At 62.3% G+C, this 57,327-nt stretch carries 48 protein-coding genes, 4 pseudogenes and 1 riboswitch (2 of these 53 running past the window's edge); of the genes and pseudogenes, 17 read left to right on the top strand and 35 right to left on the bottom strand.

Annotated elements, in window-relative coordinates; genetic code table 11:
• On the top strand, positions 1–203 hold the end of the coding sequence (gene katG / locus AQUI_RS0114035; RefSeq protein WP_027258069.1) for a catalase/peroxidase HPI. Its footprint begins 1,999 nt before the window's first position; 203 of the gene's 2,202 nt are visible here — the last part of the coding sequence; the start codon falls outside the window, past its left edge; its stop codon occupies positions 201–203.
• A 112-nt stretch (positions 204–315) separates the two neighbouring features.
• Here katG and AQUI_RS0114030 read toward each other — a convergent pair whose 3' ends face one another.
• The 6 genes from AQUI_RS0114030 to AQUI_RS0114005 all read right to left on the bottom strand — a co-directional run bounded on the left by AQUI_RS0114030 (position 316) and on the right by AQUI_RS0114005 (position 7,541).
• Entirely contained in the window at positions 316–687 is a 372-nt protein-coding gene (locus AQUI_RS0114030) for a cytochrome C oxidase subunit IV family protein (protein ID WP_027258068.1), read from the bottom strand.
• A 9-nt stretch (positions 688–696) separates the two neighbouring features.
• Complete coding sequence (locus AQUI_RS0114025) at positions 697–1,413, bottom strand: heme-copper oxidase subunit III family protein (protein ID WP_027258067.1); 717 nt, start codon at positions 1,411–1,413, stop codon at positions 697–699.
• Between the two features lie 12 nt (positions 1,414–1,425).
• Positions 1,426–2,136 carry a cytochrome c oxidase subunit 3 gene (locus tag AQUI_RS0114020; RefSeq protein ID WP_027258066.1) on the bottom strand — a complete coding sequence of 237 codons (711 nt, stop codon included), beginning with the start codon at positions 2,134–2,136 and terminating at the stop codon, positions 1,426–1,428.
• Entirely contained in the window at positions 2,133–3,905 is a 1,773-nt protein-coding gene (locus AQUI_RS0114015) for a cbb3-type cytochrome c oxidase subunit I (RefSeq protein WP_027258065.1), read from the bottom strand. Before AQUI_RS0114015 ends, AQUI_RS0114020 begins: the two co-directional genes overlap by 4 nt.
• A gap of 111 nt (positions 3,906–4,016) precedes the next feature.
• Positions 4,017–4,856, bottom strand: coding sequence for a cytochrome c oxidase subunit II (locus tag AQUI_RS0114010; RefSeq protein WP_027258064.1), 840 nt, complete (start codon positions 4,854–4,856; stop codon positions 4,017–4,019).
• 219 nt (positions 4,857–5,075) lie between these two features.
• Positions 5,076–7,541 (bottom strand): CoA transferase, encoded by a 2,466-nt coding sequence (locus AQUI_RS0114005; protein ID WP_027258063.1) that lies wholly within the window; start codon positions 7,539–7,541, stop codon positions 5,076–5,078.
• Positions 7,542–7,648: 107 nt separating this feature from the next.
• Here AQUI_RS0114005 and AQUI_RS32245 point away from each other — a divergent pair, with 107 nt between their 5' ends.
• Positions 7,649–8,578 (top strand): LysR family transcriptional regulator, encoded by a 930-nt coding sequence (locus tag AQUI_RS32245; protein ID WP_027258062.1) that lies wholly within the window; start codon positions 7,649–7,651, stop codon positions 8,576–8,578.
• Positions 8,579–8,679: 101 nt separating this feature from the next.
• Here the strand turns inward: AQUI_RS32245 and AQUI_RS0113995 are convergent, their stop codons facing one another.
• The 6 genes from AQUI_RS0113995 to AQUI_RS0113970 form a co-directional block, all read right to left on the bottom strand.
• A complete protein-coding gene (locus AQUI_RS0113995; protein WP_027258061.1) occupies positions 8,680–10,509 on the bottom strand; it encodes a BCCT family transporter in 1,830 nt (609 codons plus the stop codon).
• A 77-nt stretch (positions 10,510–10,586) separates the two neighbouring features.
• Entirely contained in the window at positions 10,587–11,597 is a 1,011-nt protein-coding gene (locus AQUI_RS0113990; RefSeq protein ID WP_027258060.1) for an Ldh family oxidoreductase, read from the bottom strand.
• A gap of 12 nt (positions 11,598–11,609) precedes the next feature.
• Complete coding sequence (locus AQUI_RS0113985; protein WP_027258059.1) at positions 11,610–12,257, bottom strand: DUF3726 domain-containing protein; 648 nt, start codon at positions 12,255–12,257, stop codon at positions 11,610–11,612.
• Positions 12,254–13,966 (bottom strand): hypothetical protein, encoded by a 1,713-nt coding sequence (locus AQUI_RS0113980; protein WP_027258058.1) that lies wholly within the window; start codon positions 13,964–13,966, stop codon positions 12,254–12,256. The genes AQUI_RS0113985 and AQUI_RS0113980 overlap by 4 nt, the downstream gene beginning before the upstream one ends.
• A 5-nt stretch (positions 13,967–13,971) precedes the next feature.
• Positions 13,972–14,955: a membrane dipeptidase gene (locus tag AQUI_RS0113975; RefSeq protein WP_027258057.1), complete on the bottom strand. Its 984-nt coding sequence runs from the start codon at positions 14,953–14,955 to the stop codon at positions 13,972–13,974.
• Positions 14,956–15,092: 137 nt separating this feature from the next.
• Positions 15,093–16,538 carry an aldehyde dehydrogenase family protein gene (locus AQUI_RS0113970; protein WP_035920331.1) on the bottom strand — a complete coding sequence of 482 codons (1,446 nt, stop codon included), beginning with the start codon at positions 16,536–16,538 and terminating at the stop codon, positions 15,093–15,095.
• 105 nt (positions 16,539–16,643) lie between these two features.
• On the opposite strand from AQUI_RS0113970, the gene AQUI_RS0113965 reads away from it, so the two are divergent.
• Entirely contained in the window at positions 16,644–17,531 is an 888-nt protein-coding gene (locus AQUI_RS0113965; protein WP_027258055.1) for a LysR family transcriptional regulator, read from the top strand.
• A gap of 10 nt (positions 17,532–17,541) precedes the next feature.
• Here the strand turns inward: AQUI_RS0113965 and AQUI_RS0113960 are convergent, their stop codons facing one another.
• Positions 17,542–18,564: a LacI family DNA-binding transcriptional regulator gene (locus AQUI_RS0113960; protein ID WP_027258054.1), complete on the bottom strand. Its 1,023-nt coding sequence runs from the start codon at positions 18,562–18,564 to the stop codon at positions 17,542–17,544.
• 113 nt (positions 18,565–18,677) lie between these two features.
• On the opposite strand from AQUI_RS0113960, the gene AQUI_RS0113955 reads away from it, so the two are divergent.
• The 5 genes from AQUI_RS0113955 to AQUI_RS0113935 all read left to right on the top strand — a co-directional run bounded on the left by AQUI_RS0113955 (position 18,678) and on the right by AQUI_RS0113935 (position 24,624).
• On the top strand, positions 18,678–20,189 hold the full coding sequence (locus tag AQUI_RS0113955) for a tripartite tricarboxylate transporter permease (RefSeq protein ID WP_027258053.1): 1,512 nt from the start codon (positions 18,678–18,680) through the stop codon (positions 20,187–20,189).
• On the top strand, positions 20,186–20,641 hold the full coding sequence (locus tag AQUI_RS0113950; protein ID WP_027258052.1) for a tripartite tricarboxylate transporter TctB family protein: 456 nt from the start codon (positions 20,186–20,188) through the stop codon (positions 20,639–20,641). Before AQUI_RS0113955 ends, AQUI_RS0113950 begins: the two co-directional genes overlap by 4 nt.
• A gap of 40 nt (positions 20,642–20,681) precedes the next feature.
• Positions 20,682–21,641, top strand: coding sequence for a Bug family tripartite tricarboxylate transporter substrate binding protein (locus AQUI_RS0113945; protein ID WP_027258051.1), 960 nt, complete (start codon positions 20,682–20,684; stop codon positions 21,639–21,641).
• A 68-nt stretch (positions 21,642–21,709) separates the two neighbouring features.
• Complete coding sequence (gene sauS / locus AQUI_RS0113940) at positions 21,710–23,131, top strand: acylating sulfoacetaldehyde dehydrogenase (RefSeq protein WP_027258050.1); 1,422 nt, start codon at positions 21,710–21,712, stop codon at positions 23,129–23,131.
• Positions 23,128–24,624, top strand: a complete 1,497-nt coding sequence (locus AQUI_RS0113935; RefSeq protein ID WP_027258049.1) for an AMP-binding protein — start codon at positions 23,128–23,130, stop codon at positions 24,622–24,624. The genes sauS and AQUI_RS0113935 overlap by 4 nt, the downstream gene beginning before the upstream one ends.
• Before the next feature lie 440 nt (positions 24,625–25,064).
• Here the strand turns inward: AQUI_RS0113935 and AQUI_RS0113930 are convergent.
• The 4 genes and pseudogenes from AQUI_RS0113930 to AQUI_RS0113915 form a co-directional block, all read right to left on the bottom strand.
• Positions 25,065–25,575 (bottom strand): annotated as a pseudogene (locus tag AQUI_RS0113930) (ABC transporter ATP-binding protein); the annotation flags it as partial.
• Positions 25,572–26,621 carry a FecCD family ABC transporter permease gene (locus tag AQUI_RS0113925; RefSeq protein WP_035919978.1) on the bottom strand — a complete coding sequence of 350 codons (1,050 nt, stop codon included), beginning with the start codon at positions 26,619–26,621 and terminating at the stop codon, positions 25,572–25,574. The pseudogene AQUI_RS0113930 and the gene AQUI_RS0113925, both read right to left, overlap by 4 nt.
• Positions 26,618–27,628, bottom strand: a complete 1,011-nt coding sequence (locus tag AQUI_RS0113920) for an ABC transporter substrate-binding protein (RefSeq protein ID WP_027258046.1) — start codon at positions 27,626–27,628, stop codon at positions 26,618–26,620. The genes AQUI_RS0113925 and AQUI_RS0113920 overlap by 4 nt, the downstream gene beginning before the upstream one ends.
• Before the next feature lie 142 nt (positions 27,629–27,770).
• Positions 27,771–27,963: riboswitch (cobalamin riboswitch) on the bottom strand.
• 209 nt (positions 27,964–28,172) lie between these two features.
• Positions 28,173–28,952: a DeoR/GlpR family DNA-binding transcription regulator gene (locus AQUI_RS0113915; protein ID WP_027258045.1), complete on the bottom strand. Its 780-nt coding sequence runs from the start codon at positions 28,950–28,952 to the stop codon at positions 28,173–28,175.
• Positions 28,953–29,159: 207 nt separating this feature from the next.
• On the opposite strand from AQUI_RS0113915, the gene AQUI_RS0113910 reads away from it, so the two are divergent.
• From AQUI_RS0113910 to AQUI_RS0113890, 5 genes are all read left to right on the top strand, one after another.
• Positions 29,160–30,107: an ABC transporter substrate-binding protein gene (locus tag AQUI_RS0113910; RefSeq protein WP_027258044.1), complete on the top strand. Its 948-nt coding sequence runs from the start codon at positions 29,160–29,162 to the stop codon at positions 30,105–30,107.
• Positions 30,108–30,213: 106 nt separating this feature from the next.
• Positions 30,214–31,236 (top strand): quaternary amine ABC transporter ATP-binding protein, encoded by a 1,023-nt coding sequence (locus AQUI_RS0113905; protein ID WP_027258043.1) that lies wholly within the window; start codon positions 30,214–30,216, stop codon positions 31,234–31,236.
• Entirely contained in the window at positions 31,233–33,227 is a 1,995-nt protein-coding gene (locus AQUI_RS0113900; RefSeq protein ID WP_027258042.1) for an ABC transporter permease, read from the top strand. Before AQUI_RS0113905 ends, AQUI_RS0113900 begins: the two co-directional genes overlap by 4 nt.
• Before the next feature lie 2 nt (positions 33,228–33,229).
• Complete coding sequence (locus AQUI_RS0113895) at positions 33,230–34,129, top strand: phosphotransferase (protein ID WP_035919975.1); 900 nt, start codon at positions 33,230–33,232, stop codon at positions 34,127–34,129.
• Positions 34,130–34,137: 8 nt separating this feature from the next.
• The gene (locus tag AQUI_RS0113890; protein WP_027258040.1) at positions 34,138–36,585 is read left to right on the top strand and encodes a GcvT family protein; all 2,448 of its coding nucleotides are present in this window, start codon (positions 34,138–34,140) and stop codon (positions 36,583–36,585) included.
• A 133-nt stretch (positions 36,586–36,718) separates the two neighbouring features.
• Here the strand turns inward: AQUI_RS0113890 and AQUI_RS0113885 are convergent, their stop codons facing one another.
• The 4 genes from AQUI_RS0113885 to AQUI_RS0113870 all read right to left on the bottom strand — a co-directional run bounded on the left by AQUI_RS0113885 (position 36,719) and on the right by AQUI_RS0113870 (position 41,064).
• Positions 36,719–37,768 carry a permease gene (locus AQUI_RS0113885; protein ID WP_027258039.1) on the bottom strand — a complete coding sequence of 350 codons (1,050 nt, stop codon included), beginning with the start codon at positions 37,766–37,768 and terminating at the stop codon, positions 36,719–36,721.
• A 52-nt stretch (positions 37,769–37,820) separates the two neighbouring features.
• The gene (locus tag AQUI_RS0113880) at positions 37,821–38,138 is read right to left on the bottom strand and encodes an ArsR/SmtB family transcription factor (protein ID WP_027258038.1); all 318 of its coding nucleotides are present in this window, start codon (positions 38,136–38,138) and stop codon (positions 37,821–37,823) included.
• 290 nt (positions 38,139–38,428) lie between these two features.
• The gene (dmdD, locus tag AQUI_RS0113875; RefSeq protein WP_027258037.1) at positions 38,429–39,235 is read right to left on the bottom strand and encodes a methylthioacryloyl-CoA hydratase; all 807 of its coding nucleotides are present in this window, start codon (positions 39,233–39,235) and stop codon (positions 38,429–38,431) included.
• 56 nt (positions 39,236–39,291) lie between these two features.
• Complete coding sequence (locus tag AQUI_RS0113870) at positions 39,292–41,064, bottom strand: acyl-CoA dehydrogenase family protein (RefSeq protein WP_027258036.1); 1,773 nt, start codon at positions 41,062–41,064, stop codon at positions 39,292–39,294.
• 252 nt (positions 41,065–41,316) lie between these two features.
• Here AQUI_RS0113870 and AQUI_RS30045 point away from each other — a divergent pair.
• A pseudogene (locus tag AQUI_RS30045) lies at positions 41,317–41,872 on the top strand (transposase); the annotation flags it as partial.
• Positions 41,873–41,960: 88 nt separating this feature from the next.
• Here the strand turns inward: AQUI_RS30045 and AQUI_RS28015 are convergent.
• From AQUI_RS28015 to AQUI_RS31515, 5 genes and pseudogenes are all read right to left on the bottom strand, one after another.
• Positions 41,961–42,494: pseudogene (locus AQUI_RS28015) on the bottom strand (tyrosine-type recombinase/integrase); the annotation flags it as partial.
• A 148-nt stretch (positions 42,495–42,642) separates the two neighbouring features.
• A pseudogene (gene tnpC, locus AQUI_RS28010) lies at positions 42,643–44,266 on the bottom strand (IS66 family transposase).
• Positions 44,267–44,328: 62 nt separating this feature from the next.
• Entirely contained in the window at positions 44,329–44,646 is a 318-nt protein-coding gene (gene tnpB, locus AQUI_RS0113840; RefSeq protein ID WP_027258034.1) for an IS66 family insertion sequence element accessory protein TnpB, read from the bottom strand.
• A 528-nt stretch (positions 44,647–45,174) separates the two neighbouring features.
• Positions 45,175–46,386 (bottom strand): tyrosine-type recombinase/integrase, encoded by a 1,212-nt coding sequence (locus AQUI_RS28000; protein WP_211236022.1) that lies wholly within the window; start codon positions 46,384–46,386, stop codon positions 45,175–45,177.
• 45 nt (positions 46,387–46,431) lie between these two features.
• Positions 46,432–46,659 (bottom strand): tyrosine-type recombinase/integrase, encoded by a 228-nt coding sequence (locus AQUI_RS31515; RefSeq protein ID WP_211236021.1) that lies wholly within the window; start codon positions 46,657–46,659, stop codon positions 46,432–46,434.
• 17 nt (positions 46,660–46,676) lie between these two features.
• On the opposite strand from AQUI_RS31515, the gene AQUI_RS31510 reads away from it, so the two are divergent.
• Positions 46,677–47,030 carry a hypothetical protein gene (locus AQUI_RS31510; RefSeq protein WP_211236020.1) on the top strand — a complete coding sequence of 118 codons (354 nt, stop codon included), beginning with the start codon at positions 46,677–46,679 and terminating at the stop codon, positions 47,028–47,030.
• Positions 47,031–47,181: 151 nt separating this feature from the next.
• Here the strand turns inward: AQUI_RS31510 and AQUI_RS31505 are convergent, their stop codons facing one another.
• The 4 genes from AQUI_RS31505 to AQUI_RS0113800 all read right to left on the bottom strand — a co-directional run bounded on the left by AQUI_RS31505 (position 47,182) and on the right by AQUI_RS0113800 (position 50,055).
• Positions 47,182–47,658 carry a hypothetical protein gene (locus AQUI_RS31505; protein WP_211236019.1) on the bottom strand — a complete coding sequence of 159 codons (477 nt, stop codon included), beginning with the start codon at positions 47,656–47,658 and terminating at the stop codon, positions 47,182–47,184.
• 206 nt (positions 47,659–47,864) lie between these two features.
• Positions 47,865–48,245 (bottom strand): transposase, encoded by a 381-nt coding sequence (locus AQUI_RS32485; RefSeq protein WP_425411838.1) that lies wholly within the window; start codon positions 48,243–48,245, stop codon positions 47,865–47,867.
• A 509-nt stretch (positions 48,246–48,754) separates the two neighbouring features.
• Positions 48,755–49,429, bottom strand: a complete 675-nt coding sequence (locus AQUI_RS0113805; RefSeq protein ID WP_027258032.1) for a hypothetical protein — start codon at positions 49,427–49,429, stop codon at positions 48,755–48,757.
• Positions 49,430–49,629: 200 nt separating this feature from the next.
• Positions 49,630–50,055: a MerR family DNA-binding protein gene (locus AQUI_RS0113800; protein ID WP_027258031.1), complete on the bottom strand. Its 426-nt coding sequence runs from the start codon at positions 50,053–50,055 to the stop codon at positions 49,630–49,632.
• Between the two features lie 89 nt (positions 50,056–50,144).
• Between AQUI_RS0113800 and AQUI_RS0113795 the strand changes: the two genes are divergently transcribed.
• Both AQUI_RS0113795 and AQUI_RS0113790 read left to right on the top strand, forming a co-directional pair.
• Positions 50,145–51,173: a lysylphosphatidylglycerol synthase transmembrane domain-containing protein gene (locus AQUI_RS0113795; protein ID WP_027258030.1), complete on the top strand. Its 1,029-nt coding sequence runs from the start codon at positions 50,145–50,147 to the stop codon at positions 51,171–51,173.
• Positions 51,160–52,443, top strand: a complete 1,284-nt coding sequence (locus tag AQUI_RS0113790) for an MFS transporter (protein ID WP_027258029.1) — start codon at positions 51,160–51,162, stop codon at positions 52,441–52,443. The genes AQUI_RS0113795 and AQUI_RS0113790 overlap by 14 nt, the downstream gene beginning before the upstream one ends.
• Positions 52,444–52,482: 39 nt before the next feature.
• Here AQUI_RS0113790 and AQUI_RS0113785 read toward each other — a convergent pair whose 3' ends face one another.
• The 5 genes from AQUI_RS0113785 to AQUI_RS0113765 all read right to left on the bottom strand — a co-directional run.
• A complete protein-coding gene (locus tag AQUI_RS0113785; RefSeq protein WP_027258028.1) occupies positions 52,483–52,920 on the bottom strand; it encodes a c-type cytochrome in 438 nt (145 codons plus the stop codon).
• On the bottom strand, positions 52,917–54,215 hold the full coding sequence (locus AQUI_RS27990; RefSeq protein ID WP_211236018.1) for an ABC transporter ATP-binding protein: 1,299 nt from the start codon (positions 54,213–54,215) through the stop codon (positions 52,917–52,919). Before AQUI_RS27990 ends, AQUI_RS0113785 begins: the two co-directional genes overlap by 4 nt.
• 120 nt (positions 54,216–54,335) lie before the next feature.
• A complete protein-coding gene (locus tag AQUI_RS0113775) occupies positions 54,336–55,031 on the bottom strand; it encodes a copper-binding protein (RefSeq protein WP_027258027.1) in 696 nt (231 codons plus the stop codon).
• Positions 55,032–55,072: 41 nt separating this feature from the next.
• A complete protein-coding gene (locus AQUI_RS0113770; protein ID WP_027258026.1) occupies positions 55,073–56,431 on the bottom strand; it encodes a multicopper oxidase family protein in 1,359 nt (452 codons plus the stop codon).
• Between the two features lie 14 nt (positions 56,432–56,445).
• Positions 56,446–57,327: the 3' portion of a TolC family protein gene (locus tag AQUI_RS0113765; protein ID WP_051371903.1), read on the bottom strand. The gene runs 579 nt beyond the window's last position; the window shows 882 of its 1,461 coding nt (coding positions 580–1,461); its start codon lies off the right edge, out of view; its stop codon occupies positions 56,446–56,448.

The following is a 57,327-nucleotide window of genomic DNA, read 5'->3' as shown; positions in this document are numbered from 1 at the left end:
GAACGTATGAAGGCCGGGACCGGGCCAGCGGTGCAGTCAAGTGGACCGGCACGCGGGCGGATCTGGTGTTCGGCTCCAACTCGCAGCTGCGGGCATTGTCCGAGGTTTATGCGCAGGCAGGCGGCGAGGCGGCGTTTGTGCGGGACTTCGTGGCGGCCTGGGTCAAAGTGATGAACGCAGACCGGTTTGACCTGGCGGCGTAAGCAAATTTAAAAGGCTAACAAGGCGCTCCGGAAAACCGGGGCGCCTTTTCTGTTGTTGGTTTCGAGATAGAAAGCGGAGGGCAGCGCCTGGCCTGTCGGCCAGGCGGGGCATCTATTCGACCGCTGCCGCCCCCTGGCCGAATTCGATCACCCTGGTCTCTGCGGTGTAGTCCGATTCAATGATCAGAATGGCCAGCAGCCCGATCATCGCCAAGGGCGGCAGCAAAACCGCATAGATCAGCGCCAGCCGTTCCCAGGCCATATGCATGAACACCGCGATGATCAGCCCCGCCTTCAGCGTCATGAAGATCAGGATCAGGCTCCAGCGCAGCAGCCCCTGCAACTGGGCGTAATCGACCCAGTAGGAGGCCGCGCTGAGCACGAACAACAGTATCCAGACCGCGAAATAGAGTTTGATCGGATGCTGCTGCCCCTCTTCATGGACACCTTGCTCTGTGTCCATTGCGTGTGGTGAATGTGCCATATCTGTCCCCTACCACAGATAGAAGAATGCAAAGATGAAGACCCAGACCAGGTCGACAAAGTGCCAGTAAAGCCCCATGATTTCGACCGCCTCGTAGTCGCCGTTGCCCGCCGACATCCAGCTGCGCTGATCGCGGTCGAAGTCACCGCGCCAGACCTTGAGAGCCACGAGGACAAGGAAAATCACCCCGATGGTGACATGAGTGCCGTGAAAGCCGGTGATCATAAAGAAACTGGCGCCGAACTGCTCTGCGCCCCAGGGGTTGCCCCAGGGGCGCACGCCCTCGGAGATCAGCTTGGACCATTCAAACGCCTGCATGCCGACAAACATCGCGCCCAGCGCGGCGGTTGCCAGCATCAGCACGGCGGTGGCCTTGCGCGCCTTGCGGTAGGCGCAATTCACCGCCATCGCCATGGTGCCGGAAGATGAGATCAGCACAAAGGTCATGATGGCGATCAGGATCAGCGGCAGATTTGCACCGCCGATATGCAGGGCAAAAACCTCGCTGGCGTTGGGCCAGTCCACGGTGGTGGAGTTGCGGGCGTTCAGATAGGCGACCAGAAAGCAGGCAAAGACGAAGGTATCGCTCAGCAGCAGGATCCACATCATCGCCTTGCCCCAGGAGACCTTCTTGAAGGCCCGCTGATCCGAGCCCCAATCGGCGGCAAACCCGCTATGGCCCTGCTGCTGCAGCGTCTGGTCCTGGCCTTGCAATGGGTGTTCCATCGGTTTCCCTCCTCAACTCACAGCCGCGCGGCAAAGCGCCAGAAACGCATTGCCCCAGCCCTGCAGCAACGCAAACAGCATCAGCCAGAACGCCAGCAGCGCGTGCCAGTAGAGCGCGCAGAGGCGCACCCCCGGCAGCAGCGCCTTCACGTCTCCGGCCCGTTCTCCGGTCCCGGTATGGCGGACGCAGATGACCGCCAGCGCAATTATACCGCCCAGCACATGCAGCCCGTGCAGGCCGGTGATCAGATAGAAAAAGCTCGCAGCAGGGGTGCCATCCAACTGGTAACCATCCCCGGTCAGCGCGATCCACACCTGCACCTGGCCCGCCAGAAAAGCGAGTGTGGCGATGCTGGCAGCAATCAGGCTGGCACGCAGCCAGCGCGTGGTACCGGCCCGTGCCGAGATCACCACAAACTGCAAAAAGAAACTTGCCAGCAGCAACAGTGCCGTGTTCATCCAGACCCGGCCGGGCAGCGGCACCAGCTCCCAAGGGGTTTCTTCGATCTGCATGACAAAGGCGCTGCCGAGCATCGCAAACAGCCCGCCGATCACAGTTACAAAAACCGCAATGAAGATGATACCCGGCGCGCGGCCCGGACCATGGCCGGCCAAGGGCGCTATCCCGGTTTCCAGCCAGGGCTTGGAGGCCAAGTGCTGCTGCGACAGCCACAGGCCGGCAGCCAAGGCGACCAGCGCCAGGAAGGCCAGGATGACGGTCACAGCCGCCGCCCCTCGCCGTCCGGCACCCAAGGGTCAGTCTGGGCGACGTAATCCTCAGCCGCGCCGGGCACGCTGTAGTCATAGGCCCAGCGGTAGACATTGGGCAGCTCGTCCCAATTGCCATGCCTGGGCGGGATTTCAGGTGTTTGCCACTCTAGCGACGTCGCCCGCCAGGGATTGCCGCCCGACGCGCGCCCGTGACGCAAGCTCCAGAAGATGTTGAACAGAAACAGCACCTGCACCGCGCCGACAATCAGCGCAGCCGATGAAATAAAGGCATTCAGCCCATCCACCGGCGCGGTGAGGAACTCCGGCTCGCCGATCTCAAAATAGCGCCGCGGCACCCCGACGAGGCCGACATAATGCATCGGGAAGAAGATCGCATAGGCACCGATGAAGGTGACCCAGAAATGGATCTGCCCCATTGCCTGGTTCAGCAGCCGGCCGGTCATCAGCGGATACCAGTGATAGATCGCGCCAAAGATCACCATAATCGGCGCCACCCCCATCACCATGTGGAAATGGGCCACCACAAACATGGTGTCCGACAGCGGCACGTCTACCACCACGTTGCCCAGGAACAGCCCGGTCAGCCCGCCGTTCACGAAGGTCACGATAAAGCCCAGCGCAAACAGCATCGGGATGGTCAGGTGAATGTCGCCCTTCCACAAGGTCAGCACCCAGTTGTAGACCTTGATCGCGGTTGGAATGGCGATGATCAGCGTGGTCGTTGCAAAGAAGAAGCCGAACCACGGGTGCATGCCGGAGACATACATATGGTGCGCCCAGACGATAAAGCTGAGCGCGCCGATGATAACGATGGCCCAGACCATCATCCGGTAGCCAAACACGGTCTTGCGCGCATGCACTGCAATCAGATCGGAGACGATGCCGAACGCGGGCAGCGCCACGATATAGACCTCCGGGTGGCCGAAGAACCAGAACAGGTGCTGAAAAGCAATCGGGCTGCCGCCGCCGTAACTGAGCTTTTCGCCCAGCTCCACCAGCGTCGGCATGAAGAACGAAGTGCCCAGGAGCCGGTCGAACAGCATCATCACACAGGCCACAAACAGCGCCGGAAACGCCAGCAGTGCCATCACCGTGGCGGTGAAGATCCCCCAGACCGTCAGCGGCAGCCGCATCATTGTCATGCCGCGGGTGCGGGCCTGCAGCACGGTCACGGCATAGTTCAACCCGCCCATGGTGAAGCCGATGATGAACAGGATCAGCGAGAGCAGCATCAGGATGATACCGCCCTGCGCACCGCCCGGCGTGCCAGACAGAATGGCTTGCGGCGGATACAGCGTCCAGCCGGCGCCGGTGGGACCGCCGGGGACAAAGAAGCTGGCCACCAGCACCAGCACCGCCAGCAGATAGATCCAGAAGCTGAGCATATTGACGAAGGGAAACACCATATCGCGCGCACCGACCATCAAGGGGATCAGGTAATTGCCGAATCCGCCTAGAAAGATCGCGGTCAGCAGATAGACCACCATGATCATCCCGTGCATGGTGACAAACTGGTAGTAGGCCTCGGGGGTGATGAAGTCGAAGGTGCCGGGAAAGCCCAGCTGCAGCCGCATCAGCCAGGACAGCACCAGCGCCACCATGCCGATTGCAATGGCGGTGCCGGAATACTGGATTGCGATGTATTTGGCATCTTGAGAAAAGACATATTTGCCGATCCAGCTGTGCGCATGCGGCGGCATCACATCGGCAACTTCGCGCGGCGGCAGATTGCTGTCTGGTTCAGGCAAGTAGTCGGTCATTACAGAACTCCGTTACAGTTACCATACTCCGTCACAATTACCTTCCGCCCGGCTGCCCCCCATGGACGGACACCTTGTTTCCCCCGCAGCCAGGGCACCGGCATTATCGCGTTACGGAACCGCGGATGAGCGCGCGGCGAGCCGGGTTTGAGAACCGTCGGCGTTTGCGTATTCTTCAAAAGTCAGCTGCTCCTGCAGCCACTCCTGGTACTCTTCGGCCTCCACCACCGTCACATAGCCGCGCATAAACGGATGCGCCGTGCCGCAGTATTCGGCGCAAAGCACTTCAAACGCTCCGGTGCGGGTGGGTGTGAGCCAGATGTAGGTGACCATGCCCGGAACCATGTCCATCTTGGCGCGGAACTCGGGCACGTAGAAATTGTGCAGGACATCAATCGAGCGCAGCAACAGCTTCACCGGCTTGTCGACCGGCAGATAGATCTCGCCGCCTTCGATGATCAGGTCATCCTTGCCAAAGCGGTCATGCGGATTGACCCCCAAAGGGTTTTCCCCGTTCACCCATTCCGCATCAGCAGTGCCCAGCACCCCGTCAGCGCCGGGCAGCCGGTAGGCCCAACTCCATTGCTGGCCGAAGACTTCAAGTTCAGTGGCGTCCTCAGGCACGGTGACGAACTGCTTCCACACAAACAGCCCCGGCACCAGCATCGCCGCCACTCCCACAGCGGTCACCCCGGTCAGCCACAACTCCAGCCGTTTGTTTTCCGGGTCGAATTCTGCCTTGTGCCCGGGCCGGTGGCGGAATTTCCAGACGCAATAGGCCATGAATAGGACCACCGCGGCAAATACCGCGCCGGTGATCCAGAAGGTTACAACCAGCGTATCGTCGATATAGTCCCAATTCGACGCGATCGGCGTCCACCACCAAGGACTTAGCAGATGGAACGCAACAGATCCCGCCACGATCAGCACAAGCACGACCGCAATCAGCATCCCGCCCCCTTTCCCCGCTGCCCGGACTTTTCCGACCGTCCGGCACACAGGTTCATTTGGCATGAGATGCCACTATATTACGGTTTCACAAATTAATCCAGAAACCGGAAGTTTTACGCCTTTTGCGGCAGGAGATTTCCATTTTCCCGCATTTCCTAGCAAAACCAATGGGGAGCCTGGCCCGGGCACCCCATACTCTTCAAGACCGCAGATCCGGGCCTACTCCGGCAAGTATTTCTCCGACCAGGCCTCACCCGCAGCACCGCTGGCAATCATTGCCTCAGCCTGTTCCGGCGCATAACCCAACCGCTCCAGAATGGCTCTGGTGTGCGCGCCGTATTTCGGCGCAGGCCCCGGGATAGTGATCCGGCCTGCTTGCGGGCGCACCGCATTCGGCGCCACCAGATCGCACCAGCGGCCCATCGGGTGCTGGTCGTGGCGGATCACCCGGAAAGTTGCTTGTGCAAGGTCTATGCTGCCGGCGCTTTCCAGCTGCAGCGCCGCATCGCGGGTTTCGTGCAGCGACGACAAAGGCACGGCGGTGGCAGAGGTGCCGGCAAACGTCGCGCGCCAATGCGCTAAGGGCTGAGTGCGGAACCGCTCCGCCAATGCGCCGAACAGCTGATCCTCCGGCATCTCAGCCAGATCCGTCAGCTCAGCCACCCGTACCAGCGCAGCGCCGCGTTCAGTGGGGGCGGCAAAGAAGAACCAGCAGTCCGAGGCCCGGTAGCAGTGGTAGAACGGCCCCCAGCCCAGTGCCTCGCGGCCCGAGGGTTCGTCAAAGGGTACCCTGCCCGCGTGGCCGTACATGAACTGCGCCTGGATCAGGTTGCCCGCTGCCGCCAGCGAGGCCCGCGCCACCCCGCCCTTGCCGGTCTCCTTGAGCCGCAGCAGGGCGCCGCCCAGGGCAACACAGGCGCAGAAGCCGGTCAGCACGTCGATGGTGCCGAAATGGGCGTGCTCTTCGGGTGTCTCCATGCCGCCGCCAAAGCGCAGCATCACGCCGGTGGCTGCCTGCGCCAGATCATCATAGCCCAGGTGATCGGACTTAGGCCCGCGCATGGGGCCGCCAAAGGCATCAAGCTGCACAAGGATCAGACGCGGGTTAATCTCTGCCAGCCGTTCTGGGGACAGACCCAGATAATCGCGCTGCTGGTCGGTGCCGTTCATCGTGATCACGTCAGCGTCGGCAATCAGACGGGCCAGCGCGTCCTGCCCCTCGTCCGTACGCAGATTCAGCAGGATGCTCTCCTTGCCGCGCTGCGCATGGATGCCAAAGACCACCGTGTTCCATGGATCGACAGACGGCTCCACCGGCTGCACCAGTGTCACCTCCGCGCCGTAGCGCGCCAGGTTCGAGCCGATGGTCGGCCCGGCGATCACATTGGTGAGGTCAACGATCTTCAATCCGTCGAGCCACCCTTTGCCCTCGTGACCGCCGCCAGTGCTGCGCTCCGGCTCTGCCAGCAGCACCGCCAGATCAGCTTTGACGGCGCTGACCTTGTGTGCTGCACCTGCGTCGCCTGCCAGCCAGGCGACATTGCCCATCTGCCGCATCGCGCCATGCTTGCCATCCTCCACCTGCAGCACCAGGCCTGAGGCCAGCGCATGCGGATCGTCCAGCCATTCCTTGGTGAAACGCTGCGCTGTGGCGGGCGCCTTGGCGGCGCCGAACAGCCCTTCCCATTCATGTGACGGCTTGGTCAGAAAGGCAGCCTTCATCGCCGAGGACACCCGTTCACGGTCCGACGCCCCCACCGGGTAATTGCGCATCGACCATTCGGCGGGCCAGTCCTTGGTGTCCAGATAGGCGGAGAAATCCGGCAGCTCATCAGCCAGGTCCTTCAGCCCCAAAGTCTCCAGCACCCGCCGCGGGTGGGTGGCGACCGAGCCGGCCACCACATAGAAGCCGCGCCCGTCGGCGCAGGTGTAGGTGCGGTAGAATGGGTCGAGGAATTCCGACAGTTCCCCGAACTTCAGGTTCATCGGCAGGCCTTCGGCTTCGCGCCGGTCCAGCTCCACTTCGCGGGGGGATTTGTAGCGTTCGGGATAATCCTCGATCTGTTCGCAGTTGTAGACCAGCCCTTCCAGCAGCGCCGCCGCCAGCGGCACCTCGATATGGTCGCCGCCATTGGCTTCGCGGGCGTTCAGGGCAAACAGCACCGACATGGCGCCAAAGCTGGCACCATAGGCCGAGGCCAGGGTCAGCGGCGAGAAAGACGGGTTGATGCCCATCAGGCGGCGGTTCAGGCCCATGTCGGTGAACTGGCCGGTGTAGGCCGCAATCACCGCCTCCCAAGCGGGCAGCTCGGCCAGTTCGGCGTCGGTGGAGGCAAAGCCCGGCATCGACAGATACACCAGCTGATCATTGGCGGCGCGTAGGGTATCCGGACCCAGCCCAAGGCGCTGCATCACCCCTGGGCGAAAGTTTTCGATCACCGCATCGGCGCGCTTGGCCAGCTCAATTGCGGTGGCGCGGCCTTCCTCCGACTTCAGGTCCAGCTCCAGTGTCTGCTTGCCCCGCGACAGCATGTCGAAGGCCGGGCCGTCAAAGCCGGTGCCGCCGGGCGGGGTGATGCGGATCACCTTGGCGCCCATGTCGGCCAGCATCATGCCGGTCAGGGGCCCGGCCAGGTAATGGCCGAAGTCGAGAACGCGAATGTGGGAAAGGGGGCGCTGCGGCATGGGGAGGTCTCGCCTGTTGTCGGTGCAAAGTTCAATCCGCAACAGATTATCTTCAGGCCCCGCAATATCCACTGGCCAAAAAAGCATGCGCTCCCTAACAATTTCCTATGGAACGCTCAATACGCCCCACTGCCGGATCGCTGAATTCCCTATTGGTGCTGGAAGTGGCGGTGCGCCATGCCAGCCTGTCCCGCGCCGCCGCGGAGCTGGGCCTCAGCCAGCCTGCGGTCTCGCGCCATATCTCCACTTTGGAGGAGCGCCTGCGGCAGCCGCTGTTCGAGCGCAACAACAACCGGATCGCCCCGACTGCCAATGCCACCCGGCTGGCCGATGCGGTGGCGCTGGGGCTGGGCCATGTGGATCAGGCTTGGAGCGAGATTCTGGCCGCACCGGACACGGATGAGGTGACGCTCGCCTGCACCTTCGGCTTTGCCGATCAATGGCTGATGCCGCGCTATTCGGACTTGCGCGCCTATCTGGGCGGCGGCCGGGTGCGGGTGGTGACCACCGATCAGCTGGGCGACATCGACCTCAGCCGCCTGGATGCAGCGGTGGTCTGGGATCCGTCACGGATGCCCGACCGCCCCTATTTTCCGTTGATCCCGGCAGAAACCTTCCCGATTTGCAGTCCTGGTTTTCTGGAGGCCCATCCCGAAGCGGGCGCGGATATTGCGCGGGTTCCGCCGGAACTGTTTTTGCATTTCGACACTGGCGTCTCCGGTTTTCTGACCTGGGAGGGCTGGTTTGCCCAAGCCGGCCTGACAGCGCCGCAATTCGGCACTGCAGCAGAATTCGACGCCTACCCGTTCCTGCTACAGTCGGTACGGCGCGGCGAAGGCATCGGGCTGGGCTGGACCGGGATCGCCGATCAGGCCCTGGCTGCCGGCGAGGTGCTGCGGCTGCGGCCTGCGGTTTCGGACCGGCCCCACAGTTACTTTCTGCAGCACCGCGAAACCGGCGGCAGCGCGCTGGAGCGGATGCTGAAGTGGTTCAAGCGGGAGGCCTCAGCCAGCCGGGATCCGGCCAGCCCCAACTGAAAAGAGCCGGAGGGATCTCTCCCGCCGGCCCTGCTGCCGCCTGAACGGGCGGCTGATCTGTTTACCGGGCAGCCCTGATAAGGTCCGCCCGGCATTGTTGTTTATTCAGCAGGTGCGCTTGCCCCTGCCTTTTCACGCTGACCGTCACGGAACAGCGCTTTGGCCAGCGCCACACACATCAGGCCCATGACCATGGTAAAGGGCAGCGCGCCGATGATCATTGCGCTTTTCAGCGCTTCCATCGGGTCCGCTCCGCCGTTTTGCTTGCCTGCGAACAGCAGGGTGCCGATCACAGCAGTCAGGATCAGGCCCCAAACGATCTTGTGCTTGTTGCCGATGTTCTGGTCGCCGCCAGACATGATGGTGTTCATCACCAGGATGCCGGAGTCTGCCGAAGTGACCAGGAAGGTCATGATCAGCACCACACACATGATGGTGATGCCGGACAGCAGGCCGCCGTCGATCATGCTCTGCAGGGTCACGAACAGCTTGGCCGTGTTCGACGCACCGATGATGGCGCCTTCTGCCGCACCGTTCAGTTCCAGGTCGATTGCGGTGCCGCCAAGGATAGCCATCCAGGCAAAGCAGACCATCGCCGGTGCAAACACGCAGCCGATGATGAATTCACGCACCGAACGGCCGCGAGAAATGCGCGCCAGGAACAGGCCGACGAAGGGCGAGAACGCGATCCACCAGGCCCAGTAGAAGGTGGTCCAGCCTGCCTGCCAGCCGAATTGGCGCTGCGGTTCACCCGCGGCATAGGCAGCCGACAGAACGTCGTCGGACAGGGCGGCTGCTTCGCCTTCCAGACCCGACTTGAAGCCGTCGAACGAACCCCATGCGTTGGTGGCACCACCGCGCAGCGCATCCGCATAAGGCGCCGCGTCTGCAGGCAGTGCTGCCGTGAAGTCAGCTGCCGCCTGCGGGCCATAGGCGCCGAAGCTCAGCGAAACGAAGTGCAGGATGTAATCCACGAAGGCCGAGGCATAGGTGGTCATGGCGAACATGAAGGAACCAAAGACCACAAAGGTCAGCAGCAAGATGAGCGACAGTACCAGGTTCAGGTTCGACAGGTACTTCACGCCGCGGCCCACGCCGGACACAGCCGAGATGATCGACAGACCCATGATGGCAAACAGGCCGGACAGCAGGCCAACAGTGCCCGGTGCCGGAGCGTCGCCGCTCATGTCCATCATCCATTCCATGCCGGTGATGGCATAGACACCGTCAACGAACTGCGACACGCCGAAACCGATGGTCACCGACACACCCAGGATGGTGGCAACCACGCCCAGCACGTCAACCACATGGCCCGCGAAGCCGTTCATCAGCTTGCCGAACAGCGGTGTCAGCGCGGTACGGATGGTCAGCGGCATATCGCGGGTATAGGCGTAGTAGGCCAGCGACAGGCCGGTCACCACATAGATCGCCCAGGCATGGAAGCCGTAATGCAGGAACGTGTAGCGGAAGCCGGACTGAATCGCTTCTTCGGTGTTCGGAACCACATTCTGCGCCAGCACTTCCGGGTTGGAGCCCCAAAGGCCAAGCGGTTCAGCGGTTGCGAAAACCATCAGACCGACGCCCAGACCGGCGCCGAACATCATCGAGAACCAGGAGAAGTCCGAAAACTCTTTGGCCTGACCCGGCGTCCCCATGATCCGCTTACCGGTTTGCGGCAATGCGGCGACCACAAACAGGAAAAAGGCGAAGAAGCCGACGATGACGATGTAGAAGGCGTTGAAGTCTTCCAGAATGCGCCAGTTCAGGCTGCCCAGAACGCCAGTGGCGTTTGCCGGCCAGACCAGTGCCCAGAGAACCAAGGCGACCATGATCCCCTTGCTGAGCAAGGCGATCTCAAGGCTGTGCCCCTTATAGAAGCCACCGTCGGAGGTTTTAATCTCCAAATCGGTGAAAGGTTGTTTAATTGACATGCGTTTCCTCCCGTTTCGCACGTGCCGCACCGAAGTGCGGATTTTCCGGCGGGTTGCGGTCCCGCCGGGATCAGGCGTCAGCCCATCAGGGCTTTGATCCTGTTCAGCGTTGCCACGCTGACCGCGACGCCATCTGTCCGGGCTTTGATCCGCTTGGTGCGGCGCCCGTCGCCCGGCAGATGTGCGCCGGCTTGCCCGCGCACCGCTTCTACGATCCCGGCCATTCCAGCACCAAAAGCGTCATTTGAGGTGGCAACCGGGTCGATTGCGATGAACATTTGGCCGGTTTTCGGCGGCCCGCCTGCAGTACCGGAAAACGGCGAGGCGTTGATGCCAAGGGTTGCACCGGTCAGAGCTGCGGCCATGATCTCGGTCAGCAGCGCAACACCGACGCCTTTGTAACCGCCCGACGGCGCCATTGACCCCTTAAGGCCGGCGTCCGGGTCGGTGGTCGGATTACCGTCGGCGTCCAGCGCCCAGCCCAGCGGGATCTCCTTGCCCTCGCGGGCGTGTTTCATCACTTCGCTTTTGGCGATGGTGCTGGCGCTTTGATCGATGAGCAGCTCCGGCTCGCCGTCTTCGCCCGGCACCGCCACCGAAAACGGGTTGGTGCCGACAACCGGCTTGGCGCCGCCAGACGGCGCAATCGAGGCCGGTGCGTTGGTAAAGCCCAGACCCACCAGGCCTGCGCGGGCCAGACGGGCGGTGTGATAGCCCAGCACGCCGCAGTTATAGCTGTTGCGGATCGCCAGAACCGCGACACCCTGCTCGCGGGCTGCCGGGATCAGCGCCTCGAACCCCATGTCGATCGCCGAATGGGCAAAGCCGGTGGCGGCATCCACCGCCACCACGCCGGGACGCGGACGCGCCAGAGCTGGAACCGCCTGCCCGTCCACCTTGCCGCATTGCACATGCTCGGCATAGATCGGGATATAGGCCAAGCCGTGGCTGGCGACGCCATCCGCTTCGGTTGCTGCGGTGGCAACAGCCAGCGGGCGGGCGTTGGCCTCGGATGTGCCCGCCGCCACCAGGGCACGGAAGGACAGATCCTCGATCTCGGCAAGGGTCAGGATTTTGGTTTCGGTCATAGCGACGCCTCTTCAGTCGTTGTCGGACAGCCCGGCACCTGCGCCGCGCAATCGCGAAGCTTCGGTGGCGGGCGCATATGTGCGGTGGGCAAGGACGCCAAGGCGGTCCCAGGCCTCGGCCGGAGCGCTGCCGCGCAAAACCGGCTCCCGGCGGTCGGTCATTTCAGCCGGAGTGCTGAAAGCGACCTTGTCAGCAAGCATCGCTGTGTAGGCATCGGGAGCGCCCCGCGCGCACAGCTGGCGGCCATCTGTTGCAAGGTAGACACCTGCCCATTCAACAGCGACCGGGGTCTCCAGCCGCAACGCGGCCCCTGCAGCGAAAGGAACCAGCAGCAGCGGCACGCAAACACGCTCCATTTCGATCCGGCCCGCATCCATCAGCTGCACCGCGCAGTCGCTCAAGGCGGCGCCGGCGATCAGCGGGCTCATCCGGCCCGAGGGCGCGCTCCACACGCCGGTCAGCGCCGACGGCGCGAAATCGGCAGGCGGCAGACGGTCGTTCAGCTCCAGAAGCGCAGCCAGCAGTTCCGCCCCCGGAAAGCCAAACGAAGAGAGCCAGCGCGTGCCCTTTGCGGCTTCCTCCGCCAGGCCCCAGGAAAGGCCGGCGCCACGGGCAGCGCGTTTGCACATTGCTTCGATCTCATTCAGGGAATGGTTCATGCCAATGCCCCCTCTTCCAGCCTGGGATAGACCCAGAATTCGGCGTTCTCCTGCGAAAGCTCCTGCGGATAGGGTGCATTGCCGTACATGCAGATCCGCACCCAGCGGTCAGAGCGGGGATCAAACTGCGTGGCGCCGAAGAAAGCGAGTTTGCAACGCAGCATGTCAATCGGCAGAACGTCGTGCGAAATCGTATTGTCACGGATCTCTGCATAAGGTGCGCGGCCTGCGATCTGCGCGCGGCGCACCGTATGGCGGTACTCCGGATGGCGCAGAAGGAACTCGGCAACGCGGATCTCCCCCTGCCAATGCGCCAGCGCATTGAACAGCGCCGCAGCATCCCGGCCAGGCGCCAGCGGCTGCTCGTATTCTTCCACCGGCTCCTCGAACCGTTCGCCCAGACGCGGTTCCAGCTTTTCCTCCGAAACATACCAGGCGCGGGCGCGGTTTTCCCGTTTCTGCCAGTCTGTACCGATCGCCCATTCATAAATCCGCGTCAGAAGCCCGCGCAGTTCTTCAATGGTCATCGCTCCGGCGATCCGGAACGTCGGCGTGTTGTCTGCCGCCATACCGTCGCTCAAGTCGTCAATCAGGCTGCCGTAGGGTTCCAGCATCATTGAGGCAAGCCATTCCTGGCCTTCCAGAGACAAGGCTTCTTCTGCCCAGCGGTGCATCTGATCCCATGGCTGAGGACCGGCCAGCACCTGCGGAGTGCTCAAATAGGCATCGATCTGTTCCAGATCGTTCCGCAGCCCGGCCAGTTTGCGCACCTGAATCTCATGCTCGGATTGCCACAATGCAACATTTCTCTTGCTGCGCTGCAAAAGCCGCAGGAACAGAGCGATTTCGTCCTCCGAAGCGCTGTCCAGGCTGCGGACAATACGGATCGCATCCTCGCGGGCTGAGATCCAGTTGTTGAACAGAACCGGATGGTTCAGCAGAAACGGAGCCATGCCCAGTCCGGTTGAATTGCCGATCCCCAGCGAACGGGCCAGTTCCGGGTCCAGCTGCGCTGCGGCGCGGCCTGCCGCCTTGGCGCGCAGATCTGCCATATGCTGCACCAGATCGCGCACGAACCAGCGGGTCAGGAAAACCGACAGCATCTCGGCCTGGAACGGAACCTGGAATTCCGGGCGCTCTGCGATCATTTCGCGATCCGCGGCGCCCAATTTGCCCGATCCGTAAACGGCCGTGGTCCGCATCAGATAGCCGACGGCATCAAGCTGGGTGGCATCCGGCTGGCGGCCTTCGGACAAAGCGGAAACCACATGTTCCCACAGGCGCACAGAGCGGTTCGCACGCGATACCGAAATCTCGCGTTCGCTGACCCGGCCGGCTTCCTGATAGGGGACATTTTTCGACAGGCGTTCGATGTCCTCGTCCGTCGGGACACCATCAAACAAGGCAAAGGTGGCGTCCCACGCAGTTGCAATCACACGATCCGACCGCATTTCAGGCGGCAGATCGTGAGCAAAGGCGATCAGAGAATAGGTCCGCGCAGGGCCGGTTGCGGAAAAGACTGCAACACCGACCCCGTTTTCATCAATATCAAACTTCGGGCGCGAAAAACTCCAGTTTTCGCGGGCCATGCGCCGCGTCAGAATCCGCATGAAGCTGAGGCGGCATTGGTGCAATGAGCCAAGGCGGCTAAGGCGCATGACCTGCGCCGGGTCCCGTAGTGATATTGATGTCTGCGCGGTTGTTTCCATTTAGGTTATCCTTTGGGGCCAAAGTTTTCGGCAAAGAACCGGTGCCAGTTCCCGCCCATGATGCCGCTGACCTCGTCATCGTTCATGCCCGTCGCGCGAAGGCCGTCTTCGATGTTTCCAAAGTCGCGGTTGTCCTTGAACCAGCTTGGCATTTCCGGGAAGCCCGGGGCAGCGGCTGATCCTTCGCCGTAATCGATTTCCTTGCTCCAGCGGCCGACCCGCATCCATTCGACGACGCTGTCGGGCTGGTCCTGGCACAGGTCGGTGCCGATGCCGAGGTGCTCCACCCCGTATGTCTCTGCGGTGCGTGCAATCATCTCGCAGAAGCTTTGCAGGGTGCAGGCGCCCTTGTCCTTCAGGTGATGCGGATAGACCGAAAAGCCCAGCATCCCGCCGTGGCCGGTAACAGCCCGGATCACATCATCCTTCTTGTTGCGCAGCGCTGGTGACCATTCAAACGGGTTAGCGTGGGTGATGGCGATGGGACGGGTCGACAGCTCAGCCGCTTCGATGGTGGAGCGGTCGGCGGAATGGCTCATGTCCACAACCAGTCCGACGCGGTTCATCTCCTTGATGACCTGCTTGCCCATGCGGGTGATGCCGGGGTCCTCGGCCTCGTAACAGCCGGTCGCCAGCAGCGACTGGTTGTTATAGGTGAGCTGCATGAAACGTGCGCCCAGGGTGTGCAGGATCTCGACCAGCCCGATATCATCTTCGATCGGCGACGGATTCTGGAAGCCGAAGAACACCGCAGTGCGGCCGGTCTCGCGGGCCTTGTCGATGTCGGAGGCCCACTGCCCCTTCATGATCAGGTCCGGATACTGTTCGAACCAGCGGTTCCACTGCTCGAAGTTCAGAACCGTCTCGCGGAAGTTCTCGTGATAGGCAATGGTGACTTGGATCGCGTCCACATTGCCTGTCCGCAGCTGCCGGAAGATCTTTTCCGACCAGTTGGCATATTGCAGGCAGTCGATACGGTATCCGGTCATTCAAGCACCTCGATTTTCAAAGTCCAGCACCCGGCCTTCTGTCGGCGGGCAGGAAGCGCCCGCCACAGGGGAAACAAGGAGGACGGGCACTTCCGCAAACTGGCAGGCCGGTATCCGGCGCTGCCAAGGTTTCAATCTCAGGCCGGCTTGCCGGCGCTGATGTAGGCAGTCTTGACGGTGGTATAGAACTCCGCCGCCGCCTTGCCCTGCTCGCGCGGGCCATAGGAGCTGTCGCCGCGGCCGCCGAACGGCACGTGGTAATCGGTGCCTGCGGTCGGCAGGTTTACGGTGACAACACCGGTGCGCGCGTTGCGGCGGAAATGGGTGGCGCGGGCCAGCGACTGGGTCACGATGCCCGAGGTCAGGCCGAAGTTCGTGTCGTTCACCACGCTCAGCGCCTCGTCGTAGCTGCCGACCTTGATCACGCTGGTCAGCGGCGCGAACATTTCTTCGCGGTTGATGCGCATCTGGTTGTTGGTGCTCAGGAAAACGCCGGGGGACATGTAGTAACCCTCGTGCGGCATCTCCAGACGCTGGCCGCCGCAGGCCAGTTCGGCGCCTTCGGATTTGCCCAGATCGACATAGGCCAGGTTCTCGTTCAGCTGCTGCTGGCTGACAACAGGGCCGATTTGCGTACCCTCTTCCAGGGCGTGGCCAACTTTGTAGGCGCTGGCGCCCGCGACCAGTTTTTCGACAAATTCATCGTGAACCGAAGCATGCACAACCAGACGCGACGACGCCGTGCACTTCTGACCGGTGCTGCCAAAGGCACCGCCAAGCGCGAGGGTCACAGCCAGATCAATATCTGCATCGTCCATAACCGCCAGCGCGTTTTTGGACCCCATTTCCATCTGCACCTTGGTCAGATTCTGGATCGCGGCCGAGGCGATGCCTTTACCAACGGGAACCGAACCGGTGAAGGAAATGGCGTTGACCTTGGGGCTTTCCACCAGGCGCTGACCGATCGAGCGGCCCGAGCCCATGACCAGCGAGAACAGGCCCTTAGGGATATCCTGACGCTCGATGATTTCAGTCAGTGCAACAGCCGATGCCGGGGTGACGTTGGCAGGTTTCCAAACCACGGCGTTGCCATAGCACAGCGCCGGCGCAATCTTCCACGACGCGGTTGCGGTCGGGAAGTTCCAGGGGCTGATGATGGCAACGGTGCCAACCGCCTCGCGACGCACGTCGATTTCAACGCCGGGGCGTACAGAATCGGCGTTTTCGCCCAGCTGACGCAGGCATTCGGCGGCGTAATAGGTGAAGAACTGACCGGCGCGGAAGACTTCGCCCTTGCCTTCAGCAAACGGTTTACCTTCTTCTCGGGCCAGCAGGGTGCCCAGCTCTTCGGCGCGGCTCATCAGCTCGTTGCCGATGTTCATCAGCACGGCCTGTTTGCGCTCCATGCCATAGGCTTCCCACTCACGCTGCGCAACTTGCGCCTGGTCCAGCGTCGCCTCCAGCTGGTCGGCGCTGGCCTGGGCAAACATGCCGACCAGATCGCTCAGATCCGAAGGGTTGCGGTTTTCGATTTCGCTTTCGCCAGCCAGCCATTCGCCGGCAATCAGGTTCAGTTTGGTCACGGTGAAGCCCCAGATGCTGAATTTCAGGTTTACAGCAGGATGGACTTCGGCACCCGCATCAGTCAAACTCAATTAACTGAACGTAACTACAGAAATTCTGAAGTCATGGCGCTTAAAATCGAAATGCTGCGCGCCTTTTGCACCGTGGCGCAGACCGGAAACCTGTCAGAGGCGGCCAACCGGCTGGGCCGGACCCAGTCGGCCATCTCAATGACCCTCAAGCAGATGGAAGACCATCTGGGCAAAAAGCTGTTCGAAGGCGAACGCAAGAACCAGCTGTCGCCACTGGGAGAGCAGGTTTTTGAACTGGCCCAGAAACAGGTGCGCCAGTTTGATCACACCGTGCAAAGCATCGAGATGGCGGCAGAGGCCATTCACGGGCTGATCCGCATCGTCTCGGTTCCCTCAGTTGCGGCGCTGGTGTTCCCGCCGGTGCTGGAGCATATGACCGCCCGCTACCCCGGCCTCAAGGTTGAGCTGCGGGATACCGACACCCAGCAGGTGCTGGATGCGCTGGCCGAGGGCAAGGCGGATATCGGCATCGCCTCCGGTTACCACCCGCTGAACGGGGTCACGGCGGTGCCTCTGTTCGAGGACCGCTTCGGTCTGGTCTGCTCCGCAGGGCATCCGCTGTTTCAGCAGGACGCCCCGCCCTCCATTGCGGATGTCACCGGCGCGGGATTTGTCCGCAATGCCCTGTGCGATCTGATCCGCAATGAACGCTTTGTAGCGGCCAGCAGCGGCGCAGATGTGACAATTCACAACACCCATTCGCTGATCACCATGGTGCGCACCGGCAAATGGGTCACGGTGCTGCCGCAGACAGTGGCCCGGTTCATGCCAGAAACCACGGCCTTCCGCCCGATTGCTGATCTGCCGGACAGGCGCGAGGTCTATCTGTACCAGCGCGACCGCTCGCGTTTTGCGGCGCTGTCCGAGGAATGCTGCGCCTTCATCCGGTCCTGCGACCTGTCCAGCGGCCTGCCCGGCTGAACGGTGCTGCTCAGGCCGGCCCGGTTGTCCCCCGGATGATCTGCTCCAGGTCGCAGCACAGGCTGAAAGGTTCCGGCGTATCCGAAGTGATGAAGCGGGTGAACTCTGCGCCCGCAAGCGTTCCGATGGTCTCAGCCGGGATCCGGACCGTTGACAGGCCGGGTTCAATGTCAGCCGAGCCTTTGAAATCACCGATCCCCATCACCGACAGCTCTTCCGGCACCTTCAGCCCGCGTTTCTGCGCCCCGTACAGTGCGCCCTGGGCAATCACGTCATTGCCGCACAACAGCGCCGTCGGACGGGACGGCCCCGCTAGCAGGTCCAAGGCTGCCTGCTTGGCCTGCGCCACGCTGTAAGGCGCCTCGGATTTTCTGTCCTGCGGCACGGTGATGCCCGCAGCTTCAAGGGTTTCCAGCACCGCCGACAGCCGGTGCCGCGCCCGGTCATTGCCCTGTGTGTCAGGGAAGATCAGGCCGATATCGCGGTGCCCAAGCTCCAGCAGATGCGCCGCCGCCATCCGGCCTGCCTGCCTGTTGTCAGCCCCGACGCAGGGCAATGCCGCATCCTGCGCATAGTTCCAGATCGCCATCGCCGGGGTTTCCTGCTGCGCGATCAGCCGGGCGGTGGCCTGCGAATGCTCCAGCCCGATCAGCGCCACCCCGTCGACCCGGTGCTCCAGAAACTTGCGCACCATCGCGTATTCCCGGTCCAGATCATACCCGTGCGAGGCCAGCAGCAGGCTGAACCCCTCCTTGTCGATGGCATCCGAGAACGCCTGGATCACCTCGGCAAAAATCGCATGGTTGATTGTCGGCACAACCAGACCGATAGTGGCTGAACGCTTTCCGTGCATCGTCTGCGCCGCGCGGTTGCGGATATAGCCAAGCTTCTGCACTGCGCGGTTGATCTTCTTGCGAGTCGCCGGACTGACCAGATCGGGGTGGTTGAAGGTGCGCGACACCGTGGAGGGAGACACTTTTGCAGCCTTTGCCACCGCGACGATATCGACGTTACCTTTTTGTTTTGCAGACAAAATTTCCCCTCCCTCAGTGCAGTTTATGAAAACGTTTGCAATACTATTTTCATGGCCTAACCTGAATTGTCAAGAAACGTAAAAACGCGATCAGCCGGGTTGGGAGGCCCAGAATGGACTTCATATTTTACTTCGGAGACGTCTTCTCGCCGCTGTCCTTCCTGCTGCTTCTGGGCGGCACGATTGGCGGGCTTATCCTGGGCGCAACCCCGGGGCTTTCGCCCACAATGGCAGTGGCGCTGCTGATCCCCTTCACCTTCCACCTGGAGGCCGTGCAGGGCCTGATCCTGCTGGGGGCTGCCTATACTTCCACAGTTGCAGGCGGCGCCGTCAGTGCGATCCTGCTGAAGATCCCCGGCGCGCCGGCCAATATCGCCACCACTCTCGACGGCCACCAGATGGCCAAACAGGGCAAAGGCGCCAAGGCGCTGCAGCTGTCGTTCCTGGCCTCCGCCGTCGGCGGCATCTTCGGTGTGCTGCTGCTGATCTTCCTGACCCCGCTGCTTGCGGAATGGGCGCTTGCATTCGGCCCCTCGCATCTGTTCTGGCTGGCCATTCTGGGAGTGACGGTGATCGGCTCGCTCGATTCAGCTTCCGTTGTCAAAGGCCTGCTGTCCGGTTGCATCGGGCTGTGGCTGGCCACCATCGGCTTTGACGACATTATGGGCGCCCAGCGCTTCATCTTCCACCCGTCCCTTGGCGGCGGCATCAACATCATCGCCGCCCTCATCGGCCTGTTTGCCATCCCGCAGGTGCTGACCATGTTCGCCAAGGGCCGCCGCACAACCGGCGCCGAGGTGATCGAAGTGCAGAAACACTCGGTCCTGGACGCCACCAAGGAGCTGATCCGCCGCCCCCTCGCTCTGGGCATCGGCACGATCACCGGATCCATCATCGGGCTGATCCCCGGTGTCGGCGGCCAGATTGCCGGGCTGGTGGCCTATGACCAGACCAAGAAGTTTTCCTCTGAGAAAGAGAAGTTCGGCAAAGGCCACAGCGAGGGCGTGATCGCCGCAGAAGCCGCCAACAACGCCATGGTCGGCCCGTCGCTGGTGCCGCTGCTGACCCTGTCGATCCCTGGCAGCCCCACCGCCGCCGTGCTGCTGGGCGGGCTGCTGATCCACGGCATCTTTCCAGGGTCCGACCTGTTCGACAACCACCCGGATGTGGCCTGGACCTTCATCAACTCGATGCTGGTGGGCCAGGTTCTGATGTGCCTCTTCGGCCTCTATGTGGCTGGCCTTGCCGCCCGTGTCGCCCAGGTGCCGCAATCGGTGATGGCCGCCATCGTGTTGGCGCTGTCGGTGTTCGGCGCCTACTCGGTGCAAAGCTCGATGGGCGACGTCTATGTCATGGCCTGCCTGGGCATCGGCATGTACTTTCTGGAACGCTTCGGCTTCTCCGCCGCACCGCTGGTGCTGGGTCTGATCCTGGGTCCGATCGCGGAATCCAATTTCATCCAAGGCGGCATGATCGCCGACGCCACCGTGGGCCGGGCCAGTTACTTCCTGTCCGGCGGGCTGAACATCTTCCTGATCGCCGTGGTTGTTGCTTCCGTCGCCTATTCGGCCTGGATGGAGCTGCGCAGCCGCCGCTACACCACCAAAGAGGAGGCGCAGGCATGAACCGGTCTCAGCACATCTTCGGCTCCGGCCTGGTCTTTGCCGTCGGCATCTGGGTTGCCTGGATCAGCTACACTCAACAACCCGCCGAAGCTTTCCTGTTCCCACGCCTGATAGCCTCCGTCTTTGTGGTGCTGGCCGGCTGGACCTTTGGCAAGGCGGTTCTGGGCCTCAGCAAGGTCGGCTCGGGCGTCTCACGCACCATGTTCCTGAACATGGTACCGGGGGTGGCGGTGATGCTGATCTATGTCTTCTTGGCCGCCAAGGCGCTGGGGTTCTACACCGCCACCGCCATCGCCTTTTTCATTCTGCTGTCGATCTACGACCCCGCGCCGCATTCCGAAGCCAAAACCTGGATCAAGCGCGCCCTGACTACCGCCGTTTTCGTGGCCGTGATGTACGGACTCTTCGCGCTGCTGTTGAGTGTCTACACGCCGCGGGAAATTCTGTTCTGACCGTTTGATGCGATCCGAAACCATAAGGGAGGAGAAGAAAATGAGAAAACTGATCACAGGCGCTGCCATGACGCTGATGGGCCTGGCAGGCGCTGCCTTGGCCGAGGAGTACCCGGAACGCCCGATCATGATGATGGTCTCTTACGGCGCGGGCGGTGCCACTGACTTTCAGGCCCGTATCGTCACTATGACCGCGGGCAACGAGGATGCGCTGGGGATGCCCATCGCCATCATCAACAAGCCCGGCGCCGGTGGCCGTGTCGGCTGGAACTGGTTTGCCACCCAGGCGGATCCGGATGGCTACACGCTGGCCGCCTACAACGTGCCGCACTTCATCGCCCAGTCGATCAAGGGCGGCGTGCAGTATTCTTCTGACAGTTTTGAACCCATTGCCAACTGGGGTGCAGACCCGGCGGTGTTTGTCGTCGCTGCTGACAGCCCCTTCAATTCAATGGCGGATGTGGTTGCCCATGCCAAGGAGAACCCGGGCAAGCTGACCTTCTCAGGCGCCGGGCTGTTTGTTGGCCACCACATTGCCGCGCTGCAGATTGAAAAGGCCGCGGGCGTCAAGATGGCCTATATCCCGACCAAAGGCGGCGGTGCTGCTGCGATGAAGGCAGTGATCGCCGGTGAGGTCATGGGCGGGGTCAACAACCTGTCCGATGCGTTCCGCGCACAAGCGGCGGGCAATGTCAGGATCCTCGGCGTCGCGGACCTCGCACGCTCCGAGTTCCTGCCCGATGTGCCCACCATGCAGGAACAAGGGCTGGAAGTGGACAACTCCTCGGTCAATTTCCGCGGTGTGATGGTCCCCAAGGGCACCCCGCAGGAGGTGATCGACCAGCTTGCCGCCACCGTGCCGGAAATGTTCGCCAACCCGCGTGTGGCCAAGAAGATGCAGGCCGGCGGATCGCCCATGCACATCATGACCCGCGATGAGGTCAAAGCGATGTGGGCCGCCCGCGAACAGACGCTCAAGGAACTTCTGGCCGGGCTCTGATCCCGCACCCCCTGGCCGAAACCCTCCGGGGCAGCCCCCTTGCCCCGGACAATCAATCGAGGAAAGACATGACCGCTCAGGACGCAATCGCCGTCGGCACTGCCGAGGTGAAACAGATCGTGGCGCGCGCGCGCACCGCTCAGCAGGCCTTCGAGGCCCGCGGCAGCCAGGCGCTATATGACAAGGCAGCTTTGGCGGCAGGCTGGGCCATCATGGAGCCCGCCCGCAACCGGTCCCTTGCCGCGCTTGCCGTTGAATCCACCGGCCTGGGCAACGTGCCGGACAAGATCACCAAGAACCACCGCAAAACGCTGGGACTGCTGCGCGACCTTGCAGACGTCCAGACCCACGGCATCATCAGCGACGATCCCGCGACCGGCATCACCGAAATCATGCGCCCCATCGGTGTGATCGGTGCGGTGGTCCCCTCGACCAACCCGGCGGCAACGCCGGCCAACAACATCATCAACGCGCTGAAAGGCGGCAATGCAATCGTCGTGGCCCCGTCGCCCAAGGGCGTCGCCTCCTGTGAATTGCTGCTGTCCTATATCCACGCCGAATTCGCCAAGCTGGAGCTGGATCCGGATCTGGTGCAGATGATCCCTGCACCCGGTTCCAAGGCCAAGACCCAGGCGCTGATGGAGGCCGCCGACCGGGTGATTTGCACCGGCAGCCAGAACAACGTCCACCGCGCCCAGTCCTGCGGCACCCCTGCTGTGGCCGTCGGGGCCGGCAATGTGTCGGTGATCGTGGACGAGACCGCCGATCTGCCCGATGCAGCAGCCAAGATCACCGCCTCCAAGACTTTCGACAATGCCACCTCCTGCTCCTCGGAGAACTCGGTTGTGGTGGTGGACGCCATTTATGACCGGTTTATCGCCGCATTCGCCCAGGAAGGCGGCGCGCTGGTCCCTGAGGCTGACGCAGACGGCATCATCGCCAGGCTCTGGCCGGACGGCCACCTGAACCGCGAAGTCATTGCACAGGACGCGGACAAGATGCTGGCCGCGCTGGACATGGGCGGAAATGTCCCCGCAGATACCAAATTCCTGGCGGTGGAAACCAAGGGGATCGGCCCGGATCACCCCCTGTCCGGCGAAAAGCTGAGCCGCATTCTGGCGGTCTACCGCGCCGCCGATTTCGCGGATGCCAAAGCCATCGCCGCCCGCATTCTGGACCATCAGGGCGGCGGCCATTCCATCGGCATTCACACTGCCAAGGACGAACGCGCGATTGAGCTGGGCCGCGAAATGCCAACCTGCCGCGTGATCGTCAATCAGGCCCATACATTTGCCACCGGCGGCGCCTTTACCAATGGGATGCCGTTTTCCCTGTCGATGGGCTGCGGCAGCTGGGGCGGCAATGCGATCGACACCAACCTCGACTGGCGCCATTTCGTGCAAACCACCAAAGTCGTGCGCGAAATCCCTGCGCGCGAGCCGGCATTGGAGGATATCTTTGCCAGCTACTGGGCGGAGGCGGGTCAATGATGGAACCGCCCAAGGGAACCATTCGCGACTGGCTGAACAAACGCGCCGGCGAAGGCGGCACCGGCTTTGTCTTCCCGGATGGCGGTCCGGACCTCAGCTGGCAGGAACTTCGCTGCACAGCCGAAGACATCGCCAGTTCGCTGACCGCGATGGGCATCGCGAAGGGCGAAAGCATCGCGATCCTGCAGCCAAACGGGCGCGAAGCCCTCGAATGCCTGTTCGGGGTGCTGTACGGCGGCTTCCGCGCCACGATGATCAACCTGGTCGCTGGCAACACCGCCGTCGCCTACGCCCTGCAGCACAGCGGCGCCCGCTTTGCCTTTGTTCATGACAGCCAGACCGGGCTGTTCGAGCAGACTGCCGACCTGTCCATCCTCTCCCCATTGGACAGGCAGGCAGTAACTGGCGGCTCACCGGCAGAGCTGCACCCGCTCTCTGCCGGTGACCACGCTTTGCTTATGTACACCTCCGGCACCACCGGACAGCCCAAGGGGGTTGTCCACAGCCACGCCAGCCTGCTGGCCGGCGGCTGGACCACGGCGGTCGCGCATGAGCTGACACCGCAGGACCGCGGTCTGTGCGTGCTGCCGGTCTACCATATCAACGGGCTGTGTGTGACGGTGATGGGCACGCTGATCTCCGGCGGCTCGCTGGCCATGTGCGAGCGCTTCTCGGCCAGCCGCTTCTGGGCCCATGCGGGCTGGTCCAAGGCCACCTGGTTTTCGGTGGTGCCGACCATCATTTCACATCTGCTGCACTCGGAGCTTGATCCCGTCGACAGCACAAGGGCACGTCTGCGCTTTGGCCGCTCCGCCTCCTCGGCGCTGGCCCCGGATGTGCAGCGCGCGTTTGAGGACCGGTTTGGAATACCGATCATCGAAACCATGGGCCTCACCGAAACCGCCGCGCAGATCCTGTCGAACCCCCTGCCCCCGGGCATCCGCAAGATCGGCTCCCCCGGCGTCGGCTATGGCAACGACATCGCCATCCTCGGTGCGAACCAGCAACCTGTGACCGATGGCACCGAGGGCGAGCTGGCCGTGCGCGGCCCCAACGTGATGTGCGAATACCTCAACAACCCCGAGGCCACGGCGGACACCTTCACCAAGGACGGCTGGCTGCGCACCGGCGATCTGGGCCGCATCGACGGAGACGGCTATGTCTTTGTAACCGGACGCCTGAAAGAGCTGATCATCAAGGGCGGCGAAAACATCGCCCCGCGCGAGATTGACGAAGCGCTCTATTCGCATCCCGATGTGGTCGAGGCCGCTGCCTTTGGCCGTCCTTGCAAGAGCTACGGCGAAACGGTCGAGGCCGCAGTCAAGATCCGCGACGGCTCCAGCCTGACACCGCTGGAGCTGATTGAGATCTGCCACTCCGTACTGGGCCGGTTCAAATCGCCGGACGAGATCCACATCCTGCCGGACCTGCCGAAGGGGCCATCAGGGAAGATCCAGCGCAACAAGATCCTTGGCGGGATCACCAACAGCTAAGACAGCCCCAGGCCATCTCCCGCAAGATGACAAGAAGGTCAGCCTTTCTGCCTTAATGTTTCGCGCGCGAAACATCCGGTCAGCAGTGCTGACCGGTCCGCCGCGCCGCAGCGCGGCGCCGGGCCCAACGGGCGCCGGCTGCCCGACAGGACATCCGGCAACGGGCGGGAGACTTGTGCTGCGGCACTCTCAGGCCAGGTGAAAGGACAGAAACGGCTCACTGCCCTCCGCATCCTCGACCCAGCGGGCCTTGATCCCGAAGATCCCTGAAACCATTTCAGGCGCCAACGCCTGCTGCGGTGTGCCCAGCGCCACCAGGCGTCCGCCCGACAGCACCGCCACCCGGTCGCACATCAACGCCTGGTTCAGATCGTGCAGCGCCACGACGGTGGTCACCTTCAGGTTCCGGATGCAATTGAGGATCGACAACTGATGGTGAATATCCAAGTGGTTTGTCGGCTCGTCCAGCAGCAGCAGCCCGGGCCTCTGAGCAAGCGCGCGGGCGATGTGCAGCCGCTGCCGTTCGCCGCCGGACAGGGTGGCCCACTCGCGGCTGGCAAACCCCTCCATTTCCACTGTCTTCAGCGCATTTTCCACATGCTGGCTGTCTTCGCCGCTCCAGGGCCTCAACGCTGACAGCCAAGGGGTCCGCCCCAGTTCCACCACCGACCGTGCGGTAATTCGCTCGGCGGTGTCGGCCTGCTGTTCAACGATCGCGGTCCGCTGGGCGACCTCTCTGCGCGTCAGCCGCGCCAAGGATTTTTCCGCCAGCAGAACCTCGCCTTGCGAGGGGCGCGCCAGACCCGCCAGCAGCCGCATCAGCGTGGATTTCCCAGATCCGTTCGGACCGACCAGCGCCAGGGTCTCTCCCGGCTGCACCGTCAATGAGACATCAGACAACAGCAGCTTGCCGCGGATGGAGTAAGACAGGCTGCGGGCTTCGATCTTCATCGCGCAGCCCTTCTTCCACGCACCAGGATCACCGCAAAGGACGGCGCGCCGATCAGGGCTGTGACAACGCCGATGGGCAGCACCTGTCCCGGAATGATGATGCGCGACACGATGTCGGCACCAATCAGGAACACTGCCCCGGTCAGCGCCGCGGCCGGCATCAGCCTGCGGTGGCCGGGGCCAACCAGGAAGCGTGCCGCATGGGGAATGACCAGGCCGACAAAGCCGATAGAGCCGACAATTGACACCATCACCGCAGTCGTCAGCGCGGTAGCGAAGATCAGAACAACTTGCACCTGCCGCACCGGAATGCCCAGCGAAGCTGCGGAATCGGTGCCAAAAGTAAAGGCGTCCAGAGCCCGTGCATGGAACCGGCAGACCCCCCAGCCCGCCAGCGCCAGCGGCACCGCCAGCCACACATCCGGCCAGCGCACCCCGCTCATATTGCCCATCAGCCAGAACATAATTCCGCGGGCCTGATCGGCATTGGCCGATTTAGCGATGATGAAGGCAGTCAGCGCGTTGAACAGCTGCGAACCCGCAATGCCGGCCAGCACGATCTGCGCTGCCGCTGCGCGGCTGCCGCCTGCTCCGGCGGCCCGGGCAAGAATGGCAACAAAGCCAAAGGCCAGCAGCGCGCCATTGAAGGCGCCAAAGGACAGCGACAGCGCACCGCCTCCCAGCCCAGCAATGGTCACTGCCACCGCCCCGGTCGAGGCGCCGGCAGAGATGCCGAGGATGTATGGATCGGCCAGCGCATTGCGCAGCAGCGCCTGCAACACCACGCCCGCCACTGCCAGCGCCGCCCCGCAGGCCCCCGCCACCAGCGCCCGCGGCAGCCGGTAGCTCCAGATGATACCCTGGTCGATCGGGTCCACCGGCAGGCCCGCCCCGGCCAGCTTGTTGGCCAGAACAGACAGCACAAGGTCAGGCGCAAGCGCGGTTTCCCCGATCATTGCGCCTGCCAGGACCGCCGCAATCAGAACCGGCAAGGCCAGACAAGCGCCCTTGACGCCCTGCCAGGTGATTGCGGCGGCTGCGCTCACTGGCTGTTGCCGATCGCGCTGAGTTCAGCAGCCAGTTCCTCCAGCGCCGGAATGGCACGGATGGTGGCGTCCATCGCCTGAGCGTCCATCACGACGATGCGGTTGTTCTTGACCGCATCCATCTGACTGGCCACCGGATCATTGCGCAGAAACTCCAGCTTTTTCTCATAGTCATCCGCAGCAAAGCGGCGGCGGTCCATGCGGGCAATCACAATCACCGTGGGGTTGGCTTTGGCAATGGTTTCCCAGCCGACCGTCGGCCATTCCTCGTCGGTTTCGATGACGTTGCGCAGACCCAGCTGCTGCATCATGTAGCCCGGCGCGCCCTTCTCGCCTGCCACAAACGGATCGCTCTCCATTTCAGGCGAAGAGAACCAGAACACGGCGGATGCATCGTCCAGTGCGACTTCCTGCGCCTTGGCAACAGCTGCTGCCTCGCGGGCCTTGTAGTCGGCGACCAATTCGGCGCCTTTATCGGCTTCGCCAAAGATTGCCGCCAGCTCCTCAATGCCCTGGTACAGGCTGCCGGTGGTGAACATCCGGGTGCGGGTGCCGTCGCCGCCGGTGGTGTTGTCCTTACCGACGCAATCGGCGGGCATCACATAGGTCGGAATACCCAGATCATGGAATTGCTCACGCTTGGCCACGACGCCTTCGGGGCCAACGTGCCATTCGTACTGCGCTGCAACCAGACCGGGCCGCTTGGCAACCACGCTTTCAAAGCTCGGATCGTTGTCGGCCAGGCGGTCGATCTTGGCATTCAGGTCCGCGTACTCGGGCAGCACGTCGTTGAACCAGACCGAGGTGCCTAACACTTTGTCCCCCAGCCCCAGCGCGTAAAGCACTTCGGTCGCCGCTTGGCCAACCGTTACGGAAGACGCTGCCGGCGCCTCGAAAGTGACCGACTGGCCGCAGTTTTCTATGGTCAGCGGAAAAGTTCCACCGGCCGCCGCAGCCTGTGCGGCAGCGATTAAGGAAAGGCCGATCAGGCCGGAACGCAAAAACATGATATTCGATCTCCATGTGTCAATGACCGGAGAACGGGTGAAAGGGCATTGACCGGTAAGCCAGAGGTCCTTGCCCCCGCTTGCGGCACCGGAAAACGGCGGCGCATCTTATCGGCAACCTCCCCGGACAACCCCGCCCGGTGTTTTTCGGTTTTCACCGGCAGGTCTCCTGACTGGCGGGTCAATGACTGTGCCGTCTTCCCGGACTGTTTTGGTCCAGTGACGTCAAGGCACAGCTCTCGCCGCCTACAGTTGCGGGGGCAGTTCCGTTTGGCGCCGGCAGGCACCGCGGATTCCCTCTTAGCCCTTTCGGGACCGGTAAAGCGCGGGTAGCGCATCCCTTTCGTTGCGGCAAGAAAAAGTTATTCCGCAGCAGAAATTCCGCGCACCGGGCACATCTGCGGCAGGCATCCTATGGACGAGTGTTTCCCAAGGCACGGCTAGATGGAAAATTCCAGAAGAAGCTGTTTCAGGGATGGGACACCCATCAGCCGCAGCCGCAAAAGTGTGACTGCAAACTGTCCGGCAGCAGCCCGCAGTCCCGTTACTCGACCACGATCAGATCGGTATCCATCGCCTTGAGCATGTCCTTGATTGCCTGCGGCGGTTGCGCGTCCGTATAGAAGACTTCGAAATTGGTATCCTTGCCGATCGACACCGGCGCTCGCTTGTTGAACTTGTCATGATCGGCAACGACTATCCGGACCTGCGCATTGGCCGCCGCGACACGGGCCAGATTTGCCTCTTCCAGGTCATGCAGCATGAAACCCAGTTCGGCATTGATCGCCCCTGCCGAAAAAATGGCAAACTGCACGTTCAGCCGCCGCACCAGATCCAGCGCTTCGGCTCCGAAGGCGCCGCCATCATGCGGGCGCAGCTCACCGCCAGCCAGAAACACCCGGTTGTTGTTGCGCGAGGCCAGCGCATGGGCCACCAGCACTGAGTTGGTCACCACAAAGAGGTTTGACCGCTGCCGCAGTTCCTGCGCCACATAGGCCGTGGTGGAGCCGACATCCAGAAAGACCGAATCCCCGTCGCTGATGGTCTTGGCCACTTCGATGGCCAGACGCTGCTTTTCAGAGGCGTGGGTGTCCATCCGGCTTTGCAGCGGCAGCTCGTTCACATCTTCAACCAGATGCACCCCGCCGTGAACCTTGCGGACCACCTGGGCATCCTCCAGCGTACGGATGTTTCGCCGGATGGTTTCATTGGACACACCCAGCCTGCCAGCCAGATAGCTAACCCTGCAGGACCCGCCTGCCTGCTGCAGCGCCCGCAGGATTTCCTCTTCACGCTGGTTGGTGGTCTTGCGGGTTTTGGTCATCTGGCCTCCTGTCGTGTTGCTACGCCAGAAAGCCACAAAAAACAACACACGCACCTCTGACGCCGCATTTTTCGCCCGGAAACGGCCAGTATTAGCGATATATGTGGCTTATTGTGGTTTTTTATTGACTGACAGGCGTAACCGCCGCACGATCTCAGTACGCGACGCCAAGAATCGCACAAAATGCCACATATCAGGGAATTCCTTATGCTGAGAAACTTCAACGCTTTGGGAGCCGTGGCGCTGACAGCCGCCGTTTCCGCTCCATCCGCCTGGGCCGCCGAGTCCTCCGATCCGATCAAGCTGACACTGCACGACTGGTCCGGCCAGCTGATCAACACCAAAATCATGGGCAGCATCCTGCAGGAGGCAGGGTACAACGTCGAGTATGTCCAGGCAGACTATATCGCCCAGTTTGCCGGGCTGAAGACCGGGGACCTGCATTTGGCCATGGAGATCTGGGAGACCACCGGACGCGAAGCGCTGGACGAAGCCACTGCCTCGGGCAAGGTGGTCAACGCGGGCGAAACCGGACTGATGGCGATCGAGGAATGGTGGTACCCCGCCTATATGAAAGACCGCTGCCCCGGCCTGCCCGACTGGCAGGCGCTGAAGGACTGCGCCGAGGAATTCGCCACCGCGGAGACCTCTCCCTACGGGCGCTATGTCGGCGGTCCGGTCACCTGGGGCGGCTTTGACGAGGAACGCGTCGAGGCGCTGGAGCTGGAATTCGAAGTGGTTCACGCGGGCACCGATGCGGCGCTGTTCGCCGAACTTGAATCCGCCTATCAGCGCCAGGATCCGATTGTCCTGTGGGTCTACGTGCCCCATTGGGCGCCGGCCAAATACGACGGCGAATTCGTGGAGTTCCCGCCCTATTCCTCGGAATGCTATTCCGATCCGTCGGCCGGGGTGAACCCGGATCTGGCTTATGACTGCGGCAAGCCGCGCGGCCCAATCTGGAAGGCGGCCTGGGCAGGACTGCCGGAAAAATGGCCAGGCGCCTATGAGATCGTGCAGTCCTATCAGATTACCAACGAAGAGATGAGCGCCATGGTCGGCAAGGCGGATCTGGACGGCGTCGATATCGATACAGTGGTGTCCGGCTGGATGACCGCGAACAAGGACCGCTGGTCCGGCTGGATCGGCAACTGATCTCACTCCCCGGGGCTGCTGCACGCTCTCAGGCAGCCCCGGTCTTTTCTCCTGTCCCGTCAATCAACCCGGCCGCATTCTGCGGACCGGTCCAGGAACCGCATTGATGACCCCCAAGACCAAACTCTCCTGCCGCAACATCTGGAAGCTTTATGGCGCCAATGCCGAGGCATTTTTGAACGGCAACCCGTCCCCCAGCGGCGCGGAGATCCGCAAGGCGGGTATTATCGGCGCGGTGCGCAATGCCCGCATCGACATTGCCGAGGGCGAGATCTTCATCATCATGGGGCTGTCCGGCTCCGGTAAATCCACCCTGGTGCGCTGCCTGTCGCGGCTGATCGAGCCGACTGGCGGCCAGGTGCTGTTTGACGGCGTCGACCTGCTGACCGCCAGCGAGCAGGAACTAATCGAAATCCGCCGCCACAAGATGGGCATGGTGTTCCAGCACTTCGCCCTGCTGCCGCATCTGACCGTGCTGCAGAACGTGATGTTCCCGCTGACCGTCCAGGCCACACCCAAGCGAGAAGCCGACGCCAAGGCACGCGAGGTGGTGGAACTGGTCGGCCTCAAAGGCCGCGAGGATTATTACCCGCGCGAGCTGTCAGGCGGCCAGCAGCAGCGCGTCGGCATCGCCCGGTCACTGGTGACGGAACCCGACCTGTGGTTCCTGGACGAGCCGTTTTCAGCGCTTGATCCGCTGATCCGCCGCGAGATGCAGGACGAATTCCTGCGCCTGCAGGCCCGCCTGCACAAGACCATCGTCTTCATCACCCACGACTTCGAGGAGGCCGTGCGCCTTGCCGACCGTATCGCCATCATGAAGGACGGCGAGATCATCCAGATTGCCACGCCTGAGGAACTGGTGCTGAACCCGGCCACGGAATATGTCGCCGAATTCACCCGCCACATCCCGCGCTCCAAGGTGCTGACGGTGGGCGGCATCATGACCCCGGGCACGGACGGTGCCGGCCCCCCGGTTCCGGCCGCCTCCCGCGTATCGGAGGTGGCAGAGCAGATCATCGCCGCAGATGCCCCGCGCCCGGTGTGTGATGAAAACGGGCGCATCATCGGCAGCATCGGCCGCACAGCGGTGGCCCGCGTGCTGTTCGGCGCGGGGCAAGCGGCATGAAAGTGCGTCTGACTTGGCAAAGCTCCGCAGCCTGGGGGCTGGTGCTGGTCACAATCCTGCTAGGCTGGTTCGGCCGCGATCTGGCCAAGGCCCTGGATGCGCGCTGGCTGATCAAGATCCCCTCCTCTTGGGTGATCCCCTTCAAAACCCGTATATCTTCCGCCATGTCTTGGCTGGTCGAAGACGCGGCCATCGGCCCGGTGTCCTTCACCGATGCCACCCGCGCCATCGCCTGGCTGATCGAACAGCCCTATGAGCTGATGCTGAGCCTGCTGGCGCATGGTTTTCTGTACGGCCCCGGCCCGGCCCCGCAGGTGCTGCTGCCGGCCGCCAGCTGGATCGCGGTCACCATCGCGGTGATTGCCCTGGGGCACTTCTGCCGCAACTGGGGGCTGGCGGCGGTCGCCGGGGCCTGTTTTGCCTATCTTGCGGTCTTCGGACAGTGGGACAGCGCCATGGTCACGCTTGCCTCGGTGGTCATCGCGGTGCCGATCGGCGCAGGCGGCGGGCTGCTGACCGGCATCTGGGCCTATCGCCACCCGCGGGGTGAACGCATCCTATCCCCTGTTCTGGACCTGATGCAGACCATCCCGATCTTCGCCTATCTTGTGCCGATTCTGTTCATGTTCGGCTTCGGCCCGGTCTCGGCGCTGGTCGCCACCATCATCTATGCCACCCCGCCTATGATCCGCATCACCATCATGGCGCTCAAGGCGGTGGACCCGGAGATCCTCGACTTCGGGCGGATGGCAGGCACCACCAAGCGGCAGCTGATGTGGCGGGTGCTGGTGCCCTCGGCCAGCCAAAGCCTGATGGTCGGCGTCAATCAGGTGATCATGCTGACGCTCAACATGGTGATCATCGCCTCGATGATTGGTGCCGGAGGGCTTGGCTTCGACGTGCTGGCAGCCCTGCGCCGCCTGGATATCGGCGCGGGCTTTGAGGCAGGCATCGCTATCGTGGTGCTGGCCATCGCCGTGGACCGGCTGAGCCAGGCCTTCGCCGAACGCATGGGCCAGATCCACCACACCTCACCCGGCTCCTGGGCCGCCCGGCATAAACGTACGGTGCTGGTACTGTCGCTGCTAATGATCACCTGGGTGCTGGGCCGATTCTCGCCGTTGCTGCTGGACTATCCGGCCAGCCAGACCATCACCACCGGCGCCTTCTGGAATGACGCAGTCAAATACCTGAACGTGAACTACTTCGATGTGTTCGAGGCGGTGAAGGTCTTCTTCCTGCAATGGTTCCTACTGCCGATCAAGAAAACCCTGCTGGGCATTCCCTGGCCCTGGGCGATTGCCATGCTGACGCTGCTGGGCTGGCGCGTCGGCGGCTGGAAACTGGCAGCGCTATGCGGTGTGATGTCTGCCCTGATTGCAGTCAGCGGCCTTTGGGCCAAGGCCATGGTCACTGTCTATCTTTGCGGCGCCTCGGTGATCCTCGCCACCCTGATCGGTGTGCCTCTGGGTGTGCTGGCCGCACTGAACCGGCGCGCAGGCATCGCCATCAACCTGCTGATCGACACGCTGCAGACCCTGCCCAGTTTTGTCTACCTGATCCCGGTGGTGATGCTGTTCCGGATCGGTGATTTCACCGCGATGATCGCCATTGTCCTGTATGCGCTGGCTCCGGCCGTCCGCTATGCCGCCCATGGCGTGCGCAGTGTCAGCGGCGAGCTGATCGAGGCAGGTCTGGTCTCGGGCTGCACCCGCTGGCAGTTGCTGCGCCTGGTGCGCCTGCCGATGGCGCTGCCGGAGATCCTGCTGGGCATCAACCAGACCATCATGCTGGCGCTGTCGATGCTGGTGATCACTGCGCTGGTCGGCACCCGCGATCTGGGCCAGGAAGTCTATATTGCACTGACCAAGGCTGACACTGGCCGCGGTCTGGTGGCAGGCCTTGCCATCGCCTTCATCGCTATCATCGCCGACCGGCTGGTCAATGCCGGTGCCCGCGGCGCCCGCATCCGCTTTGGACTGGAGAGCTGACCATGACCCAATCCGACCTGCAAAAACGCGTCAGCCTGCTTGAGCGCATCCATGCCCTGCCGATCTGGCACGGCGCCATCTCCACGCAGCCTTTAACCGGGGGCATCACCAACGTGAACTACCTGGTCGAGGACCAGAGCGGCAAATACGTGGTGCGCGCAGGCGACGACATTCCGCTGCACCAGGTGATGCGCTTCAACGAACTGGCTGCTAGCCGCGCCGCCCATGCCGCCGGTCTGTCGCCTGCGGTGATGCATGCCGAAAATGACCTGACAGTGCTGCAGTTCATAGAAAGCCGCACTCTGACCGAAGAAGATGTGCGCGATCCCGCCATGCTGCCGCGGGTGCTGGAACTGGTGAAATCCTGCCACCGCGATGTTCCCAGACATCTACGCGGCCCGGCGCTGGTGTTCTGGGTCTTCCATGTGATCCGCGACTATGCGGCGACACTGCAGGACAAGAACAGTCCGCATGCGGCGCTGGCTGCCGAACTGACCGGCATCGGCAACAGCCTGGAACAGGCGGCAGGCCCCTTCGATATCGTCTTTGGCCACAACGACCTCCTGTGCGGCAACTTTCTCGACGATGGCAACCGGCTCTGGCTGATCGACTACGACTATGCCGGCTTCAACTCGCCGCTGTTCGACCTGGGCGGGCTTGCCTCCAACAACGGGCTTACGCAGCAGCAGGAACTTTGGCTGCTGGAGACCTACTTTGAGGCGCCGGTAAACGATGATCTGTTGCACCGCTACGGCGCCATGAAATGCGCCTCGCTGCTGCGCGAAACCATGTGGAGCATGGTCTCCGAGCTCACCTCCGATATCGACTTTGACTACGCGGCCTACACCGCTAGCAACCTCACGCGCTTCCGCGCCGCACTTGACGACTTTCAAAACACCTGAGGACTGACATGACTGAACTTCCCTCAACTGCCAAGGCAGTCATCATCGGTGGCGGCATCATCGGCTGCTCCACCGCCTACCACCTGGCTAAACTGGGCTGGACGGACACTGTTCTGCTGGAGCGGAAAAAGCTGACCTCGGGCACCACCTTCCACGCCGCCGGCCTGGTCGGGCAGCTGCGCTCCAACGCCAATATCACCCAGCTGCTGGGGTATTCGGTCGATCTATACAACAAGATCGAAGAGGAAACCGGCCTGGGCACCGGCTGGAAGATGAACGGCGGGCTGCGCCTGGCCTGTAACGAGGAGCGCTGGACCGAGGTTAAACGCCAGGCCACCACCGCGCATTCCTTCGGGCTGGAGATGGAGCTGCTGACCCCCAAGGAAGCCCAGGACCTGTGGCCGCTGATGGATATCTCCGACGTGATCGGTGCGGCCTTCATGCCGACTGACGGCCAAGCCAACCCCTCCGATATCACCCAGGCGCTGGCCAAGGGCGCGCGCATGGCCGGGGCCAAGATCTTCGAGGACACCAAGGTCACCGATATCGAGATCGAGGACGGCAAGATCCGTGCCGTGATCACCGAACACGGCCGGATCGAATGCGAAAAAGTGATCTGCTGCGCGGGCCAATGGACCCGCACTTTTGCCGAGCAGTTCGGCGTCAACGTGCCGCTGGTGCCGATGGAGCACCAGTACATGGTCACCGAGCCGTTCGAGGGCGTGCCGTCAAACCTGCCGACTCTGCGCGACCCGGACCGGCTGACCTACTACAAGGAGGAAGTCGGCGGGTTGGTGATGGGCGGCTATGAGCCGAACCCGATCCCTTGGGCCACGGACGGTATTCCGCAAGGCTTCCACTACACGCTGCTCGACAGCAACTTCGATCATTTCGAACAGCTGATGGAACAGGCGCTTGGCCGGGTGCCGGCACTGGAACATGCTGGTATCAAGACGCTGACCAACGGGCCGGAAAGCTTCACGCCCGACGGCAACTTTATCATCGGCGAGGCGCCGGAACTCAGCAACTTCTATGTCGGCGCTGGCTTCAACGCTTTTGGTATTGCGGCAGGTGGCGGCGCTGGCATGGCGCTGGCGGAATGGGTGAAGAACGGCGAGCCGCCGTTCGACTTGTGGTCCGCCGATATCCGCCGCTTCGGGCGGCCGCATTTCGACACCGACTGGGTGCGCACCCGCACAGTGGAGGCCTATGGCAAACACTACACCATGGCCTGGCCGCATGAGGAACACGACAGCGGGCGCCCCTGCCGCAAGTCGCCGCTTTATGATACGCTGAAAGCACAAGGCGCTTGTTTCGGCGAGAAACTCGGCTGGGAACGCCCGAACTGGTTTGCCGATGCCGACAGGGGCGAGACGCCCAAGGACCTCTACAGCTTCGGCCGTCAGAACTGGTTCGAGGCAGTGGGGCGCGAGCATAAGGCCGCGCGCGAGGCAGCGGTGCTGTATGACCAGACGTCCTTTGCCAAATTCGCGCTGAAAGGCCCGGATGCGCTGGCCGCGATGAACTGGATCTGCGCCAATGACGTGAACAAGCCGGTGGGATCGCTGATCTACACCCAGATGCTGAACAGCAAGGGCGGCATCGAATGTGATCTCACGGTGGGCCGCGTCGCGCAGGACGAGTTCTACATCGTCACCGGCACCGGCTATGCCACCCATGACTTTGACTGGATCCGCCGCAACATTCCCGACGGCATGAACTGCCAGCTGTTCGACATCACTTCCTCCAACGCGGTGCTGTCGCTGATGGGGCCGAAAGCGCGCGACATCCTCTCCGCTGTCACCCGCGACGATGTCTCCAACGACGGCTTCAAGTTCGGCTCCATCCGCACCATTGGCATTGCCGGCTGCCCGGTGCAGGCGCTGCGCGTGACCTATGTGGGGGAACTGGGCTGGGAACTGCACCTGCCGGTGGAATACGCCCAGACCGTTTATGCAGCGCTGATGGAGGCGGGTAAACCGCACGGGCTGGTCAATGCCGGCTACCGCTCGATCGAATCCCTGCGCCTGGAAAAGGGCTACCGTGCCTGGGGCTCGGACATCGGCCCCGACCACACCCCGTTCGAGGCCGGGCTTGGCTGGGCGGTGAAGCTCAGGAAGGACATCCCCTTCAAGGGCCGCGCCGCCGCCGAAGCGCAGAAGGCAGAGGGCGTCAAGAAGATGCTCGCCTGTTTCACCACCGATCCCGGCGTGGTGCTCCTGGGCCGGGAAACCATCTACCGCAACGGCAAACGCGTCGGCTGGCTGACCTCGGGCGGCTATGGCCATACCGTCGGACAGTCCATCGGCTACGGCTACATCCGCAATCCCGAAGGCGTGGCCGCCGACTACGTGCTGCGCGGGAATTACGAGCTGGAGGTCGCCACCAAGCGGGTCCCCTGCAAGGTCCAGATCAGTCCGCTCTACGACCCGTCGATGAGCCGGGTAAAGGCCTGAACCGGCACGCCTGGGCGGGGCAAAGCCACCGGCTTACCGCCCCTCCCGTTTGCATCCGGAGGGGTGAAGCGGGCGCTGCCTTAGGCGGCGCCCACCTGTTAGGACCCGGGTGTGCGCGGACCCTGGGATTGGATCAGACCGCGTGCCAGAGCTGGAACAGCAGCCCCACGGAAAAGGCACCGCTGAGCGATAGACCGAGGTACAGCGCAAAGACCTGCGGGCGGGCCAGCGCCCAAACGGCCATAGCTGCAGGGATTGAAGTCACGCCGCCAGCCACCAGAAAGGAAAGGCCTGCCCCCGGCGCCATGCCCTGCTCAATCAGTCCGCCAACCAACGGCAGCGCCGCATAACCGTTCAGATAGGCGGGGACACCCACCAGCGTTGCGGTAATGATCGGCAGCAGGCCTTCGCCGCCCAAGGCGGAAGTCACTGTTTCGGCCGGTATCCAGGCCAGCATCAGGCTTTCCAAAATGAAGGCCAGCAGCAGCCATTTGGCTAGGAACAGCGTCGTGGTCCAGGCGGTTCCGGCAAATTTTGCCCGGCGCTCCGCCTCAATCCAAAACTTCCAAACCACCGGCTTGGGCGTACGCATCTTGGCTCCGCCGCAGCCGCCGTTTCCGACACCCTCGCGCAACGCGTCCTTTAAGGCGCCACCCTGGTTCAGCAAGTGGACAACCAAACCGCCAAAGAGGCCAAGGCCGACTGCGGCAGCAGTTTTGGCCACAGCGAATTCAACGCCCAGAACTCCGGCGGTCAGAAAGAACATCGACGGGTCCATGATCGGCGATGCCAGCCAGAACGCCATGACGGCGGACAACGGCACCCCCATCGACAGAAGTGCCGCGATGAGCGGGATCACTCCGCAGGAGCAGAACGGTGACAGCCCCCCTGCCAGCGCACCAAGCGCAATCATCAGAAGCGGTTTACCGGTAAAAGCCTTGGCAACCAGATTGTCGGCACCAGTGGCGCCAGCCCATGCCGCGATGGCAATGGAGAACAGCAGATAGGGAGCCGTATGCGCCAGCGCAGCCCCGGCAAAGACAGCGCTATCTGCGGATTGGGCAGGATCAAAGATGGCCAGCAGCAGCAGGAGTGCGGCAGAGGCCAGCCAGACCCGTTGCTCTTGGAAGAACCGCCAGACAGATGTGCCTGATCTTGGGGGAACGTTTGTTGCGTTTGTCATTTCCATATCACCAGATTTATAGTTATTTTAGGTCGAAGAAGAGGCATTCACCTCATGCGTTCTCCTCCTTGGCAGCAAGGGTGACACCTGTGCAGCATTCGGATGTCAGAAAATTCACCACGCCCAACATCACGGGATAATCGACCCGGCTGAATACTTCGCGCCCGTGCTTTTCCTGCACAACCAGCCTGGCATCCACCAGTGCCGACAGATGATGCGCCAGCGTGGAGGGAGCCAAGCCCAGATGTTCGGCAATCTCGCCAACCCGAAGCCCGCCCTCCCCTGCTTTGACCAGCAGGCGGAAGATGGCCAGACGGGCATCGTGACCAAGGGCGGCAAGGGCGCGGGCGTTGTTGCTTGATATCGTCATGGCACAAAAATAACTATAAACCCGGTTTTGTCAATACGTAGGTCGGCACGAAGCACTTAGCAAAGCTGCCCGCAGCACGGTGCCCTGATCCTAACGCTCCAGCATCGCGCACGAAATCCATCGAATGACGCAAATAGGCGGCAGTAAACCGCATCACATCCAGGTTCCGCTCCGCTTCGCACCCAGCGCTTCGCAGCTGCACCAAGAGCAAACGGATCCCCCCTGCCCTGCACTGTCCGGTACCATCAGGCCATGCGCAAAACCACGGCCTGACGGCTGGTTCGCGCGGCCTAGCTGTTGGGCCGCACGCGGGCTGCGGTTTTGTTGGCAAAGGCTTCTAGCCGTTCGCGCGCCGCAGGCTGCGTGTTCACAACGCCGGCCACGACAGCCTCGGCATAAGCCGCATCCATGCCCGACATATTGTTCAAATGGCTGATCGCAGAACAGATGGCATAGTTGGTCAGTGGCAGGTTTTGCGCAACCTTGTCGGCAAGCTCAACCGCCTTGTCGAAGCTGGACTCTTCGGTGATGTATTGCGCCAGTCCCAGGTCGACCGCTTCCTGCCCTTGATACACCCGGCCCGTCAGGATCATGTCAATCATCCGGTATTTGCCGATCATTTCGGAAACCCGAATAGTGGCGCCGCCGCCGGTAAAGATGCCGCGCTGGCCTTCAGGAAGCGCAAAATATGTGGTCTGATCCATTACCCGGACATGGGCCGCGCTGGCCAGTTCCAGCCCGCCGCCGACAACCGCCCCCTGCAGGGCCGCAATGATCGGCACCCCGCCGTATTCCATCTTGTTGAAGGCCTCGTGCCAGCGCAGGCAGACATGCATGAAGTCATCCGGGCTGCGGTCTTCTTTCCAGTGCTCCACCAGATCAAGGCCGGCACAGAAATGGTCGCCCGCACCTGCTAGCACCACTGCCTTTACGCCGTTCCGATGCGCACTGCTGAAAAAGCAGATGAGCTCCTCAATCGTGGCGGCATCCAGCGCATTGCGCTTGGACGGCCGGTTGAGCGAGACAATAAAGACGCCATTGTCCCGCTGTTCTATGGCGAGCTTTTCGTAGGTTTTCGAACTGGCTGCTTGCGACATTGTTCTGACCTTTCCCTGACTGTCCGGTCCCAGTCCGGGCCGGTAATTTCCGTTGTTCAGATTTCGAAACCGGCATCGAACAGGCTTTCACTGCCGTCGATGATCCGGGCGCTTTCCGTTCCGCATTCCACAAGAATATGCTGTGCGTAAAACACAGCGGTGGCGATCTTTTGTGTCATGAAAGCTGTATCTTCGCCCTGTTCAAGCTTGGCTTCAGCGGCCAGAACCGACCTGCCCAGCTGCCAGCCCGCGGCAAGATTGCCTGCCAGCATCAGGAAGGGAACACTGCCGGCGTATGCCGCGTTGATGTCCTTGGGCGCGGTCTCCAGGAGCCAGGCAAGGCTGGCCTCAAACGCGCGGCGTGCCTGCCCCAGCCGGTCCGCCACCAGCTGCGCCTTGGCACCGCCTTTTTGCAAGTCCGCCTCAGCCGCCGAGACCATTCCGGCAAAGCGGCGAGCGGTCTTGCCGCCGTCCCGCAGCACCTGCCGGCCCAGAAGGTCATTGGCCTGGATCGCCGTCGTGCCCTCATAGATCGGCAAGATTCTGGCATCCCGGTAGAACTGCGCAACCCCGGTTTCTTCGATAAACCCCATGCCGCCGTGAACTTGCAGCCCCATTGAGGTGACCTCCAAAGACCGTTCCGTGCAGCATCCCTTGACCAGCGGCACCAGGAATTCGGCCATCTCCGACGCCTCGCGGCGATTTTCGGCCTCAGCGTGATGTGCCAGATCCAGCCATCCTGCAGTGGCCATCGCCAAAGCCCGTCCTCCTTCAACCAAGGCCCGCATCCGCAGCAGCGACCGCCGCACATCCGGATGCTGAAGGATCGGCACTGCTTCCTTGGCGCTGCCGTCAACCGGGCGGCCCTGCACCCGCTCCTGTGCGTATCGCAAGGCGTGCTGATAGGCGCGTTCAGATACGGCAACCCCCTGCACGCCCACTGAAAACCGGGCGGCCCGCATCATCACGAACATGTACTCAAGGCCGCGGTTCTCCTCTCCCACCAGAAAACCGGTGGCGCCTTCGAATTCCAGAACCGCCGTCGGACTCGCCCTGACGCCCAGTTTATGTTCAAGGCTGACACATTGGACAGTATTGCGCCGGCCAAGCGATCCATCCTCTTGAACCAGGAATTTGGGCACAATGAACAGGCTCAACCCCTTTGGACCTGCCGGGGCACCAGGGGTTCTCGCCAGAACAAGGTGAACGATGTTTTCGGTCAGGCTGTGCTCGCCATAGGTGATAAAGATCTTTGTTCCGCTGATCGAATACGCACCATCCGCAGCTGGTTCCGCCTTGCTCCGCACACGCCCCAGATCGCTGCCGGCCTGAGGTTCTGTCAGGTTCATGGTGCCGGACCATTGGCCGGAAATCATCGGCTCAAGGTATTGCTTTTTCTGCGCGCCAGAGCCGGAAAGCAACAGCGCCTCCACCGCCCCGTCAGTCAATAGCGGACAAAGGCCAAAACTCATATCCGCTGCGTTCAAAATCTCTGTCGCGGCGGCCCCGGCGGCCCGCGGCAACCCCATTCCGCCAAGGTCTTCCGGGTGCGGCAGGCTTTGCCAGCCCATCCCAGTGTATTGCGCATAAGCCTGCAAGTATGGCTCAGGCATCACGACCTTTGCACCGTCGAGCCGCGCGCCGGTTTCGTCCCCTATTGCCGAAAGCGGTGCGATTACGTCCGAACAAAAACGCCCGAGCCCCTCCAGCGCAGCCTGGACATCCCCGGTTTCGATCCCGGAATAAGCCGCCAGCGATGCGACCTCGGGCCAGTCAGACAAATGCTCGATATTGAACATGATATCGCGAACCGGCGCCTGATAGGTCATCTTTCACTCCGAATAGTAGTTCCTTCACGCCACCTACGTGTTGTTTGACATCGGCTCCACGTTCATATGAGACAAAGTCCTTTCCAATAGTGACAACTGACACTGGCGATCAATGAAATGACAGGCTCGGATCCCCTTAGGTGTTTGATCCGATGGTTTGATGATGAGATCTTGATGTGATCCCCGAAAACATCCTCGAAGCTTGTTAGAGTCTTCCGCGAAGAACCCCAGGCTGGGGAGGAGCGGAATCGCATGAAGGCATCGAAGTTCACGGGCGCGCAGAAGGCGCTCATCATCAAACAGGCAGAGGCCCGCACGGCTGTCGCGGAATCCTGCCGGAAGGCCGGCGTCAGCACGGCGGCCTTCTTCAACTGGTAGAAAAATAAGCCGGTCTGATGCCGTCCGAAATGAAGCGGCTGAGGGAGCTCGAGCAGGAGAATGCGCGACTGAAAAAGATCGTTGCAGACCTCGCTCTGGACAAGGAGATGCTGCAGGACGTCATTAAACGAAAGCTTTGAGGCCTGCCCGGAAAAGGACGCTGGTCGACGGGATGCGGGCGGATTGGCAGGTGTCGATCCGCCGGGCCTGCGAGGTGATCCGGTTCGATCCCAGAACCTGTCGCTACAAATCCCTCCGGCCCGGGCAGGCCGCTTTGGAACAGCGGATCCGAGAAATTTGCCAGACCCGTGTGCGCTTCGGTTATCGGCGCGTGCATGTGCTTCTGCGCCGTGAGGGGTGGGAAATAAATGCGAAGAAGATTTATCGCATTTACAAGGAGATGGGCATGCAATTGCAGAACAAGACGCCCATCTCCCCAACCGGAGTGGGCAAGTCGCTGGTCTGATCTTCCAGCGCGTTCTCCAAGACCTTCAGGCTCGCCGGGCCCTTCGGCGCTACCAGCCCGAATTCGGCAAGATACCCCCGTACTCGCGCAGCAGGTTCGGCAATCCCGGCGGCAGCATGACCTTGCGGCCCTTGCCCCGTTCGGCATGGATCAGCATCCGGTCGCTGCCGAAACCGCTGACTTTGAGATTGCAGACCTCCGGCGCCCTGTGCCGGGCGCCACAGGAGATGCTCAGCGCCGCCCGATACTTCAGCTCCGGTCCTGGCGCGGCCCGCAGCAGTGCCTCCACTTCCTCGGCGCTGACTGCCACGGGGAGCTTGCGCGGCCGGGTGCGGAACTGCATGTGCCGCTTCATCCCACCCCGCCCGCAGGTCGTCTCGAAAAAGAACCTCAGCGCAATGAGGCGGGCATTGCAGGCCGGCGGCGTGACACCGCGGCCGGTCATGTGAAGCTCGTAGGCGCGCAGATCGTCTGGCGTCGCGGTGTCCGGCGACCGCCCCAGAAACGCTGCGAAGTCCTTGATCGCCCGGATGTGCGACTTCTGAGATTTGTCACCCAGCCCCTTGATCCGCATGTCCTCAATCATCCGCTCGCGCAGCGGCGTTGTTGCGCTATAGCGGTCCTGCTGCAGCCAATCGTGTAGCGTCCGCTTAACGCCGGTAGCGAGGAACTGCTAGGCGAGCAATGACTGCAATGGGCTCGTCTCAAAGTAAACGCGCCATTGATACCGCAGCTTATGCAGCTTGAGCATCCGTCTCGGAGGTCATTGGCGCCCAATTCCACGGCAGCAATTCATCCAGCCGTTTGATCTTGTGGTCGTGGATGCGGTCGAGGATGTCAGCGATATATGCCTGCGGGCCGAGACCGTTGAGCTTGGCGGTCTCGATGATGGTCATGGCGCGGGCCAAAGTTTCCGCCCCAGTGTCTGCTCCTGCGAAGAGCCAATTTTTCCGTCCGATTCCGATGGGGCGCAGGGCACGCCCGGCTGGATTATTGTCGATGGCCACACGCCCGTCGGTCAGGAACTGGCTAAAGGCGTCCCGACGGCTCAGACCATAGCGGAAATCGCTTTTGCCGGGAATGCGCAGGAGTTGCTGTTCTGACTAGGCAAAGAAGCCCTCAACCTTTGGCCGGCTCAGCTTTTGACGCGCAGCACGGCGGGCCTCTGCGGGCTGGCCGTTGATGCCGCGCTCGATGTCATAGAACTTGCCGACCCGGTCGAACGCCTCGCGGGCGATCTCGGATTTGGTCGAGGTCCAGAAGTCGTGGAAGTCTCGGCGCAAGTGAGCCCAACAGGCCGCTGCGCGCAAACGCCGAGTGCCATCGGGACCAGGCTCGTAGAGCTTGGCATACCCCTTGTAGCCGTCCGCTTGCAGAATGCCGCGGGAGTCTGCCAGGTGGCTTAGGACGTGCTCTTCCTTCCAATCGGGCGCGAACCGATAGACAGCACCGGGTGGCGCCCCCCCGCCCACGGCCGTTGATCGCGCACATAGGCCCAGATCCGGCCCTGCTTCACGCCTTTGCCCAGCTCTTTATCTTTTTTGGAGCGGTCCAGCACCCGGATCGGCGTGTCATCCGCGTGCAGCAGGTCGCTGCTCATAATATCGGCCTCAATTCGTCCGGCCAGCGGAGCCAAGGTCTTCATGGCCCGTCCGCACCAGCCAACAAGCGTGCTTTCGGCAATGTCTGCCCCCATGCGGGCGAAGATCCCGTGCTGGCGATACAAGGGAAGGTGATCGTCGAACTTCGAGACCAAGACATGGGCCAGCAGGTTCGGCCCGGCCATGCTGCCGGGATCGGACGGCTGGGTGCTGGCTCCTGCACCATCCGCTCACAGCGGCGGCAGGATTTCTTGATGCGGGCGATCTGGACCACCTTCATCTGGGCGGCGATCATGCCGAGCAATTCACTGACGTCCTCGCCCGCCACCCGCAGATCGCCGCCACAGTCGGGGCAGCAGGTGCCAGGATCAAGCTCGAGGCGCTCGCGCAGGGTCGCATCCGAGACACGTGGCCGGCCGCGCAGCGCGGGTGCATCGGCAGGCTCTGGCGGCGGTTCGTCCTGGCCTTCGTCGATAGGCGCGTCATCACCCTCGGCCACCGCAACCAGCAGGTCTTCGAGCGCCAGCTCCAGCTGCTCGATCTCACGCTCGATCTTTTCCGAGGATTTGCCGAAAGCCAGTTTCTGCATCTTCGCGATCCGCAAACGCAGGGCCTGAACCAGCTGATCGTGGACCCGCAGCGTGGCCGGCATCTTGGCGTTCTCTGCCTCGATCCGGGCATTTTCCGCCTGTAATGCGGCGATCATCGCCCTCAATTCGGCGGGATCATCGGGCAGATTTCCGGCGGATTTCGACATGCGCCTGACTACCAGAAAACAGGCTCAGGCACCATATAAATAACGAAAATCCAGAGGTAAAATCACCCGGCGCGGGCGGGCGGGGCGCCCCAATCAGGACGCCGCCAGTCGATCCCCTCCCACAGCATCGCGAGCTGCGCAGAGGTCAGCCGCACCGCCCCATCCCTGGCGCGCGGCCAAGGGAAACGCTCCCGCTCAAGTACCTTGTAATAGAGGCAAAACCCCTGGCCATCCCAATAGAGCAACTTAATCCTATCGCCCCGCCGGCCCCGAAACGCAAACACCGCTCCACTGGTGGGTTTCTGATGCAAAACATCCTGCGCCAATGCCGCCAGCCCTGCGATCCCTTTGCGGTTATGCAGTCCTCTGCATAACCGCAACTATGTGGCGACGATTATTATGCGGAGCCGAAGAAGCAGACCGGCACTTTTTCGGACGGTTCCGCCTACATTGACTCCGCATAACTATTCTACCGCGCGGAAAGCATCGCGAGCAGTTTGTCCGGTGGCCGGAACTTGCCCGGCTTGATGCCGAGCGGCTCCAGAGCGTCAAGCATCTCGAGTTTTTCGGTTGGGCCGGCGCGCAAGTAGATCTCGCGAGCGGTGGGCGCAGCACCGTGCGACCGCTTCCAATGTGGCCTGAAGCATGTGCATTGCGCAGCTGTGCCGCAGAACATGGGGCTATCGATTTGCCGCCGGTGGGCGCGATGGGGGCAGCCGTATTTGCCTGTTCTCGAGTGTATTGCAAGCGCCCGCTCATCATTCGACCGGCATTGTTCAGGAAGAGCGCGGTGTCGCCGACTTCGGGTCTGATCGCGATCCAGGCGCGAATTGCGGCAGCGGTTTCCTAGAGGCAGCAGCGCGCGCTTCTGTTCGCCAATGATATGGATGCTGGCAGGGGACCGCCCGTCAAACTGGTTGAGCCCGGCGCTGATGAGTTCGGAAACGCGCAGCCCTCGGCAAAAGCCAGATCAAGGCAGGACCGCGCGCTCGAGATAGCGAAAGAAGGACTGTACCAGCGACATCCCGCGTACGGCCCTTGTTGCCTCGCTCTGTTCGATGTGCTCGAGAAAGGCAAGGATCGTGGGCACGTCGATGTCTTCGATCTGCAGCAGGCACGGCCGCTTTCTCAATCGCCCGGCGGCGAATGTCACACAGCAGTTGGAAGCTGCAGGGATAGCCGCGCAAGGACGAATGCGCGTCTTTCATTGGGAAGATGGTTGCGCAGGAAGGCGGCGAGGTGCTGGGCAAGCTGGGCCATGCCGTCACCCCGCAATGCAGCCTCTCGCCGTCAGCTGCCATGTGTGTCATCAGCTCGGGTGTTACCTCGAGATACCAGTATGTATCGGTGACATGGGCATGCCCCAAATAGGTACTGAGGGCCGTGATATGCCGCGCCACGGCTTTGGAATCGTGCGCACAGGCCTCAAGGGAGCGAACAGCAAATGTGTGGCGCAGATCATGAATCCTGGGGCCCGGTGTTCCTGCCGCACCGCGCAAGCCGATTGACCGCGTGATCTGGAGGAATACCGTTGCGACTGTCGAATAGGCGAGCGGCGTGCCCTGATGCGAAAGGAAAAGTGTGCCGCTCGGGCTGGCCGCCTTCAGACGCATCGTAAGATACCCGTCAAGAGCGCGTCGAGTCGTTGGATGCAGTGGCAACAGCCGGCTCTTCTTAAACTTGGTCTGGGCAATGATCAGGCCGTCATCGGTCACGTCCGGCAATCGAATGGCGATGGCCTCTGAAACGCGCATGCCTGTTGCCGCAATCAACCCGAACATCGTGGCGTAGGTGAGCGGCCGGATCGAGCCAGCGGGGCCAAGCCTCTGGGCGGCGTCGATCAGCCGTTGGATATCACTGGGACTGTAGATGTAAGGCGTGCGCCGCTTGCGGCTGGCACGGCCGAAGAGATCGGCGGAGGGAACTTCATGGCTCGGATCTTCGGCATTAAGCGCGCGCGCGAAGCGACGTACTGTCAAAAGCCGGTTGCGACGTTGTTCTGGAGAAGATGCCTGTAGTGCCCATTCTTGCACGGTGGCTGTTGTTACGACATGCTCACTGCGGCTCTCGGCAAAGGCAACGAAGTTGCGTAGAAGACTGCCTTGGGTACGGAATTTCAACCCCAGCGCCTGGTGCAGCGCGGACATGATCGGCGAGGAGTTGACTCAGCATGTCAATTCTCCCGGCCAGGGTTGAGCGATCTGTTCCAGCATCGCGATACCGACCTTGGCGTAATGCGCAGTCATATCAAGCGAGCGGTGGCGCAGAACCGTGCCGACAGCTTCCAATGTGGCCCCCGACCGCAGCATCGAAGTTGCCGCGGAGTGGCGCAGCAAGCTCGCTCCGCTCGATGGCGGATCGGAAATGCCGGCGCGCTTTAATGCCAGCGCCACAATGGCCGAGACGTGGCATGATTGCTCAAATGAGCGGTAGGGGCGACCATCATGAGAAAGACCGCGTCCTGAGGCATGCGCGGGCGTTCCTGTTCGATATACGCGAGAAGCGCATCGCCTACATCTTGCGGCAACGGCAGCCGAACCTGGCGACGCGCCTTGCCACTCAACTTCAGGATACCGGCGTTCCAGTCGATATCGCCCAGTCTGAGACCAGCGACATCCCGGCCCGCACCCCAGGCGCGCCAGAAGGAGCAGGATCGCCCGGTCCCGCAGGCGCCCCGGGCAAGCTGATCGCAGGATGCAATGACACGTTTCCACATCTGCGGCTGCCAGATACCGCGGCAACGACGAAAGACGCCATTGTATGACCGGCGGAATGGCGTGATCGAGGTTGGGAACGGCACAAGCCCGCGCCGGCGAGAAAGCGAAGATAGCTTCGCAAGGCGCTTGTTATGGTTCTCAGGCCGGCCGGACGGTTGCCCCCGCCATTTGCGGACAACAAAACGTATCCGGGCAGCATCATAATCGTGGGTCGCTGTACCGAGTTCCCGGCAACAGCTTATTGAGGATGCGGAGATGACGGGAAACTGTCCGTTCCGCCAAACCCCGATGCAAACGCAGCCAGTGCTGATAGTCGTCAAGCAAGGGAAATTCTGGCGCGGCCTTCAACGGCGGAGGTGCGACGCCCGCACCTTGTAGGAAAACAACAAACCTTCTGGCACGTCGCGCATACTTTGGTGAGACATGCTGCCATCGCCGCCCGCCGGGACATTGGCACTGGTGTTCGGCGAAGCGACGAACAACTCCATCATCGACGCTGACCATCGGTATGCCGGTGCTTTCCAGCCAAACCGCGAAATGGCGTGCCGATGCCCTGTAGCCTTCAATGGTCAGCGGCGAATACCTCTGAGCGCCAAGCTCGTCCGCGAACTGATCGATCCACAACGAAACCGGCCCCGGATCCAGGAACCAGCGATTACGGTATTGGTCAGTCATCTTCTCTCTCCTCAAGGTGTGAAACCATCGCGGGAGAGCATAGTTATGCGGGGCGCATGTGCCTGTTTGTTCTGCCTAACCGGCTGTAAAAAAGCCACAATCCAAGAGGCGATGTACACGGCTCCGCATAATAATCGTCGCCACATAGTTGCGGAAATCCACCGGCTCCGAGGCAAGGTAAATCCGGAAGTTGCTGGCAGGAGAAATCATTGTGCTGCCCTCACGGCCCGCAAAACTTCCACCAGGTGATCGGCAGGATAGCCAAGGAGTATCTCGACAGCTGCCGCTCCGATACTGATCCGGCAGGAGGTGCTGCTTGCAGCCTCGGGTCCATTGACGTGAGGAGATGCAGAGGGCGGCTGGGCCACAGGAGCAACGACCTCGACAAAAGCTGGGTTCTTCCCGGAAGTGCCGGCCTTCTTAACCCAGAGAGCGACCAGCGATTTGTTGGCTCCGATCTCCTCAGCCGTCTCGCGGATTCCGGCTCCAGCAAGGATCGTTTGAACAGCCTTGGCGCGGAGCGCGTCAGGCCATTTACGCCGCCCGGAAGAGGAAACAGGGACCGTGAATCCCCACAGATGAGACAATCTTGAGCTTGTCTTCGTCGCGCCAGAAGCGACGCCGCTCCAACCCAAGAATTTCGCCCCGCATCACTGACCCCGCATAAGGTACGTCGCAAGCGACGTCGTTAATGACGTGTCCTAGATCAGAGCCACAACCTCAGACAGGCAGTGCCAATGGCGCGATTACCACGGGCAGCTCAATGGCGAGCCTTCATTATGTTAACCCGGTACGGATCACTCGTCATGCGCGGCGTTCACATTTGCAGCAAACATCTTCCGGCCAGAAGACCGTTCTGATGTTGCAAAGCCACATGTGGAAGAGGCCAGGCCTGTGATGGCCTGCAGCTGATCCTGCCGGCGCATCTCAGGGAGGGAACGCGCAAATGACAACTTCCAATTCGCTTTGGGAGACGCACTCAGACTGCTGTCAAATATAATCAACCGGCCCTGATGTGCACAGCAGCAGCACTGCCGGCTGCAGCAAAACTGCCCGCCACCGCCCTTTACTCCATGTGCTGAAGGATCCGCGCGTTTCATATCCAAATTGATTGCAGTTTCATGATCACCGCTGCCACGCCCGTCAATGCCAGCGTGAATAAACCGAAGAAAGCCACCGCAAGCAGGATCGGCCCGAGCCTGCCCGGCAGCTTGCAAACCAGGCCGCGCAGCCATTCCGGCCGCCCGGAGCCCCTTTCAAAATTGCTGTCGATCACTGTCGCGTATAGGGGCAAGGCACTGACCAGTGTCGCGTAAAGGTAAACACCGGAAATGTTCTCAAAAAAGGCGGACCGGACAAGTGTGGGCCCGACCACCTGCAACGCCTGCCAGTGATCCCCTCCGAACGAGCCGAACCAGTCAGCTGAGACGAAATAGATTACCCCATGCAACAGGACGAAAATGACGACCCTTGCAGGCAGGTCGATCAGGAGGATACGGGCCGGCACGGCTCCTTCACGCTGTTTGGCGGCACTTGCGGCATATAGAAAGAAGCTCACGTAGTTGACGGCGAATACAACGGGTAATCCATTTGTCACGACCTGCCGCAGAAAGCGGCTGAGCGCGGGCCCGCCTTTCAGCAGCAATGCTCCAAAGCCCGGCGTGAGGGCGATATAGAGCAGCAGTAGCGGCAACATGCCTGCACAACTGACAACCAAAGTGTTGCGGACAAACTGCCAGGCAGGCATGTCGATGCTGAAGTATGTTTTCATAGCACAGCGCATTGCCAGCCGTTCCGGCACCAAGCCGATGGGTGGCACTCAAAGTCCTCAAAACGTTATGTTCTACCGCTTAGTTTATCCACCTATATATTCAGGAAAGGCGGGCAGAGAACGGCGCCAGCGAAAAGCACTCATCCGCTGTGGCCGTGAAAACCAGTCCTCTCACCATCATCTTTAACAAGCATTTCTTGTCAGGAAGTGCCTCCTGAGTTCTCAGCACTCTCGATTGCCTCGAGGATCGCGCAGTCCGCAAGACTTCCCTTTCCAGGGCAGGCGCCAAGGAGGCGGTCAAGCGAATCCCGGATGCGGGTCAAACCTTCGATCTTGGCCTGCACTTCGCCGCGCTTGGCTTTTGCCTGTGCCTGCACGTCCCTGCAGCTCGCGCCTGGCGCCTCCAGCAGCGCGAGCAGGCCGGCGGTCTCTGCCAGCGAAAACCCGAGCCGCTTGGCCCCGGCAATGAACCTGAGCCGCTGCAGCGTTCCGCCGCCATAATCCCGCGGGCCGCCGGCGGTTGGCCGCGGCGGCTGGCGGATCAGCCCCTTGCGCTCATAGAAACGGATAGTTTCCACTCCGATCCCCGCCGAACGGGCGGCTTTTCCAATCGTCAAAGCTGCCATTGCAGCCTCCTCTCGGGATCAACCATTGACTCCGTACCATGATACAGCGGGTAGCATATCCGGCAAGCGGGGTTGCAAGCGGGATTTGCATGGGACTTTTCATCAAACGCTGGCTTCTTCCTGTCTTGGGTGCGGCACTGGCGCTCTGGCTGATCTTCCGGCTGTACGGGAGCCTTGACTTCGCACGCTTCCTTGACGGGCTGCGCTACGCCAATCCGGTTTGGCTAACTGTGCTGGCCGCAATGATCCTGCTAGAACAGCTGCTGAGCGGCTGGAAGTGGCGGCAAATACTTTTTGATGTGAAACCGGTTGGCTCGCTGCCACTGACAGGTGCTCTGCTCGCGGGCTATGGCGTGAACGTGCTTGTACCGCTGGGTGTCAGCCCGCTGGTGCGGGCCTGGCTGGTCGCGCGCCTGCACGGTCTGAAAATGGCCACGGTGCTTTCGACAGCAGTCATCGCCCGGTTCCTCGACGGGGTCGTGTTTGCGCTCTTTGCCGGCGCGGTGGCTGCTGCGGGGCGCATTCCGCAGATCGAAGGAGATCTGCGCCTTGGCCTCAGCATTGCGGGGGCCTTGAATCTGCTGCTCTTCGGCGGGCTGCTCTGGGTGCTCTTTCGCTTCCGTGGCCTCCTTGCCCGCGAGGAACCGCTGATCTGCCGTCTCTTCGACTGGATCACCGGGCGCATGGGCGCGAGCGGTCCGGGGCTGCGGGCATCGCTTGGCGCGGGCATCGTGTGGCCAAGGGCGCGCGCGCGGCGCATCGCAGCGATCGCCGCGGCCGTCGCGGGCAAGCTGGTGGCGGCGACGCATTTCCTGTGGGCGGGACTTGCGGTGGGTGTGGTGCTGAGGCCCTGGGACTACCTCTTTCTCATGGTTTTTGCAGGCTTTGCCATGGTCCTTGGGCGGTTCGTGCGGATCCCGGCGGGCTTTGTGTTCGGAGCGGGCTTTGCACTCAAGGCACTTGGGGTTGCTGACGAGTCGGCGCTCCTGATGATCCTCTTGAGCTATATCCTCACAATTATCCTTGTGGTCGGCATTGGGCTTGTTGTGCTTTGGCAATCGGGCCTCGACATCCGCCATGTGCGTGTTGAGGCGGAGACAGACAATGCCGGGCCATGAAGCGCAAGAAGCCGCAGGCCGGCGGCGGTTCTGGCGGATTGCCGGAGCGGGCGGGGCCTTTCAGGGCGGTTCCGCGGCAGTGGACAGTGCAACGGTTGTTGCCAGCCTGACCCACATGCTGACGGGCAGCGCGCTGGCCGTCGGCTATGCCAGCGCCGTTCTGCGGCTGGGATGGCTGCTACCGCAGCTGCCGGTGGGATATCTCGCCGAACGTGCTGAACGCAGAATGCCGTTCTATGTTTTTGGCGCCTTTGGCCGGGCTGCGGCAGCGGGAGCCATCGCGCTTCTGCTGTGGCGGGGAGCGGACTGGCCGCAGGTGGACTGGCCGCCGGTGCCGCTCGCCGCTGGCTTTCTTGCGCTCTGGACGGTCTATGCTTTTGTCAGCGGTGTGGTTGCGGTGCCGTATAACGATATCGTCGGACGCGCGATCCCCTCCAGCCGCCGCAGCCGGATGCTGGCCTGGCGGTTCTTCGGCGGCGGGCTGATCGCCATTGCCGCCGCGGGCGCGTTGCGCCTGGCCCTCGAAGTAATGCCCCCCTTGAAGGCCTATGCGTCCATGTTTGCTCTGGGTTCGGGGCTGATGTTCCTCTCCTCGGCGCTGTTTGTCTCGGCGGGAGAGCCGCCTTCATCGCCCCGCAAGCCCCCGCAAGCCCGGAATGCGGGAGCGGCTGCCTTCCTGCGCGAGGGGCTGGCCACCCTCCGGCAGGATCGCGCCTTCCGCCTGTTTCTGGTCTTTCACTGGCTCGGCTCCGCGACGCTGATGGCGCTGCCCTTCTACATCGTTGCCGCACGCGAGAGCGGGATCGGGCTGTCCGGGGTTGGCACACTCCTGGCCGCACAGACTGCAGGAGCACTGGTCTCGAACCCGCTTTGGGGCCGCATCGGCGACGGCATGGGCAAGCTGCCATTATTGTGGTGCGTAACGTTCCTCCGCCTCCTGGCGCCCGCCCTCATGCTTGCCCTGCTCGCCGCCGGAGCGGGGATTTTCGGCTTTGCGGCGCTTTATCTTGTCATCGGCGCAATGATGAATGGCGTGACCATCAGCTACCTGAGCTTTCTCATGGAAATCTCGCCGGATGACCGCCGTCCCGCCTATTCAGCGTGGTTCAACACCTTCGCTGCACCTGCCGCCCTGTCCCCCCTGCTGGGCGCCATCCTCGCCAGCCTGATCGCCACTCCTGCGGTTTTTACCGCGGCCATCACCGCCGCTCTTGCCCAGTTCGCGGTGCTGAAACAACTGGACCGGCTGGCCGGGGAGGCCGCACCTTGATTCCAAAGCCATATTGCCTCTGGCCGGCCACCCGGCGGGTTAATTTATGCCGTTGGCACGCTGCAGCTCCCGCACGTACTGGGTGATGCCTTTGACGTCACCATCGGTCAGCCCCTGCTGGGCGGGCATGCTTCCAAAATCCCAGTGGTGCGCGCGCACGCCGTTGCGGGCGGCGAGCAAGAAGGCGGCGTCGCCATGGTGCGACGGTTCGTAGATCTTGTGAACCAGCGGCGGCGCCATGCCGTGGCGGCCTGCAGCATTGTCTCCATGGCAGTCGGCGCAGACCGCGTCAAAAGCGCGTTTGCCGATCTTTGCGGCTTCACTCAGGTCCGGCGGCAGCTGAACCTCGGCGAGCGGGGCGCCGGGTTCCAGAATGGTGCGCTGGGCGGTTGCATCGTTTCTCCCGGCGCTGCTGTAGACGAAATAAACCGCCGCCGCCACGGCTGCGGCAGCCAGGATGGCAAGGTTCTTATTCATGAGGGTCTCTTTCTTTCATAGGTGAATGAATTGCCGTGAAGGGCTGGGTTCGGGTCATGGTAATGCTGACCTGCCGCCGCCGGCCCGAGCGCCCCGCCGGAGCCGGACGCGAAGGCGCGGATCTCTTGGTAGCGGATCCTCACGTCTTCGCTTTGCTGGTAGAAACGGAACAAGTCCTTCAGCGGCGAGGAAAACTCCTTGTGGGCCGACAGCATCGCCACAAGCGCACCCAGAGAGACCCGTTCCTGCAGCACGAAATAGCCACCCAGAGAGTAGAATAGAAACGGGGTCAAAGCGGTCAGGAAGTTGTTGATCGCCTTGGCCAGGAATTTCAGCCGGTGGATTTGCAGGCGCAGGTCCTGCAGCTGCCGGAAACTGCGCCCAGCCGGCAGCGCGCCCTGCCCCGAAGCCCGCATGTCCCGGTCCAGATGCTCGCCGAGCAGGCGCATCTCGCGGATCCGTTCGCGGGACACCGCATTCACCCGCCGTTGCAGCCGCGGCACAATGATCAGCTGGAGGGGCAGCACCGTCAGGGCAGCCGCGGCGAGGATCGGATCCTGCACGAACATGAACAGAAGGATCGTGGCCAGGGTCCCGCCCTGCAGCAGCGGGACGGCCAGCAGTTCGGAGGCAAAGCCGCCGACAGGCTCAACCTCGGGGCCAAGAACCGGAATGATGGCAGGCTGGCGCTGCGCGGGCTGATCCCTTCTCCACTGGCGGTAGACGGCAAGGCGAAGCCTGCGCACGAAGCTTTCGGCAACCCGCCCTTTGCGGATGTTCAGCCAGTATTTATTTAGGCCGTTGAGCGTGATGGCCGCCAGATAGGCGCCGCAGAGCAGAAACAGCAGCGAGACCTGCGAAAGCTCGGCACCAAACACCACAACCGGGCTACTGCCGTTTTCAAACACGCGGTTCACGATCTGCTTGGGCAGCTCAAGAGTCAGGTAGAGGATCGGCATCGCTGTCAGGCTGAACAGGATCAGGATCTTCTGCTGCGGCCCGGTCGTGCGCAGGATATAGCGGGGCAAGCCCGGCTCCAGACCACCCGCCGGGAACTGAGCTGGAGCGAGCGGTGCCGCCCGCCGCAGAATCCGCCGGCGCAGCAGCCAGGCGGCCTGGCTTGCCAAGGTGAGCAACAGCAGCGAGGGCGCCAGCACCAGGACGAGATGCATCACCGGGTGCAGCCATCCGGGTGCGGTATCATCATACCAGAACCCGAATGCGCCCGCGGCATCGTGCGTGAGAGTGTGCAGATCCAGCATCGTTGCCTTGATTGCCTGTTGCCTGATGTTCACCAGCGTTGCGCCTTGGCGCTTGCGCTCTTCTGCTCTTGGGCTCTTCTACTCTTGGGCGCCGGTTGAGATCGCTGGGAGTCTTAAAGGGCGGAGGCCGGTATTCGGGCCTCCGCCTCAGTGTTATTTCAGCGCGATCAGTGTCAGCTTGCCCTTGACCCGCTCAGCCACGAACTCGATGTTCTCGCCCGCCTTCAGCTGATCCAGCATCGCGTCGTCCGCCACCCGGAACACCATGGTCATTGCGGGCATTTCCAGATCCACCAGCTCTTCGTGCTTGATGGTTACCTTGCCGGACTTGGGATCGACCTTCTTGACCGTGCCTGCGGTGAAGGTGCCGCCGGCTTCGAGCACCGCAACCGGCCCGGACATGCCGGATTCGTAGTGGCCGGGGATCAGGCAGGCGAACTCGAAGGTGCCGGGGTTGGAAAAGGTCCAGACGATTTCACCAGCTGCACCCGGATCCAGGCGCACTGAATTGGGGTCGTCGTGCTCCATGTCCATCTTGGCCATCAGCTCCTTGTGGTGGACGTTGCGCTCCGGCGTGTCCAGCACGAACTCATGCTCCAGCTCACCGGCGTTGGTAATCACGAATTTGACCGTTTCACCTTTGGTGAAGGAAAAGCTGGACGGCTCGAAGATCATCTCACCGTCATCGGTTTCCTTCATGGTGACGGCGATTTCGCGGTCCGCATGTGCGGCCTCGCCGGGTTTGCCGACCTCCATCTCGTCATGGTGGCCGCCACCGTGGGTGCCGCCGGCAAAGGCCGGTGCAGCTGTCAGGGTTGCAAGCAGGGCTGCCGATAGGAACTTGTTCATATCTGTCTCCTCATCAGGGTTGGTAGGGTGCCAGGGGCCGGTCAGCCCTTGGCGGTTGGTTTCGGGGTAATACGGGTCTGGGCATTCTCGGCGCGGTCGAAGTCCGGCAGTTCGCCGGTCCATTCGTACGCTTCGGTGCCGGGCGGGTTTTCGTACCAGCCGGGATCGCTGTAATCGCCTGCATCGATGCCTTCGCGCACCTTCACGACCGAGAACATGCCGCCCATTTCCAGCGGCCCGTGCGGGCCCCAGCCGGCCATCATCGGCACGGTGTTGTCGGGCAGCGGCATCGACATTTCACCCATGTCGGCCATGCCGGCGGTGCCCATCGGCATGTATTCGGGCTGCAGCTTGCGGATCTGGCCGGTCAGCTTGCGCTTGTCGGTACCGATGAAAGTCGGCACGTCGTGACCCATCGCATTCATGGTGTGATGCGACTTGTGGCAATGGATCGCCCAGTCGCCCGGATGCACCGCGTCGAACTCATAGGCGCGCATGGCACCGACGGGGATGTCGATCGACACCTCCGGCCAGCGCGCGCTTTCGGGCACCCAGCCGCCATCGGTGCAGGTGACCTCGAAGTCGTAGCCGTGCATGTGGATCGGGTGGTTGGTCATCGTCAGGTTGCCGGTCCTGACCCGCACCCGGTCGCCCTGGTTCACCACCAGGGGGTCGATGTCCGGGAAGATCCGGCTGTTCCAGGTCCAGAGGTTGAAGTCGGTCATCTCCATCACCCGCGGCACATAGGAGCCCGGGTCGATGTCGAAGGCGTTCAGCATGATCAGGAAGTCCCGGTCGACTGGCATGAAGGCCGGATCCTTGGGATGCACGATGAACATGCCCATCATGCCCATCGCCATCTGCACCATCTCATCCGCATGCGGGTGGTACATGAAGGTGCCGGACTTGGTCAGGTCGAACTCGTAGACAAAGGTCTTGCCCGGCGGGATGCCGGGATGGCTGAGACCGCCGACCCCGTCCATGCCGGACGGCAGGATCAACCCGTGCCAATGCACCGAGGTATGCTCCGGCAGTTTGTTGGTCACGAAGATGCGGACCCGGTCGCCCTCCACTGCTTCGATGGTGGGACCGGTGGACTGGCCGTTGTAGCCCCACAGATGCGCGGTCATGCCTTCGGCCAGCTCGCGCTCGACGGGTTCCGCCACCAGGTGAAACTCCTTCACCCCGTTGTTCATCCGGAACGGCAGGGTCCAGCCGTTCAGCGTGACCACCGGGTTGTAGTCCGGACCGGTAGACGGGGCCAGCGGCGGCTGCGTCGCGGCGGTGTTCATGCTGGCGGCTTCGGGCAGGCCCATGTTGGAGGTCTTGCCCCAGGCTTGACCAGAGACCAGCGCGGCACCCGCAGCACCGGCTCCAAGCAATTGACGTCGATTCATCATGTCATTTGTTCCTTTCAATGGCCTGCGCCGTCGCCACCGGCAATCTCTCCGCCGCCGCCTTGCGGGGCCGAGCCAGCGCCGCCGCCGTAGATCGCTGCGCCTACATTCGCCTGCGCCAGCCAGAAGTCGCGTTTGGCATTGGCAGCCTCCAGCGAGCTCGCCAGCTTTTCGCGCACGTCGGTCAGCAGTTCGAAGGTATTGGTGATCATGCCGTTGTAGCTGAGCAGCCCTTCCTCCTCGATCGACTTGCGTAGCGGCACCAGCACGTCACGGTAGTGACGGGCGATTTCGTAAGAGGAGTGGTAGGCCAGTTCCGCGCTGCGGGCCTCGGAACGGACATTCACCGCCCGTTCAGCCAAGGCATTGGCCGCTTGCATATAGGACAGCTCCGCCTTGCGCATCCGCGCCTTGCCGGTGTCAAATACCGGGATGGCAAACTCCAGCTCCAATTGTGGAAGGGTCTCAGTGTTCGTCACTCCGTCCTCGCGCTCGCGCTCCGCTTCAAAGCCTGCAATCAGTTCCAGATCCGTCACCAGCCGAGTCCGGTCCGTCAGGCCGAAGGCCCGGGCCTGCGCCTCAAGCCCAAGCTTGGCGACCTGCAGATCCACCCGGTTCTTCAGCGCCGCCTTCTCGATTGAGGACACTTTCGGCAAAGACTTCGGCAAGGATGGCAACGCATCCGGCACATAGTAGTTGGCATCGCTGCCCCACAGGCCCATCAGCCGGGTCAGCTCTTCCTTGGCGAGCTTTGCCTCCAGGCGGGCACGGGCGACCTGGCCCGCAAGCTCCGCGTTGAAGGCAAATTCCCGCGCCTGGCCGGCCTTGTTCAGCGCGCCGGTCCTGCCCAACTGGCTGGCCAGTTCCGCCCCCGCGGCGGCTGTTTCGCTTGCCTTGCG

The organism is Leisingera aquimarina DSM 24565 (assembly GCF_000473165.1).
GTDB classification, from domain to species: Bacteria; Pseudomonadota; Alphaproteobacteria; order Rhodobacterales; family Rhodobacteraceae; genus Leisingera; species Leisingera aquimarina.
This window is presented reverse-complemented; position numbering and strand designations above follow the sequence as displayed.

What these genes read in the sequence shown, in the direction of transcription:
- AQUI_RS0113995 (WP_027258061.1), bottom strand. Translation starts at nt 10,509, where the DNA reads ATGTCAATTAAACAACCTTTCACCGATTTGGAGATTAAAACCTCCGAC.
- AQUI_RS0113965 (WP_027258055.1), top strand. Translation starts at nt 16,644, where the DNA reads ATGGCGCTTAAAATCGAAATGCTGCGCGCCTTTTGCACCGTGGCGCAG.
- AQUI_RS0113870 (WP_027258036.1), bottom strand. Translation starts at nt 41,064, where the DNA reads ATGACCTATCAGGCGCCGGTTCGCGATATCATGTTCAATATCGAGCAT.
- AQUI_RS0114025 (WP_027258067.1), bottom strand. Translation starts at nt 1,413, where the DNA reads ATGGAACACCCATTGCAAGGCCAGGACCAGACGCTGCAGCAGCAGGGC.
- AQUI_RS0114015 (WP_027258065.1), bottom strand. Translation starts at nt 3,905, where the DNA reads ATGACCGACTACTTGCCTGAACCAGACAGCAATCTGCCGCCGCGCGAA.
- AQUI_RS0114005 (WP_027258063.1), bottom strand. Translation starts at nt 7,541, where the DNA reads ATGCCGCAGCGCCCCCTTTCCCACATTCGCGTTCTCGACTTCGGCCAT.
- AQUI_RS0113975 (WP_027258057.1), bottom strand. Translation starts at nt 14,955, where the DNA reads ATGACCGGATACCGTATCGACTGCCTGCAATATGCCAACTGGTCGGAA.
- AQUI_RS0113770 (WP_027258026.1), bottom strand. Translation starts at nt 56,431, where the DNA reads ATGATGAATCGACGTCAATTGCTTGGAGCCGGTGCTGCGGGTGCCGCG.
- AQUI_RS0113790 (WP_027258029.1), top strand. Translation starts at nt 51,160, where the DNA reads ATGCCGGGCCATGAAGCGCAAGAAGCCGCAGGCCGGCGGCGGTTCTGG.
- AQUI_RS0113980 (WP_027258058.1), bottom strand. Translation starts at nt 13,966, where the DNA reads ATGGAAACAACCGCGCAGACATCAATATCACTACGGGACCCGGCGCAG.
- AQUI_RS0113885 (WP_027258039.1), bottom strand. Translation starts at nt 37,768, where the DNA reads ATGACAAACGCAACAAACGTTCCCCCAAGATCAGGCACATCTGTCTGG.
- AQUI_RS0113920 (WP_027258046.1), bottom strand. Translation starts at nt 27,628, where the DNA reads ATGTTTTTGCGTTCCGGCCTGATCGGCCTTTCCTTAATCGCTGCCGCA.
- AQUI_RS0114030 (WP_027258068.1), bottom strand. Translation starts at nt 687, where the DNA reads ATGGCACATTCACCACACGCAATGGACACAGAGCAAGGTGTCCATGAA.
- AQUI_RS0113945 (WP_027258051.1), top strand. Translation starts at nt 20,682, where the DNA reads ATGAGAAAACTGATCACAGGCGCTGCCATGACGCTGATGGGCCTGGCA.
- AQUI_RS0113910 (WP_027258044.1), top strand. Translation starts at nt 29,160, where the DNA reads ATGCTGAGAAACTTCAACGCTTTGGGAGCCGTGGCGCTGACAGCCGCC.
- AQUI_RS0113905 (WP_027258043.1), top strand. Translation starts at nt 30,214, where the DNA reads ATGACCCCCAAGACCAAACTCTCCTGCCGCAACATCTGGAAGCTTTAT.
- AQUI_RS0113890 (WP_027258040.1), top strand. Translation starts at nt 34,138, where the DNA reads ATGACTGAACTTCCCTCAACTGCCAAGGCAGTCATCATCGGTGGCGGC.
- AQUI_RS0113985 (WP_027258059.1), bottom strand. Translation starts at nt 12,257, where the DNA reads ATGAACCATTCCCTGAATGAGATCGAAGCAATGTGCAAACGCGCTGCC.
- AQUI_RS0113795 (WP_027258030.1), top strand. Translation starts at nt 50,145, where the DNA reads ATGGGACTTTTCATCAAACGCTGGCTTCTTCCTGTCTTGGGTGCGGCA.
- sauS (WP_027258050.1), top strand. Translation starts at nt 21,710, where the DNA reads ATGACCGCTCAGGACGCAATCGCCGTCGGCACTGCCGAGGTGAAACAG.
- AQUI_RS0113785 (WP_027258028.1), bottom strand. Translation starts at nt 52,920, where the DNA reads ATGAATAAGAACCTTGCCATCCTGGCTGCCGCAGCCGTGGCGGCGGCG.
- AQUI_RS0113950 (WP_027258052.1), top strand. Translation starts at nt 20,186, where the DNA reads ATGAACCGGTCTCAGCACATCTTCGGCTCCGGCCTGGTCTTTGCCGTC.
- AQUI_RS31510 (WP_211236020.1), top strand. Translation starts at nt 46,677, where the DNA reads ATGATTGCTCAAATGAGCGGTAGGGGCGACCATCATGAGAAAGACCGC.
- AQUI_RS0114010 (WP_027258064.1), bottom strand. Translation starts at nt 4,856, where the DNA reads ATGCTGATTGCGGTCGTGCTTGTGCTGATCGTGGCGGGATCTGTTGCG.
- AQUI_RS0113955 (WP_027258053.1), top strand. Translation starts at nt 18,678, where the DNA reads ATGGACTTCATATTTTACTTCGGAGACGTCTTCTCGCCGCTGTCCTTC.
- AQUI_RS0113895 (WP_035919975.1), top strand. Translation starts at nt 33,230, where the DNA reads ATGACCCAATCCGACCTGCAAAAACGCGTCAGCCTGCTTGAGCGCATC.
- AQUI_RS32245 (WP_027258062.1), top strand. Translation starts at nt 7,649, where the DNA reads ATGGAACGCTCAATACGCCCCACTGCCGGATCGCTGAATTCCCTATTG.
- AQUI_RS0113900 (WP_027258042.1), top strand. Translation starts at nt 31,233, where the DNA reads ATGAAAGTGCGTCTGACTTGGCAAAGCTCCGCAGCCTGGGGGCTGGTG.
- AQUI_RS0113775 (WP_027258027.1), bottom strand. Translation starts at nt 55,031, where the DNA reads ATGAACAAGTTCCTATCGGCAGCCCTGCTTGCAACCCTGACAGCTGCA.
- AQUI_RS31505 (WP_211236019.1), bottom strand. Translation starts at nt 47,658, where the DNA reads ATGACTGACCAATACCGTAATCGCTGGTTCCTGGATCCGGGGCCGGTT.
- AQUI_RS0113805 (WP_027258032.1), bottom strand. Translation starts at nt 49,429, where the DNA reads ATGAAAACATACTTCAGCATCGACATGCCTGCCTGGCAGTTTGTCCGC.
- AQUI_RS0113990 (WP_027258060.1), bottom strand. Translation starts at nt 11,597, where the DNA reads ATGACCGAAACCAAAATCCTGACCCTTGCCGAGATCGAGGATCTGTCC.
- AQUI_RS0113800 (WP_027258031.1), bottom strand. Translation starts at nt 50,055, where the DNA reads ATGGCAGCTTTGACGATTGGAAAAGCCGCCCGTTCGGCGGGGATCGGA.
- AQUI_RS0113935 (WP_027258049.1), top strand. Translation starts at nt 23,128, where the DNA reads ATGATGGAACCGCCCAAGGGAACCATTCGCGACTGGCTGAACAAACGC.
- AQUI_RS0113880 (WP_027258038.1), bottom strand. Translation starts at nt 38,138, where the DNA reads ATGACGATATCAAGCAACAACGCCCGCGCCCTTGCCGCCCTTGGTCAC.
- dmdD (WP_027258037.1), bottom strand. Translation starts at nt 39,235, where the DNA reads ATGTCGCAAGCAGCCAGTTCGAAAACCTACGAAAAGCTCGCCATAGAA.
- AQUI_RS0113915 (WP_027258045.1), bottom strand. Translation starts at nt 28,952, where the DNA reads ATGACCAAAACCCGCAAGACCACCAACCAGCGTGAAGAGGAAATCCTG.